This window comes from Peribacillus sp. NPDC096622, from assembly GCF_044762665.1.
GTDB classification, from domain to species: Bacteria; Bacillota; Bacilli; order Bacillales; family DSM-1321; genus Peribacillus; species Peribacillus frigoritolerans_B.
Genome location: NZ_JBIWES010000001.1, coordinates 18915 through 76585, shown reverse-complemented (window position 1 = coordinate 76585; position 57671 = coordinate 18915). Strand labels below are relative to the sequence as shown.

The following is a 57671-nucleotide window of genomic DNA, read 5'->3' as shown; positions in this document are numbered from 1 at the left end:
TGCAGGAAGGCATGATCTTTCATACGCTGCATGATCAAGGGGATGAACATTCGGCGCCGTATATGGTGCAATTAAGTTTCCTGTTTAAAGGAAACTTGGATATCCTTACTTTCGAGCAGGCGTGGAAATCGACGATCCAGCGGCATGAGATCTTTCGTTCAGCATTTGTGTGGGATGAGATTGAAGAGCCCTTACAAGTGGTGTATGAACATATCCCATTTAAGCTGAATGAAGTGGATTGGCGTGCGTTGTCTGATGAAGAAAAAGAGGTGAAACGAAAAGCCTTTTTGGCATCGGATCGAAAACAAGCCTTTCTTTTTGATGAAGCGCCATTGATGCGGGTGACTGTCATTCAAGAAGCGGAGGAAGAATATCGGGTTGTTTGGACGCATCACCATATTTTGTTGGATGGATGGAGCCTGCCACTGGTCTTTAACCAATTGCTTACAGAGTACCAGAAGAGGATGAAAGGAGAGGCTGTGGATTTACCTAAGTCACCGCCATACAAGAAATATATTCAGTGGCTGAAAGAGCAGGATCAGGAGCAAGCGGAAAAATTCTGGAGAGAGAAACTCAGAGGCTTTACAGCGCCAACCCTGCTTGGCTTAGAAAGTAAGGAGCAAGAAAAAGGTTACACAGAGAAGGTAACTTATTTATCAGAAGAGCAAACCCAAGCGTTAGAAAACTGGGCGAAGCGCAATAGGCTCACTTTGAATACGGTAATTCAAGGTGCATGGGCGTATCTCATGAGCCGGTATAGTGGAGAAGATGACATTGTCTATGGTGTAACTAGCTCAGGACGCCCTACGGAGATTATTGATGTTGAAAACATTGTAGGTCCTTTTATTACCACATCACCGACGCGAATTCAGTTAATAGATGATATAAAAGTAATGGATTGGTTGCAGAAGATACAAGAGGAAGAGATAGAAAGAAGACAATATGAATATGCTTCTTTGACAGAGATTCAAGGATGGAGTGAAGTTCCTAGAGGAACTCCGCTGTTCCATAACTTGTATGTGTTTGAAAACTACCCAGTGAAAGAGGAGTCTTCAGGAAATCTAGAAATTGGTGAGTTGGAAGGAGTAGAGCAAACTCATTATCCATTAGGATTGACAGTTGTTCCAGAAAGCCAGTTGTTGTTAAAGTTGAAGTATGATCGTAGCAAGTTTAATGGCCTCACCATTGAACGGATGCTGGGTCATTTAAGCCAGGTGTTAAAGCAAATGATCGAGAACGTTGATCAAACTCTGTCGGAGCTGGTGTATGTTACGGAAATAGAACAGAAACAACTACTGGAAGAATGGAATGATAATGCAGCAGCGTATCCACGTGAGAGTGTGATCCACAAACTGTTTGAAGATCAAGTGAATCGTACACCTGACACGGTGGCGGTAGTGGATGAAAATCATCAGTTGACGTATCGAGAGCTGAATGAGAAAGCAAACCAATTGGCCCATTATCTCCAGAAATGTGGGATTGGGACCGAATCAATGGTCGGGCTTTGTTTCCAACGTTCAGTTGAGATGATTGTCGGTCTCATGGGAATCTTGAAAGCTGGATCAGCCTATGTTCCGTTGGATCCATCGTATCCAGAAAGTCACCTACGATATATTCTGGAGGACACAGGGATTCAAGTATTGGTTACGAACGAAGCATTAGAAGGTTGGATACCTGAAGAAGTCGAAGCAGTTTGTTTAGATCGGGATCAAGCGATGATCTCACGAGAAAGCACCCTTTCACCAATATGTAAAGTGACAGGAGAAAACTTGGCGTATGTGATCTACACTTCAGGTTCGACCGGGAATCCAAAAGGGGTTTTGGTGCAGCATCATTCGGTATTAAATCTATCCTATGGTTTACAGAAAGAGGTTTTTCCGCATGTGATACCTGTTAATATGCGCGTTGGTCTAAATGCCTCAATCGCCTTTGATTCATCCGTTAAACAATTACAAATGCTTTTGTATGGTTCTAGTTTGTATATTATTTCAAATGAAGTTCGCAGTGATCCTCAACAGTTTGTATCTTATATTCGGGAGAATAAGTTGGAAATGTTCGATATAACACCTTCACTACTCCAATTACTCATAGATGAGGGGTTGTTAGAAACAAACGATAGTGTTCATGTTCCAAGCAAGGTACTGGTCGGTGGAGAAGCGATTATGCCATCACTATGGGAACAATTAGTAGAGGCTGACAAAATCCATTTTTATAACGTATATGGTCCTACAGAATGTACGGTTGATGCGACATGCTATCGTATCAAAAAAGATAGTAAGAGAGTAACCATTGGGCGTCCGTTGCCGAACGTTCAAGCCTATGTATTAGATGGGAATCGGTTACCTGTTCCAGTTGGTGTAACTGGTGAACTTTATATCGGTGGAGCAGGCCTAGCGAGAGGGTATTTGAATCGTCCAGAGTTAACGTCCGAACGTTTTATTCCTCATCCATTTAATGAAGGGGAACGGTTATACCGGACGGGAGATCTGGTCCGCTATTTAGCTGATGGCCATTTGGATTATCTGGGAAGAATCGATAATCAAGTGAAAATTCGAGGCTTCCGGATTGAGCTTGGAGAGATTGAAGCGAATTTAGAAAGTCATCCATCGGTGAAAGAGGCAGTAGTCTTGATAAGAGAGGACCAAACAGGAGATCAGAGATTGGTTGCCTATGTGGTGGGTGAAGGAAGTATGCTTGAATGGCGTGAGCATCTCAAGAGACAAGTACCGAATTATATGGTTCCTGCACACTTTATTGAGGTAGACGCGATTCCGCTTACAACAAATGGGAAGGTTGATCGAAAGGCACTGAACAGCTTAACGATTCAAAGAGAAAGTACCTTTTCTACACCAATCATCCCACGGGATGAAATCGAGTATCAGCTGATTACGATCTGGCAGGATTTACTACAGATAGAAGATGTCCATGTAAACGATGATTTCTTCAATAGAGGGGGTCACTCTCTCCTTGTAATCAAATTGATTTCAAAGGTCAGAGAGAAATTTGGAAAAGAGATTAAGGTGTCCGCACTGATTAAGAACCCGACAGTGGAAGGGATCGCTTATCTCATCCGTGAGAATCATGGTATGGCAAAATCGTTATCGGTTCTGGTTCCACTACAAGAATCAGAGAAAAGACCTTTCTTCTGTGTTCATCCGTTTATGGGTAATGTATTCTGTTACATTCAGCTAGCAAGATTACTCAAGGATCACTGCTCATTTTATGGTCTACAGAATCCTCTCGTAGAGAAAGAAGGAATGAACGGGTTGACTTTATCGGAAGTAGTTCAACTCTACATCGAGGAAATGAAGCGCGTTCAGCCAGAGGGGCCGTATCGTCTGGGAGGATGGTCTCTGGGCGGTGCCATCGCCTATGAAATCGCAACTATGCTACGGAACCAGGGAGAAGAAGTTGAGGTGTTGGTACTCATGGATACAAAGGTGCCTTCAGAACAGGATTACAAGACAGAGGATGAAATGCTATCTTATATATTGAAGCATTTCATCCATTTAGAGCTAGTGGAGCAGGAAGAAGAGCTCGTTAATCAACAGGATATGCTTGTTGATCGGTTGATCGTGGAAGGAGTGCTCCCGCCCGATGCGGATCTTACGAGTCTAAAGCAGATTACCAATGCTCACAGGAAGTGTCTAAATTTAATGGCAGAACATGTTTTAACACCATATTTTGGGGAGGTCATCTACTTCAGTGCTGAAGAAGGCATAGAGTTGTTCACGGAATGGAAGCCGTTATTACAGGGGAAAGTGAATAAGTATTCGGTGCCAGGTTCGCACGAGGAGATCGTCTTCTCCCCAGCGGTGGAAAAGGTAGGAAAATATCTATTGAATGAATTAGAAGGGGTAGAGGGAGCGTACTGAGGGATATACAGATTATGCTTCGATAACGTCTAAGTTGGAAAAGAATGAGCTAGAAAATACCAATAAGCATGCGTTGCAGCTAATAGAAAAATTGTGTTCTTACTACGCTTTTGACGTAAATAGGAAAATAATCAAGCAAACTTAGTAACTATCTTTTTAATAAGTATAAGAGAGCACTGATTTAACAATCAGTGCTCTCGGTTTGTAGACAAAGGGGTTCGGAATTATAAAATTCCGAACCCCTTTTGAAATTCCCTTTGAATTTTGGCCCAAGGTTAAGAGATTGGGGCTCTACGGGCCCACTTTGTTAGGACATTTTTGGACCTTGCCATGTCCAATTGGCCATCTTCTTTAAATTAATGTCAGCGAAAGTGAGCATCGCCTGCATCGACAATTTTTAAAGTCCATTGCATGCCATGCTTTTCTTTTGCATCTGCGAAAACACGCTCTACCGTTTCTTTACGTTTCGCATAGATAGGTTGTACATCTTGATGAAGACGCAGATAATCTGCTTCTTCTAATTTTATTGCCAAGTAGGTAGCTTGTAATCGCCGGTGTTTTATAAGCTGCATCTGCAGCAATAGCTTCTGGTTTCCCAACTTTTTCAATTACTTGTTCATCAAATGGCTCTAAGATATGACTATCATGCGTATTTCCAGGTGTTACAATCGTCCCTGGCACAAAACCGTTGCGGTCTGCGGCCGCATGAAATGAATGGGCAAACTGTTCTGTTCGTTCATCATTGACATAGTAGCCACTCTCAGGGGCAGTTTTCTTTAATTTCTTTGGTTTCTTCCTTATTAAATTATCAGGTGGAAAAAATTTTTCATCATGGTTTTCACAATCTTGATTTATTTCTACTTGAAGACGTCCTTGATACGCTCGTGTTTCCTTGCGAATGATTTTCTTTTCAAATTTCCGCTTATTCGCACTGGCTTTCACGTGCGTGGAGTCAACGAATACGTGCTCAGCACTTATTAACTTTCTTTCGGCAGCTGTCATTAAGATACGATAGAAAATCTGTTCAAACAGGTCCGTATCTTTAAAACGCTTGCACATAATTTTTCCCGAACGTTGAGAAGTGGGGAACTTTATCATGGAAACCGTATCCTAAGAACCAACGATTGTCCATATTTGTTTCAACTTCTTCAATGGTTTTACGCATCGAACAAATGCCGAATATATTGAATAAACGTCATTTTGATTAAAATCACCGGATCAATACTTGGGGAGACCAACATCGGAGTACATATCTTCCATTAAAGGATAAATAAACGCAAAATCAATCGCAGCATCAATCTTGCGAACCAAGTGATTCGCTGGCACAAGTTGATCTCTTTGAATAGAATTATTTTGATAGCATCGTAAGCACCCAAAATAATTTTGATAATCCCATTTTAAAATAAAAAAGACAGTAGATAAACTCGTTTTTTATCGAGTTTGTCTACTGTCTGAATCGGGCTCTTAAAAAGAAGCCCGATTTTTCTTTTTATTCTTTTTCCCTTCGATGACGGTTAAGTGACTATCCGTTTTCTTTCTCCATTTTATTTTCTTTGATGATTTTGCTGCAGAGAAGCTAGCCACATTATCTTTTTTCGAAGTTCGGTTTTTTAGCCTTTTTTTCGATTGGCGGGCAGCCTTTCGGAATGCTTGCTGCTCTTTTTTAACTGGTTTTCCCTTTGTTAATCCGGTATAAATCATATAAATAATCCCTGCGACAATGGCTATTATGAGAATGTTTCTAAAAAAGCCAATCGGGTCATTAAATAGTCGGCTCAATAGTCCGAGGACTCCGAGGGCGATGATTCCGTATATCATGAAAGATATGAAACGTTTCAACAAAGACACCTCCTTAAGAGCATCATAAGCATTTTTAGCTTATTTTAAACATTCTTCATGTAAAATATTTGAAAAAAATGAAGACCATTCATTTAGTTAGTATATGATTTTCCATCATCAAAATGTGTATAGATGTTTTACACAATTACATCCGATTCTAAACCTTTTTCGGTCTCTTTTTCCATCCTCAACAGTTCTTTGAAGGAGGCCAATGCGACTTCGACTTGATCATCGGTAGGGGCTTTGGTTGTCAATAACTGAAGCCAAAGGCCGGGATAGCCAAGGTATCGCAGGATGGGAATATCCCTTACTTTGTTGGTCAACTGCAATACTTCGAATGCTATGCCAAGCACGACGGGGATAAGCAAAATGCGATCCACGACACGGAGCCATAATGGATCGGTCGGAACAATCATATAGACGAACATACCTACAATGACTGTAAATAAAATAAAGCTGCTGCCACAGCGATAATGAAGGCGTGAACTTTCCTGCACGTTTGCAACCGTCAATTCTTTTCCGCTCTCAAAGCAATTGATCACCTTATGCTCTGCTCCGTGATACTGAAAGACCCGCTTGATCAAAGGCGTCATGGATACTGCGTAAATGTATACCAGCAATAATATCAACTTGAACAAGCTTTCCATTAAAACCTGGGCCATATGGCCGCTGAAGATGGGTCTTGTCAATTCGGCAAGAAAGACTGGAATCAAAGTGAAAAGCAGCTTCCCGAATAGGAAGGAAAGAACACCGATTACGGCAACTCCAAGCCATACACTTATTTTAGAAGATTCTTTCGTTTCTTTTTTCTCTTCCTGCTTTTCCCCGTCTTCTTCTTCATACTGTTCAGTTGAAAAGTTAAGATGTTTCGAACCGGTGGCACTTGACTGTACAAGTGATACGATACCCCGTAGAAAAGGTATTTTTTTTATGCGGTTTACAACAGGTTTCGATTCACGCGGCAGATGATAATATACAATCGTCGAATCTTTGCGGCGTACCGCAGTGACTGTGTGATGTTTGCCACCGAACATGACGCCTTCCACCACAGCCTGCCCTCCATAAACGGGTTTTTGAACCTCAGACATTTCTACACCAACCTAATAGTTATTCACGTAGCTCTCTCAAGGGTGCTAACATGTGTATTATCAAGCATCACAAGGGTTTAAAAGGCGGTCCTCCAATATAGAATGGAAGCAATACCCCTGCAATTACTTTATGAATGTTGAACTACAGGAACGTATTATCCTGTGTACATTATAAATTTCAACAGAGGATGGGTATTTTCCTCTGAAAAAAGCAGATTATTTATGATTTAATCATACAGAATAATTCAAAAAACCTCTAGTGATTCTCCTCCCTAACAATAAAAAAAATAGTTCTATTTAACAAAGGGCATACTACGTAGCGGAGGTGTTTGATATGTCTTCTAATGAAAATGGACAAATTCAACAGGAATATCAAAGCATGTTAATCTACAATGTACTTGCTGTCGGTTTTGTAGGGGGGGCTTTAGCCAGTTTTATCGGAATCTTTGCCCATTATGTTAACTTTATGGATTTTAGCCCAAAATTCATACTAACTTCGTGGTCCAATATGACCTGGATCGATCATTGGCTCGGTACGGTAATGACCATGATTGTATTCGGAATTCTATCCGTGGGGATCGCTTTCATATACTATAGTCTTTTTAAAAGGATGAAGGGTATTTTTCCGGGTATTTTTTTGGGAGTGGTTTGCTGGGCTTTGCTGGTATTTGTCCTGAAACCGATGTTCATCGATTTGCCAACCTTTACTAAAATGTCCGCAAATACGGTTATGACAAGTGTATGCATTTTTATTATATACGGTCTTTTTGTAGGGTTTTCCATATCATACGATCATCAGGAATATATACGTCAAAAAAACAAGGCCGAAAAGCAATCGGAAAGCTGATTGCTACTTGGTTGTAAAAAAGTAGTAAGACAATTTGTAATTATGATAGAATGTTCATGGAAAGCATTCTTTTAACATGAGCAGGTGTTTGATGATGACAAAAATCTTACTAATCAATGGTCCGAATTTAAATCGCTTGGGGAAGCGGGAACCTGCGCATTATGGATCCTCGACGCTTGCGGATGTGGAAGCGCAATTAATGCAGCAAGCTCAAGGGTTAAATGTGGAATTAACCTCTTTTCAAACTAACCATGAAGGAGCGATTATCGACAAGCTCCATTGGTCAGAGGATCATGGGATCGACGGGATTATCATTAATCCTGGAGCTTTTACTCATTATAGCTATGCGATTCGTGATGCAATAGCCGGAATCGATGTTCCAGTGGTGGAAGTGCATATTTCGAACATCCATGCCCGTGAAAGCTTTCGGCATGAATCAGTGACCGCAGCGGTATCGGCGGGACAGATTGTCGGCTTGGGGATACACGGATATGAATTGGCGTTGCAGGCGATCACAAAGATTGCAAAGGGGAGAAATTAAATGGATAAACTAATGCGCTTAAGAGCCTCAATGGAAAAGGTGGGCATTGATGGTTTATTGATCACCAGTACATATAACCGCCGATACATGACCAACTTCACGGGAAGTGCAGGCGTTGTCCTTATTTCCCAAAAAGAAGCTAAATTCATCACTGATTTCAGATACGTGGAACAAGCGGGCAAGCAGGCACCGGACTATGAAATCGTTCAACACAAAGGAACCATCAGCGAAGAAGTCGGCAAGCAGGCTAAAGCGATGAATATCGGCAAGCTGGGCTTTGAGCAAGAGCACCTGACTTATGCTACATATAAAGCATATGAAGCGGCCATTGATGGTCAACTTTTGCCGGTGTCGGGGGTTATTGAGAATTTACGCTTGATAAAGACTTCATCAGAGATTAAGATATTAAAGGAAGCGGCTGCTATTGCTGATGCTGCGTTTACACATATTCTCGATTTCCTGCGTCCAGGGATCTCGGAACTGGATGTATCCAATGAACTTGAATTCTTTATGAGGAAACAAGGGGCAACTTCTTCTTCCTTCGATATTATTGTAGCATCAGGCATAAGGTCCGCACTTCCGCATGGAGTGGCTACGGATAAAATCATCGAAAAAGGCGATTTTGTCACATTGGATTACGGGGCATATTATAATGGGTATGTGTCTGACATCACTCGGACATTAGCGGTTGGCAAGCCAAGTGAAGAACTTATTAATATTTATGACATTGTTTTAGAAGCTCAACTGAGAGGAATGGCTGGGATCAAACCCGGTATGACTGGCAGGGAAGCGGATGCACTAACTCGTAATCTAATTGAAGAAAAAGGATATGGGCAGTATTTTGGACATTCGACCGGACATGGAATCGGTCTTGAAGTTCATGAAGGTCCAGCATTATCCTTTAGGTCTGATATCATTTTAGAACCAGGTATGGCCGTTACCGTTGAACCGGGCATTTATTTACCGGGGGTAGGCGGAGTGCGGATTGAAGATGATACGATCGTTACAATTGACGGTAACGAAGCACTTACTCATTCAACTAAAGAGTTAATCATTCTGTAAACATGTACATGTAGGAGGACAATTTTATGATTTCTGTAAACGATTTTCGCACGGGTGTTACGATTGAAGTAGATAATGGAATTTGGCAGGTTATCGAGTTCCAACACGTTAAACCTGGTAAAGGTGCAGCTTTTGTACGTTCTAAACTTCGTAACCTTCGTACGGGTTCAATCCAAGAGAAAACATTCCGTGCTGGTGAAAAAGTTGCTAAAGCACATATCGAAAACCGCAAAATGCAGTATCTTTATGCAAGTGGAGATAGCCATGTATTCATGGATAACGAAACGTATGACCAAATCGAGCTGCCGGCTTCAAGCATTGAACGTGAACTTAAGTTCCTTAAGGAAAATATGGAAGTACATATCATGACTTTCCAAGCGGAAACACTTGGTGTCGAGCTTCCAAACACAGTGGAACTTGAAGTGGCGGAGACTGAGCCGGGGATTAAAGGCGATACATCTTCAGGCGGCACGAAAACAGCCGTACTTGAGACGGGCCTTTCGGTTCAAGTTCCATTCTTCATCAACCAAGGTGATAAACTATTGATCAATACAAGTGAAGGTTCTTACGTATCACGTGCATAAATGAAAGAAGGCCGAGATTAATTTCTCGGTCACGAATTGTAGACAAAAAGGTTTCGGGATGGTCTCATTCCGAAACCTTTTTGATTTTTTATTGGATTAGACTTCGGATGACCCAGATGATCTGCTTCTTCCATATATTCTTGCCAAATATGGAGTGTCACCACTTTCTGATGGCCATTTACTTTCTGTACACTGTCATAAAAAAGAACGAGTCGCACAAATGGATTTGGATGATTTGTACACACGATAGCCCTCTTTATTTGTTGTTGCGTATTTTAAATCTTCATTTTACAAGCTAGCCACACCAGTGGTCTAAAGTAATCATTTCAAGCTGATCTCGCTGAATAGAATCATGTTTAAAAAGGATCCTTATCACCTCAATTTTTAATAATTCTAATTTAAAACAATAAAGACTTTAGGCAAAAGGGTTCTATCTAAAAGTTAAAACAAAGTTGATTGGAGCGGGTGTGCGAGATTCCTGCGCGGAAAGCGAGTGCCTGGAGTGGAACCCTCACTGGATTTCTGAAATCAACTGCAACTTTTCTTAAATAAAAGGATTGTAGACCGAGATTAATTTCTCGGTCTTTTTTTGGTTTTTTTGATCAAGGAAGATATAAAAAACCAATAATAAGTCTGTTTCTTTAATAGCCTGTCATCTTTATGGGCTTGTCGGCATATATTTTATTGAAAGTGGTGTATACAGGAGGATTGTCAAAATGGAAACGATTCTTTCTTTTTTACCGAAAAGATTATACGAGCAACTCCGGGGTATGACACCGATGATGATCGAAAAGATGGAAGAGCTGCGAATTCGAGTTGGAAGGCCGCTTGAGGTCATTGTAGGAGGGGAACCATACTTCTTTTCCTATGAAGTGACCCATTCGGATGCAGATCAATTATTGAATCAGATAGGTCAATTTTCGTTATATACACTTGAGGAAGAATTAAAGCGAGGATATATAACCATAGCGGGCGGACATCGGGTGGGTCTTGCTGGCAAGGTGATTCTGGAAAATGGGTCGGTCAAAGCGATCAGGGATATTTCCTCGTTCAATATTCGGGTTGCACGTGAAAAAATAGGTGCAGCTGAACCTCTCACTTCATATTTATATGACGGGGAATGGCAGCATACAATGTTGATCGGTGCTCCGCAAACGGGAAAAACGACCATATTACGTGATATTGCAAGAATGATATCCAGTGGTAATGAAAAACGCGGCATTACCCCTCAAAAGGTGGGGATAGTGGACGAGCGTTCAGAAATTGCCGGATGTGTACATGGAGTGCCGCAGCTCGAATTTGGAACAAGGGTTGATGTGCTTGATGGATGTCCTAAAGCGGAAGGGATGATGATGATGATCCGTTCGATGTCTCCGGATGTATTGATCGTGGATGAAATAGGCCGCGCAGCGGATACGCAGGCTGTGCTGGAAGCCGTGAACGCAGGTATTAAACTCATGATAACCACGCATGGCCATACACTTGATGAAATCAAGAAGCGACCTTTTATCGCCGAAATATTAAAGCAAAACATCTTTGAACGTTTTATTGAATTACAGAGAAGTAAATCCGGTAGGAGGAGCTACAAAGTCCTTGATGCAGCGGGGGTTCCCGTTTTCTTGGGAGAAAGTGTGAACCCGCATGTTTAAGTTAATAGGGGCAGCGATAATTATGATTGCAACGACATGGGCAGGTTTTGAAGCAGCGAAAAAATTAAGTATGAGGCCTCGTCAACTGAGACAGCTGAAAGTCGCCATGCAATCACTTGAAGCTGAAATCATGTTCGGTCATACACCTTTGAAAGAAGCGGCAAGGAAACTTTCTAAACAGATGGCCAAACCTTTGTCCAGCTTTTTCGATACATTTGCAAATCGACTCGAGTCAGGTGAAACCACCGTCAAAGAAGCATGGGATGATAGTTTGAAGAAAATATGGCAATCCCTTGCTTTAAAACAGGGGGAATTCGAGATTCTTTCACAGTTTGGGGAGACGCTTGGAAAAAGCGATAAATATCATCAGCAAAAGCAAATCATGCTAACGATGGCACACTTGGAACGGGAAGAAACCGATGCACTCGACCGTCAGGGAAAATATGAAAAAATGATGAAAAGTCTTGGTTTTTTATCAGGGCTATTATTGATCATCTTGCTGATGTAGGAATATGTGGGAGGAATGAAAATGGGCATTGATGTTGACATCATATTTAAAATTGCGGGTGTGGGGCTTGTTGTGGCATTTCTTCACACGATACTCGATCAGGTTGGGAAGAAAGAATATGCCCAGTGGGTGACACTTTTCGGATTTATCTATATTTTATTCATGGTTGCTTCTGTAGTAGAGGATTTATTTCAAAAAATTAAATCTGTATTTCTATTTCAGTAAGGGAGGGATTCGCGATTGAAATCATAAAAATCGTGGCCATTGCCCTAGTTGCCACCTTTTTGGCACTGATCGTCAAAGAGCAAAAACCAAATTTCGCATTCCTGCTCGTCGTTTTTGTAGGATGCTCCATTTTTCTTTTTTTAGCTGACAAAATATACGAAATCATTTTAATGTTAGAAAAAATAGCAGTTAATGCGAATGTAAATACCGTGTATCTAGAAACCATTTTAAAAATAATCGGAATTGCCTATATTGCAGAATTCGCTTCTCAAATTACAAAAGATGCCGGGCAAGGTTCGCTCGCTTCCAAAATAGAATTGAGCGGAAAAATCTTGATTCTTGCCATGGCGATTCCGATTTTGACGGTCATTATCGAAACGATTTTACAGATGCTCCCAAGTTAATGGATTACTCCTACTAGTCAATGAGGTGAATGTATGAAGCAGCGGATGCCTTACTTATCCATACTATTCTTTTTACTCTTTTTTTTGCATGCATCTATTGGACAAGCTGCCGAAAATCCAGAAAATGGTGAAATCGATCAAGAGCCGATCATGCAGTCCGAACTGGTACAAGCCCAAATAGAAAGGCTGGGCGTCGATGAGCTCAAACAATATTGGGATGACATCGTTACGGAGTATGGAGGGTTCTTACCGGAAAGCCAGAAAGGGAGCTTCATGGATTTTGTAAGCGGCGATAAGAAATTTTCCTTTGATGAATGGATAAAGGGAATGACAAAATTCATTTTTCATGAACTGCTCGTGAATGGAAAGCTGCTGGGATCACTCATTTTATTAACCGTTTTCAGCATGTTCCTACAGTCTTTGCAAAATGCCTTCGAGCAAAGCTCCGTAAGTAAGGTCGCATATGCAATCGTTTATATGGTGCTGATCATTTTGGCACTTAACAGTTTTCATGTAGCGATTGAATATACAAAAGATACGATAGATTTGATGATTTCCTTTTTAATGGCGCTCATCCCTTTACTCTTGGCATTGATAGCTGCTTCAGGCGGACTTGTATCGGCAGCCTTCTTTCATCCGGTATTGATGTTTTTGATGAATACAAGCGGTATCTTGATACAGTTTGTCGTCCTTCCGTTATTATTCTTTGCAGCGATTTTAAGCATAGTCAGCACGTTGACCGATCATTACAAAGTGACTCAGATGGCACAACTTCTCCGTAATTTTGCCATCGGGATCCTTGGAGCATTCATGACCATATTCCTTGGTGTGATCTCCGTTCAGGGAGCATCCTCAGCTGTAGCCGACGGAGTGACGATCAGGACAGCCAAATTCGTGACAGGTAACTTTATACCGGTAATAGGGCGCATGTTTACCGATGCAACGGATACGGTCATTAGTGCCTCCGTCCTGTTGAAAAATACAGTGGGCTTGTCAGGCGTCATCATTCTCTTGCTCATTACCACATTTCCTGCAATTAAAATCTTGATGATTTCTTTTGTCTATAAATTGGCAGCGAGTCTTTTGCAGCCGCTGGGCGGGGGACCTGTAATAAAATGCCTTGACATTATAAGTAAAAGCATGATTTATATTTTCGCTGCATTGGCCATTGTCTCACTCATGTTTTTTTTAAGTATCACGGTAATTATCGCCTCTGGAAACATTACCCTGATGGTTCGCTAGAAAGGAGGGGGGATTGGTGAGTTTTTTAGCTGGCTGGGTATCCAACATCATCATATTTGTATTGCTGGCTACTGTGATCGATATGCTTCTGCCGAATTCAGCTTTACAGAAGTATGCCAAAATGGTTATCGGGCTTTTACTGATTGCAATCATCATCACTCCTATATTGGGATTATTCAATAAGGATTTTGATGAGATTCTCACTGCTGCTACCAGTGAATTTGAGGATCAGAAAAAAAAAGATTTAGGAAATTTGACAGAAATGAAGAAAAAAGAAATACAAGCTACCCAGGGTGCATATATTTTAAAACAAATGGCTGTTGACTTACAGGCAGAAGTGGAAGAGGAGCTGATGGTGGATTATAACATGAAGATTAGTTCGATTGATGTAGGGGTCAAGAATGAGGAAGAACCGGGTGTTGATGATCTGCAGAACATAACCATCTCATTGGAAAAGGCAGAAGGGAAGGAAAACTCGGAGATAGAGGCAGTGGCGAAGGTTGATATCAATACAGATAGTCCATCCACTTCGAATGATGCCAATCTGGATGCTGTCAAAAGGTTTCTGGCAACAAGTTGGTCTGTTGATGAAGAGATCATTGAAATCGCCGGGGAAAGGAAGTGACTGAGTATTGAATAAAGACAAAGGTCCATTATCCTGGCTGCAAAAACTATTAAATAAAGACCCTGACCAAAAAGAGCCTAAGGAGAAAAAGCCTTCCCTGTATGTCTATGCTCTAATAGTTGTCCTTTTGGGATCGGGAATCATGCTGGCCGGGAATTTGTTAACCACCAATCAGACGGGACAAACATCTGAAGTGACGACTGTATTCAATAATGATAAACAGCAGGATGAAGAAGAGGATGTTGAAACATTCGGTCAGAAGAAGTCAGAATTCAAGACTACAAAAGACTATGAAATATATCTACAGAATGAAATGAAGGAAGCGCTAGAATCCATCGCAGGCGTCCAGGATGTAAAAGTCGTAATCTACGTCGATGCATCTGAGAAAAAAGTATATGAAAGAAACAAAGTCACCCAAAAACAAGTCACTGAAGAAACCGACCAGGAAGGCGGCAAAAGGACGGTCGAAGACACATCTGTTGATGAACAGCTAGTTTTGGTGAAGAGCGGTGAAAAAGAAGGACCGATCATATCGGAAACGAAAAAACCTAGTGTACGAGGAGTCCTGGTAGTCGCTAAAGGGGCCGAAAACATTCAAATAAAGAAGTGGATCATCGAGGCTGTCACACGCTCACTTGATGTACCGAGTCACAGGGTTTCTGTCATGCCTAAAAAATAAGGGGGAAAATCTACATGTTATTAAAAAAACAAACGGTTTGGTTATTGACTATGCTAAGTCTGGTCGTTGTGCTTTCAGTCTATTATTTAACCGCTCCTGAAGAAAATGCCGCCGATATGACGGCAACAGAGCAAATGGAACAAGAAGAAAATAAAACAGAAAGTAAAACAGAGAACCAAGCAGAGACAAAAGGGGAAAATAAAAGTGAAAAAGAAACGTCCAAAAATACAGAAGGTTCCTCTGTAACCATTGCATCTGGAGATGAGTTCGAATCGTTAAGGATGCAGATTGAAGATGAACGGGCGAAGCTGAATGAAGAATTGACTGCAAAGATGGGCAACACAGAACTATCAGCTGAAGAAAGAGACGAGGCATATGCAAAAATTGAACAATTAAGTGAAACGAAAGTGAAAGAAAATATCATCGAAAACTTAATTGTTGCCATGGATTACAATGCCGCACTGGTCCGGGTTGACGGAACGGATGTAAAGGTGAGTGTCAAGGCCGATAAACAAACGAAAACAGAGGCCAATAACATTATCCGCCTCGTAAGGAAAGAAGTGAGCGATGCACAAAATGTAGTGGTCGATTTCCAACCGGAAAAGTAAACACACATACAGAAAAAAGTGCTGATACAGAACAGTTCAACATCATAAAAGTTTGAAAGCCCTCCTTAATAAAAATAAGGGAGGCTTTTTATTATGATTTTTTAACTAGCTACAACCTGGAAACTTTAGAGGAAAAGTTTTTTTATGTCAATTGGAATCAGGAAATCAATTGGAAATGGTGATAATGATCATCCGTAATATTCTAGAAAAGTAATTACAATGGATGTTATGGTGATTTTCTAGGAAATAAAAGCCAAATTCAAGAGAAAGCGTTAAGCTGCCCCAGGTGAAAAATATTCACAATATTATAATAAAGGTGTAAGATAGAAGTATGGATAATAAGTAACAATTAATCTATCATTGAATTTGTATAAGCTAATATTGTATGATGTTAGAAGCTGGTCATAAACTTTTCAATTTTCTTAGGGAAACAATATTTTGAGAAAGTGAAACATCTGTTATAATACAGATGAGGTTTGTATTCAGTTTATTCGCATTCGCATAAAGAAAGCGGCTACTTTGTGCAGTATTGGACAAAGTAGGATAAGCTATGGGTAGGGTTACATAAAATATTATTGCCTCACAAATTCATATTAAATTAGACAAGGGGTGCCACAAAATGAAAGTGCAAGAAATTCGTGAAATTATTAAGCTAGTCGATCAATCAAATATCAGTGAATTCGTTTTTGAAAATGAAGGAACGAAAATTAAATTGAAAAAAACTGAAACGGGTACAGTATTACACCAAGCAGCAGCTGCTCCAGATGTTGTTCAAGCCAATGCAGCTGTAGAGGTCAAGCCCGCAGCGGCCCCTGCCCCTGCCGTGCCGAAAGCCGTTGAACCTGCAAAACCTGCTGCTGCCGTCACTGAACAGGAAAATTTACATAAAATCACTTCTCCGATGGTAGGGACATTCTACCAATCTCCAGCACCGGATTCACCTGCTTATGTAAAAGCAGGCGATAAAGTAACTGCGGATTCCATCGTCTGCATCGTGGAAGCCATGAAACTTTTCAATGAAATCGAAGCTGAAGTAAGCGGTGAAATCGTTGAAGTCCTTGTAAAAGAAGGGCAGCTTGTAGAATATGGTCAACCATTATTTTTAGTAAAGCCGGAATGAGGAGCTGTTTCTAAATGATTAAAAAGGTATTAATTGCCAATCGTGGGGAAATTGCTGTCCGAATCATCCGGGCATGCAAGGAATTAGGAATCGAGACTGTTGCTGTCTATTCAGAAGCAGATAAAGAAGCATTACATGTTCAAATTGCTGATGAAGCATATTGCATCGGTCCTAAATTATCAAAAGACAGTTATTTAAATACAACCAACATTATCAGCACAGCCAAGAAAACGGGATCCGATGCAATCCATCCAGGCTATGGATTCCTAGCTGAGAATGCCGACTTTGCCGAGCTGTGCCGTGAATGCAATATCATTTTCATCGGTCCCAGCCCCGAAGCCATCAATAAAATGGGAACAAAGGACGTAGCAAGGGAAACCATGCGCAAAGCTGGTGTACCGATCGTTCCAGGTTCTAAAGGCATAATTAAAGATACGGATGAGGGTGTAGCCTTAGCTAATGAAATGGGCTATCCAGTCATCATCAAAGCTACTGCCGGCGGAGGCGGTAAAGGTATCCGCGTCGCAAGGACGGAAGAAGAGCTCATTAAAGGCATTAACATCACGCAACAGGAAGCCGCGACGGCATTTGGGAATCCTGGCGTGTATATTGAAAAGTTCATCGAGGACTTCCGTCACGTTGAAATACAGGTCATGGCAGATAATCATGGCAACGCCATCCATTTAGGTGAGCGTGATTGTACGGTCCAACGACGTTTGCAAAAACTTGTTGAAGAAACCCCGTCACCGGCGTTGGATGGTGAAACACGTGCGGAAATGGGGCAGGCTGCAGTAACGGCTGCACTTGCCGTAAACTATTCAGGTGCCGGAACAGTAGAATTTATTTATGACTATGTGAATAGAAAATACTACTTTATGGAAATGAATACACGTATCCAGGTTGAACACCCAGTTACAGAAATGGTAACGGGCGTGGATTTGATTAAAGAACAGATCAAAGTTGCTTCAGGCAACAAACTATCGCTTTCGCAAGAGGATGTCACTTATAACGGATGGTCTATCGAATGCCGGATCAATGCCGAAAATCCAGAAAAGAATTTCATGCCTTCCGCAGGTAAGATTCAAATGTATTTACCGCCAGGCGGCTACGGGGTTCGTGTGGATTCCGCGGCATACCCTGGGTACTCGATACCGCCGTATTACGATTCCATGATCGCTAAATTGATTGTCCATGCACCGACTAGGGAAGAGGCGATCGAGAAGATGAAACGCGCCTTGGGTGAGTTTGTCATTGAAGGGATCAGTACCACAATTCCTTTCCATATTAAGTTACTTCAGCATGAACAATTTGTTTCCGGGGAATTTAATACCAAATTCCTTGAAATATATGATGTAATGAACTCATAATGTAAAGGAAGACAGGAGGTGCTTTTGAATGAGTGAAATGGAAGGCCAATTACTCGAAATGAATGATTATAATAGTGGGCTGGGCAAAGTGGAGATTGCGCCTGAGGTGATAGAGGTGATTGCGGGTATCGCTGCATCGGAAGTTGAAGGTGTTGCACATATGCGCGGGAATTTCGCTACGGGTGTTGTTGAAAAGCTTGGTAAAAAGAACCACGGTAAAGGTGTTAAAGTGGACTTAACGGGAGAATCCATCAAAGTCGAGCTTTATTGTGTCATGAAGTTTGGTGTTTCAATTCCGAAAGTTGCTCAGGAAGTGCAAGATAACATTCGTGAAGCTTTGTTGAATATGACCGCTATCGACGCTGGCGAAGTGAACATCCATGTAGTGGGCATTGCGTTTGAAAACGCTAAACAAGAAGCGGATTACGAACAAGAAGTGTAAGTGGGCTTCATTTGATTCACATCTGCAAAAACCCGGCAAAAAGCCGGGTTTTTGTTTTTTTGAATGCAAACTCCATGATATCCCGTTTTTGGAGCCTGCTTATAATATTAAATTTAAATGTACATAATAAGGCGGTGTCTGGAATTTTCCCTTTAATTCAAGGGTGATTTCTGTTAGAGTGTAAAAGGTGAAATATGAGCATGAAAGCTAGGCAAGAGCTTTTTGACACTTTCAAAAAGTATGGGACTGTGTTGGCCGTTTAATTGGAAAGTAATCTTGAGTTGTTATCTTGAACCTTTTGGCCTCTAATTTAGTGGGATTCAGCTTGTTTTTTAAGTAATATAGCGAGAATCTTAATATTTTTGAAAAAATGTTATTTAATGTTCGTTTGTTCTAGCATTTTCATATATAATAGTAGATGTTAAAGGAGTAAGATTATGAAAAGAAGAGAAGCCCGTGAAAAATCCCTTCAAGCACTATATCAGATAGATATTGCCAACTCGAATGCAGAAGAAGCAATGGAAAGCGTACTGGATGGTGCTCCTACTGATGAATATTTCAAAAAATTAGTAATGGGGATAACGGAAAATCGTGAACAAATCGATGGGATGATCAGGGACAATTTAGAGAATTGGACGTTGGAAAGACTGGCGAACATTGATCGGAATTTACTGCGGATCGCGGTGTATGAAATGGTTCACAGTGAAGGTGTTCCTGTAAGTGTTGCAATGAATGAAGCTATTGAAATTGCTAAGAAATTCGGTGATGATCAATCGAGCAGCTTTGTAAATGCCGTTTTATCCAAAATAAAGGTGAAAAGCGGCAGCTAAAGCTGCAGCCTTGAACAAGGATTCTCTCAGTAATTTCTTTAGCAAAATTAACTTGGGAGGAATAAACACATGTCAGCTCAACTCATTAATGGTAAAGAAATTGCAGAGTCAGTTAGGCAGGAAATCAGTAAGGAAGTTCAACAGTTACGTGAAAAAAATATCGTTCCAGGTTTAGCCGTAATCCTGGTGGGTGACAATCAAGCATCGCAAACTTATGTGCGCCATAAGCAAAAGGCCTGTGAGGACTTGGGGATGCATTCCGTATTAATTAAAAAGCCTGCGGAACTTTCTCAGGAGGAATTAATTCAGAGCATTGCTGAATTAAACGAGGATGACAGCATTCATGGTATATTGGTACAGCTGCCATTGCCTGGACATATTCAGGAAAAGGCGATCATTGAAGCGATTTCCCCAGAAAAGGATGTAGATGGATTCCACCCGATTAATATTGGGCGGATGATGACGGGACAGGATGCATTTTTACCTTGTACTCCATACGGCGTCATGGTGATGCTTGAGTATATCGACTATGACCTTGAAGGTAAGCATGTTGTCATCGTAGGGAGAAGTAATATCGTCGGAAAACCAGCCGGACAATTGTTCTTAAATGCAAATGCAACCGTTACATACTGTCATTCACGGACAAAGGATCTTGCCTATTATACTAAGCAAGCCGATGTCGTTGTGGCAGCGGTCGGAAAGAGGGACACGATCACGAGTGACCATATTAAAGAAGGCGCTATCGTCATTGACGTCGGAATGAACAGGAATGATGAAGGGAAGCTTTGCGGTGATGTGGCGTTTGATGAAGTGAAAAATAAGGCTTCATACATTACACCAGTTCCTAAAGGCGTTGGTCCCATGACAATTACGATGCTTATGAAGAATACGGTCAAATCTGCTCAAAAAGCACTTGAACAGAACAAGCAAGCATTAAAAAGCTGAAAAAAACGTTAAATTATTTTAAAGAAGCGGACCTCTTGTTTTATAATAACGGGAGACCGCTTTTTTTTCATTCATGGATTACTTATAATCTATAGGTGAGTTTTCTTTATATCCGATTTCCATCGGAAGGAGACATTATATGAGCAACCAACAATATTTGAGTGTGTCGGCTTTAACGAAGTACATCAAAAGGAAGTTCGATGCCGACCCCCATTTGCAAAATGTATACATAAAAGGTGAAATTTCAAATTTTAAACAACATACAAGCGGACATATGTATTTTACTTTAAAGGATGAGAAGGCACGACTTCTCTCCGTTATGTTTGCCGCCAATAATAAAGGGATGAAATTCCTGCCTGAAAATGGCATGAAGGTACTTGTTAAGGGCGATATATCATTATACGAAGCGGGAGGACAGTATCAGCTTTATGTGAAAAGCATGGCCCCTGATGGTGTAGGGGATTTATATCTTGCTTATGAACAGCTGAAGAAAAAGCTGGAGGCGGCAGGTTTGTTTTTGGCCGATCACAAGAAGGCGATCCCGCAGTACCCAAAGTCTGTAGGAGTCATAACTTCGCCGACCGGAGCTGCATTAAGAGATATCCTGACAACGATCAAGCGGAGATATCCAATCGCCAGGGTCATCGTTTATCCAGCACTTGTACAAGGGAATAATGCCGCTAAATCGATTGCGAAGGCAATTTCCATGGCCAACGCAAGGGCGGAAAGCGATGTTCTCATTGTCGGAAGGGGCGGTGGGTCGATCGAGGAACTATGGGCCTTTAATGAGGAGATAGTGGCTGAATCCATTTATGATTCCGATATACCGGTAATTTCTGCGGTCGGTCACGAAACCGACTTTACGATTGCTGATTTTGTCGCCGATATGCGTGCTCCTACACCGACTGGTGCAGCAGAGTTAGCGGTTCCTCATTTGAATGAAATACTCGAACGCCTGATGAACCGCAAGAATCGATTGACCCGCTCCATTCAAGAATCGGTGAATTTTGAACGAACCCGCTTGACCAGGATGGAGAGGTCTTATGCCTTCCGTTACCCACATAAAATGTATGAACAGAAGCTGGAACAGCTAGACAAGACGATGGACAGGCTAGGGAGGACCAGCACGCGATATTTCATGAAAAAGAGAGATGAGCTGAATCAGCTGACCGATATCCTGAAAAAGCAGCATCCTGAACAAGCGGTAAAAAATGCGAAAGATGAATTGCAGCAGCATGCAAAGGTTTTACGGAGGGCCATGGAAGCCATCTATCGGCAAAAATCACAGCAGTTCGTCCATATTACAGCCACTTTATCTGCCCTCAGTCCACTAAAAATCATGGAAAGGGGCTATGGATTGGTTTTTGCTGAGGATGAGACATTAGTGAAAAGTACACAGCAAGTATCAAAAGGGGATAAGATAGCGGTTTCGATAAAAGATGGAACTCTTGAATGTGAAATTAAAGAAATAAAGGAGCGGATTGAATCATGACAAAAAAACAGGAAGCTACATTTGAAGAAGCGATGGAGAATCTCGAAAAAATTGTAGAGCAGTTGGAAGAAGGCGATGTGCCCTTGGAAGAAGCCATCTCCATATATAAACAAGGAATGGATTTATCTAGGCTTTGCCATTCAAAGCTTAAGGCAGTTGAAGATCAGTTGACTCAAATTTTACGCGAAGATGGGGAACTTGAAAACTTCGCTGTACAGGAGGAAGAATGACATGGGTACGGCGTCCTTTGAAATGTTTTCTAAAGAATATAAGGCAATTATAGAACGGGAAATCGTGGAATATGTCAATAAACTTAAAGCCCCGGCAGTTGTCAAAGAAGCCATGATCTATTCTCTGCAGGCAGGTGGTAAACGGATTCGCCCATTATTGGTCTTTGCGGTTCTGGAGGCCTTTGGAAAAAGCTTAAGGATGGGGATTCCTGCAGCGGCAGCCATTGAAATGATTCATACATATTCTTTGATTCATGATGATCTTCCGGCAATGGATGATGATGATCTCCGCCGTGGAAAACCGACGAACCATAAAGTGTTCGGTGAAGCGGTGGCAATACTGGCAGGTGATGCGCTTCTTACATATAGCTTTCAATTGGTGACGGAAATGATCGATCCCGAGGTGACGGCTGACATGAAGCTGAACCTTGTAAGTGAAATTGCGAAGTCTGCCGGAGCCGAAGGAATGGTTGGAGGTCAAGTTGCCGATATGGAAGGTGAAAATAAACAGCTGACCCTTCAGGAATTGGAGTATATACATGAACATAAAACAGGGAAGTTATTGACTGCAAGCATCCTTTCCGGTGCTATATTAGCAGGGGCGAGTGAAGAACAGCAACTGCATTTGCGTGACTTTGCATACCACCTGGGGCTTGCTTTTCAAATTCGCGATGATATTCTGGATATTGAAGGGTCAGTCGAGTTGATCGGCAAGCCGGTTGGCAGTGATGTGGGGAATCATAAAAGTACATATCCTTCTTTACTTACCCTTCAAGGGGCAAAGCAAAAGTTGGAACATCATATAGAACTTGCCCATGCAGCTTTGGGAAAAACAGCCTTACAAACGGGTTTGTTGAATGAACTAACTGATTTAATAGCGAACCGTAACCATTGATTGTGGCTAAATTTGTTATCAATTGAGTTTTTATGGTATACTCATTGTGCAAAAATATGTGAAAATCAAAATGAATTTTTTAATTGAGATACGTGATAAAATAGGTATAATAAGCCGCCGAAATCACCTGGGTGTTGGCGGCTATTTTTTAACTTAAAACCAATTTTTCGGTCAAGTCTTCCATAGCCCTCTTTGTATGAGGCTTTGTTTATGCCTACAACCGAAAATGACAGAAAGTGAGTGGTCCTGTTTGGATCTTCTATCTATAAAAGACCCTTCTTTTTTGAAGAAGATGAATAATGAAGAACTCGTCGAGTTAAGTGTGGAAGTACGTAAATTCCTTGTGGAAAAATTATCGGTGACCGGTGGGCACATTGGTCCCAATTTAGGTGTCGTCGAGTTGACTATAGCCTTGCATAAAGAATTCGACAGTCCGAATGATAAAATTTTATGGGATGTCGGACATCAATCCTATGTCCATAAAATCCTGACTGGCAGAGCAGGAGAGTTCGACACCTTAAAGAAATATAAAGGTCTTTGCGGTTTTCCTAAAATGATTGAAAGCCCCCATGATGTTTGGGAAACCGGTCACAGTTCGACTTCCCTTTCAGCTGCAATGGGAATGGCGGCTGCCCGTGATATCAAAGGTGAAAGCAGTTTTATTTTGCCTGTAATCGGGGACGGTGCCCTAACAGGGGGAATGGCGCTTGAAGCGTTGAATCATATCGGTGATGAAAAAAAGGACATGATCGTTATCCTCAATGATAATGAAATGTCAATAGCCCCCAATGTAGGTGCTTTACACACGATATTGGGAAGATTGCGGACAGCGGGTAAATATAACTGGGCAAAAGATGAATTGGAGCTGCTTTTGAAAAAAATTCCTGCAGTCGGTGGTAAACTGGCCGCTACAGCTGAACGCTTGAAGGATAGCATGAAGTACTTATTGGTATCAGGAATCTTTTTCGAAGAACTCGGTTTCACATACCTTGGGCCAGTAGATGGACATAATTATGAAGAATTGCTCGAGAATTTAAGATATGCCAAGAAAACGAAGGGACCCGTACTGCTGCATGTCATCACGAAAAAAGGCAAGGGATATTCACCTGCCGAGTTGGACACAACAGGGAACTGGCATGGGACAGGCCCATACAAGATCGAGACAGGCGATTTCGTGAAATCCCCTAGTAAAGGTCCTGCTTGGAGCGCTCTTGTAAGCGATACTGTCAGCAGGCTTGCCCGTGACGATGAACGGATTGTCGCGATAACACCTGCAATGCCAGTAGGTTCGAAATTGGTGGGCTTCTCTCAAGAGTTCCCAGAGCGTTTCTATGATGTAGGGATTGCCGAGCAGCATGCTGCAACTTTTGCAGCCGGATTGGCAACACAAAAAATGAAACCTTTCCTGGCCATATATTCAACCTTCCTGCAAAGAGCTTATGACCAGGTGGTGCATGATATTTGCCGGCAGAATTTGAACGTATTCATAGGGATCGATCGTGCCGGATTGGTTGGTTCCGATGGTGAAACGCATCAAGGCGTTTTCGACATTGCTTTCCTACGCCACGTACCGAATATGGTGTTGATGATGCCGAAAGATGAAAACGAAGGTCAGCATATGGTCAATACGGCCTTAAACTATAATGATGGTCCGATTGCCATGCGTTTCCCTCGTGGAAATGGTTGGGGAGTTGAGATGGATGCTGAATTACAGCAGATTCCAATCGGTTCGTGGGAAGTTCTTAAAGAAGGAACGGATGCTGCCATCTTAACGTTCGGTACAACGATTCCCATGGCTCTTGAAGCGGCAGAACTGCTCGAGAAAGAGGATTATTCAGTTAAGGTGATCAATGCCCGGTTCATTAAGCCTTTGGATGAGAACATGCTAAGCAGTCTCCTAGGTGAAAAAATGCCTATCTTGACAATAGAAGAAGCGGTTCTTCAAGGTGGTTTTGGTAGTTCTGTTCTTGAATATGCTCATGATCAAGGATTTTATGGGGCAATTATAGATCGAATGGGGATACCTGATTATTTCATTGAACATGGAAGTGTCGATGAACTTCTTGAAGAAATCGGTTTGACGACTGAGACAGCCATCAAAAAGATTAAAATGATAACACCCAAAAAAGAAAAAAGGGCCTGAAAATATGAAAGTGATGAAAGAAAGAGTGGATGTATTGCTTGTAGAACAAGGCTTGGCCGATACACGTGAAAAAGCAAAGCGTATGGTTATGGCAGGCCTTGTCTACGCAAATGAAGAGAGGTACGAAAAACCGGGGGAAAAAGTGCCGGTCGATCTCGAATTTACGATCAAAGGAAAAGTCATGCCTTACGTTTCAAGAGGCGGTCTTAAACTTGAGAAGGCATTAAGGGAATTCGATTTACAGGTGAATGGAAAAATACTGCTTGATATAGGATCATCAACTGGCGGGTTTACGGATTGTGCTTTGCAAAATGGCGCCATAATGTCTTATGCGCTTGATGTCGGCTATAATCAACTTGCCTGGAAGCTTAGGCAGGATGAGCGGGTAAAAGTAATGGAACGGACCAATTTCCGTTATGTTACACCCGCCGATCTCGATGGGGAGATGCCAAACTTTGCAAGCATTGATGTTTCTTTCATCTCGCTTACGTTAATTTTACCGGTGCTAAAGACCTTGCTCGTCCCGAATAGTGATGTCGTTGCCTTGGTTAAACCGCAATTCGAAGCTGGGAAGGATCAAGTGGGTAAAAAGGGGATTGTTCGTGATCCAAAAATCCATAAACAAGTGTTGGATAAGATCATTTCTTTTTCTTTAAAGGAAGGCTATGATATTAAGGATGCCTCCTTTTCACCGATTACCGGTGGTGATGGAAATATTGAATTCTTACTTCATTTACACTGGCAAGGGTCGAAGGAAGATGGAGCGATGTTGCTTTCGAAAACGGTTGATGACATCGTTGGAGAGGCCCATGCCCAATTTAAAAAAGAATAGCTAGAACTTTGTATGGGCTCCTTTGGCTGAACGGTTGGCTAGAGGAGCTTTTTGACTATACATAGTGCGTCATGAACTTGAATCATATATGGGTGGCTACATAAAATAGGTAAGTGCAAAAATTAGACTTGTATTCATTTTAGAGAAAAAGTTGTACAATTGCATAAAAATCCGATAACATTAATATTAGCCACTTAGTAAAGCGGCCTATTTGCACGTACTGATGATACCGAAGCAAATTGGGACAGCTAAGCTTTAGTAAGAAATGAAAGTGATACCATTACCATTAAATGAGCAACAGTTGAGAAGAGGTGCTTCTACTTATGAATAAAGGACAACGACATATAAAAATAAGGGACATTATAACGAATAATGATATCGAAACCCAGGATGAGTTAGTTGAAGAATTGAAATTAGCTGGATACAATGTAACTCAAGCCACCGTTTCGAGGGATATTAAAGAGCTTCACCTTGTAAAAGTTCCTTTAACGGATGGAAGGTATAAATACAGTCTGCCGGCCGACCAACGTTTCAATCCACTTCAAAAATTAAAGAGAATCCTTGTCGATGCATTTGTACGCATTGACTCAGCCAACAATTTGCTGGTTATGAAGATGCTACCAGGTAATGCCCAGGCAATCTGCGCATTGATTGATAATTTAAATTGGCAAGAAATACTCGGGACGATCGGCGGCGACGATACTTGTTTAATTATCTGCCGTTCTGAGGAAGATGCAAAGATCATTTCCGGCAAATTCTTGGACATGCTCTAATAATGTTGTGAGGTGACCTAGTTTGTTAACAGAACTATCGATTAGGAATTTTGCGATCATAGACAGCCTATCCGTTTCATTTGAGAAAGGCTTGACGGTCTTGACAGGAGAAACAGGCGCAGGGAAGTCAATCATAATAGATGCGGTCCATCTTTTGGTTGGGGGACGTGGTTCTGCAGAGTTCATTCGGCATGGTGAGTCGAAGGCTGAAATAGAAGGATTATTCCAAATTGAAGATGAAAAACACCCGGTCTTTGCCAAAGCGGAAGAGTTTGGCCTTGATATGAACGATGGGATGGCGATACTACGAAGGGATATCTCACAGAGCGGCAAAAGCGTTTGCAGGGTAAATGGGAAGCTTGTAACGATTTCCACTTTACGGGAGATAGGGCGGACATTGATAGACATCCATGGTCAGCATGAACATCAGGAATTAATGGATGAACGACTCCATCTTCCGCTGCTCGATCAATTCGGCGGTGAAAAAATCGCATCTGCACTCACTGAATACCAAAAGCTATATAAACGTTATGAAGCCGCTTCTAAACAATTGAATGGCTTGAGCCAAAATGAACAGCAAATGGTCCACCGCCTTGATTTGATCCAATTTCAATTCGATGAAATCCAAAAAGCTGATTTGAAATTACGCGAAGATGAAGAATTGATGGAAGAGCGGAAGAAAATTAATAATTTCGAAAAAATCCATGAAGCGCTGCAAACCAGTTATAATGCTTTAAATGGTGAGCAGCATGCAATTGATTGGCTTTCCGTAGCCATGAATAATCTGGAGGAAGCGGCAGGGCTTGATGAAGGTTTAAAGCACAGCTCTGAAACCGTTTCAAATAGCTACTTCCTGCTTGAAGAGGCCGTGTCAAACATCCGGGACCAATTGGACTCTTTGGATTATGATACGGAACGTGTGGAATTCATTGAAAGTCGACTTAATGAAATAAATCAATTAAAGCGTAAATACGGGCGGACTATCGAGGAAATCCTGGAATATGGGGCCGCTATTGAAGAAGAAGTCGAAAAGCTGCAAAATAGGGAAACCCATATTGCGAAGCTTGAAAAGGAAATGAAATCCATCAAGGCAGATTTAATTGTCGAAGCAAAGAATCTGTCTGAACTTCGCCAGAAATTCGCTCAGCAGCTAACCAAAAAGATTCATCAGGAATTAAAAGATTTATATATGGAAAAGACAATTTTCGAACCTCATTTCCTTCAAACGGCCTATACTTTCGATGAATTGTCAGATAGGGGCATTAATCAGTCAGGGCTGGATTCAATGGAATTTTATATTTCCACCAATCCAGGTGAACCGTTAAAACCTCTTTCTAAAATCGCATCCGGTGGAGAACTGTCAAGGATCATGCTGGCTTTGAAAAGCATTTTCTCCAAGCATCAAGGCATAACGTCCATTATATTTGATGAAGTGGATACAGGTGTGAGCGGAAGGGTTGCACAATCCATTGCCGAAAAGATCTATAAAGTGGCAACTGGATCACAAGTATTGTGCATATCCCATTTGCCGCAGGTGGCAGCTATGGCGGATACTCACCTTTTCATAGCGAAAAATGTAAGGGCCGGACGCACGAATACCTCGGTCAAGCCATTAATTGAAACAGAAAAAATAAAAGAAATTGGCAGGATGATTTCGGGAGTGGAGATAACGGATTTGACGAAACAACATGCCAATGAATTAATTCAGCTGGCCAAAAGGATGAAGATCACATCTTGATGGGCCGGTAGGAAGATTATTTAAACTTAACATTAAGCATTCATTGTAAAGCTATCCAAAAACGGATAGCTTTTATTTTTTGCACCTGTTATAAATGACTGTCATGAGGGCTAAATTAAAGGTGTAGCCATAAAGTTTCAGAGAGCGAGGAGAGTGAATGGATTGAAATTTACATGGATAAACAGGATCATCGGTGGAATTCTCCTTGTTTCGCTATTAACATTAGGGTTATACCAGCCATCTCGTGAATATTTTTTAATTCCAAATCATCTTGTACTATTTGAAGGAAGTCAATATAGTATTTCCAAATCATTGCCTGTTTCTGCAAAAACTTCGGGATCCAGTGATGGAATTTCCCTTCATGATGAACAAGCTTCGATTACGCTTGGTGCTGAGAAACCAGGTACGAATGAAGTGTTACTCGATGTAGCAGGCTTGCCTGCCAAAAAGGTCGACATCAGGGTGTTAAAAGACTTTAGAGTCATGCCTGGAGGCCAATCCATTGGAGTAAAGCTTAATACTCTTGGGGTGCTCGTAGTAGGTCATCATCTTATTGATACGGCGCAAGGGAAAAAATCGCCGGGAGAAAAAGCAAAAATTGAAATCGGTGATATTATTACAGAAATCAATGGTCAGACGATAAAGAAGATGGGGGATGTAACCCCTTTTGTTCAGCAGGCAGGCGAAAAGGGTGAGGCGTTGAATCTTGTCATTAACCGTGATAATGAAGTGCTTCATAGTACCTTATTACCTCTAAAAGATAAGAATGAAGGAACCTACAAATTGGGTTTGTATATCCGTGATTCGGCAGCTGGCATCGGAACAATGACGTTTTATCACCCGGATTCAAAAAAATATGGGGCATTGGGACATGTCATATCCGATATGGATACAAAAAAGCCGATTGTTGTTAAGGACGGACAGATCGTTCAATCGACGGTCACATCCATCGAAAAAGGAAGCAATGGTGATCCGGGAGAAAAATTGGCACGCTTTTCTTCCAATAAAGAAAAAATAGGAAATATCAATCGCAATAGTCCCTTTGGCATTTTTGGGAAATTAAATCAAGATTTTAAAAATGGAATTAACGACAAGCCGCTCCCCATCACCCTTTCCCATGAGGTAAAGGAAGGACCAGCAAAAATCCTTACAGTGGTGGATGGTTCTGAAGTGGAGGAATTCGATGTCGAAATCGTCAGTTCCATACCACAGAAGTTTCCTGCAATCAAAGGAATGGTCTTAAAAGTGACGGATAAAGAATTGCTTCAAAAAACGGGTGGGATCGTTCAAGGTATGAGCGGAAGTCCCATCATACAAAATGGGAAATTAATCGGTGCAGTCACCCATGTATTCGTTAATGATCCTACAAGTGGGTATGGAGTCCATATCGAATGGATGTTAAACGAAGCCGGTATAAATATATACGACAAAGATAATTATGAAAAGGCAAGCTAAGAAACCGGGTATCCTTTTGGATGCCCCTTTTTAATGGAAATTTATGATTAGCTGAGTTTTGGGGAGAATTAATTTTGATTTCTTCAAAAAATAGAGGTTTTTTTGAAACGATGTGATAAAATGAAAACGATATGAAGATTTTTCGACAAACGGTTTATTCGAATAGCAAACGAAGTCGAAAACAAGAGATATCCGGAGAATAATATTGAATTCCTTATATTTTTTCAAAAATAAAAGGAATTTAGTTTCCATTGTCGAAAAGTTCAATTACAATAGAATTTAGTCATATAGAAAAAAAGACCAATTGTAGTTGAGGAGGAAATCAAGCGTGAAAAAAATTAAGGTGTGCGTTGTAGATGATAATAGAGAACTTGTTGGCCTTCTGGAAGAATACATTTCTGCACAGGAAGACATGGAAGTGATTGGGGTGGCACATAACGGTCAAGATTGCCTGGGAATGCTTGAAAGCGTTGATCCGGATATATTGATCCTCGATATTATCATGCCTCATTTAGATGGGTTAGGTGTACTTGAAAAACTTCGTGAAGTAAAACGGGGTGCCATGCCTAATGTGATTATGCTTACTGCATTTGGTCAAGAAGATGTAACGAAAAAAGCAGTTGATTTGGGTGCGTCCTACTTTATCCTGAAACCATTTGATATGGAAAATCTGGCCAATCACATACGTCAGGTAAGCGGTAAAGGGCAGGCGGTTTTAAAAAATCATAGTCAATTTAGCTATCGTCCCCAAAATGAATCCAAGCCGAAGAACCTTGATGCAAGCATCACAAGCATCATTCACGAGATTGGAGTGCCTGCACATATTAAGGGCTATTTGTATTTAAGGGAAGCCATATCCATGGTATATAATGATATTGAACTATTGGGTTCGATCACCAAAGTTTTATATCCGGATATCGCCAAAAAATACAATACTACGGCCAGCCGTGTTGAACGTGCTATCCGGCATGCGATTGAAGTGGCCTGGAGCCGTGGAAATATAGAATCCATATCCTCTCTTTTCGGATATACCGTAAGCATGACAAAGGCAAAACCTACAAATTCCGAATTCATTGCCATGGTTGCCGATAAGCTGCGCCTCGAACATAAAGCTTCTTGACAGGGGTAGGGGAAACACCGGTTGTTAAGACTCAAGGTACAATTGACCTTATAAAGGCCAGAGCCGCTAAATATAAATAGGAACTCTCCGTCTGGAGGTAAAGGACAGGAAGAAGTTGCTTCGTGATTTTTTCTAATCGGCAACTTCAAATCTTTTTACGCCGGTTAAAAAAATTAAACGCCTTTTATTTATTGGATTTTGCAGCAAATCCCATAAATAAAAGGCGTTTTTGTTTGTTTGAAAAAGCGGCACAAATTAGCTTGGAAAAGAAATTAAGTGACTATGCAGAAAATAATCATCTGCATTTTGATTAATGTATTGATCTAGATGAAAATAATTTGCTGTTTCTGTTCATAAAATTGGGGTATAACAATTTTGGGGAGAGGCGGCGTTTCATCATGACCTTAATCTTTGCACATCGAGGCTCTGCAGGAACACATCCGGAAAATACGATGTCGGCGTTCAAGGAAGCTGCCCGTGTCGGGGCGGACGGAATTGAAACGGATGTCCAGCTCTCGAAAGATGGAGAAGTGGTCATCATCCACGATGAAAAGCTCGATCGGACCACGAATGCCTCGGGGTATGTAAAAGACCGGACCTTGATGGAGTTGAAAACCCTTAATGCGTCAGCAACCCATAAGGGTAATTTGGGTAAAGAAAAGATTCCCACGCTTGAAGAGCTATTTATTTGGCTTAACGATAATCAGCTTTTTTGCAATATTGAATTGAAAAATACGGTTTTTCTGTATCCAGGCTTAGAAGAGAAAGTCATCCGGCTCATCCGTACTTACGAAATGGAGGAAAGGATAATCCTTTCTTCTTTCAATCATTACAGTTTGGTCAATTGCCATCAATTGGCACCTGAATTGGAAACGGCACCGCTATATAGGGATGGCCTGTACATGCCGTGGATATATGCCAAGGCAATAGGAGGAAGTGCAATACACCCAAATATCCGGGCTGCCCCTGATGCACTAATTCAAGCATCCGTGAGTATGGGTGTTCCTGTACGGCCCTATACCATTAATGAAGAAGCCCAGATGAAGCGGTTATTCAAATTGGGGTGCAGCGGCATCATAACCGATTTCCCCGAAGCAGCCGTACGGGTCAGAGAAAGATTGAAATCAAGATAAAGAAAGAAGGTGCCAAACGATACATGGCACCTTCTTTTTGCGTTTAAAATTTATTGAACCTGCTTTGGACCTTATTTTGTTTTCGATCTCGATGAAGGACGAAGCCGGCGATAAAGGCTATTCCGCCAATCGTAATGAGCAATCCTATTAAAAATTGCAGCCAAAGGACCGGATAGGGAGGCTGTAAAATACCGAACACCATGTCCCTCATTATTTTTATGCCATAGGCAGCAAAGGCACCGGGTATAAAAAGAATCAAAAAAGCGATTAAACGTTTCATGCGGTCAAATCCCTTCCGAAAATTCCGTCTTTAAAAAATGATAAAGGATATAAATTATTTGTCAAGTATCGGGAATCCAGATAATGACTGGGAGGTGGTGGCTGTTTTTAAAGGGGGCCGATATGGTAAAATGGTGTGGAGTATGAAAAAAATTGCAGGGAATGATCTATTAAAAGGGATAATTATATCTTAAGGGGGATGGCTGATGCAAAAGGTCATGATAGTAGGGGGAGGAGTGGGAGGGACAACCGTGTTGAAACTCCTATCCGAAAGTGAAGTATTCTCCATTGTTTGTATGGCTGATACGAATGAATCCGCTGAAGGGATGCTTGCTGCGAAGGAACGAAGGATTCCTACTGTGACTAATTGGAGCATGGGATTGGAGTGGGATTTGGACATCATTTTTGATACGACCGGTGACCCTTCTGTCTATAAAAAGATAAAAAGGGACATGGGCGAACAAACGATTCTCATACCTGGAAGTGTCGCCCTAATTATGACTAAGTTGTTTGAAGAGAAAAACCGTTTAATTAGTAAATTGGAGAATACCTCGGCAAAAATGGACTTGATCCTTAATACGACCAGTGAAGGGATGGTAGTGATTGACCATGAAGGATTCATCATCATGTTCAATGATAGTGCGGAACGTGCATCTGACACAAAGCGCGAGGATGTTTTGGGCAGACATATCAAAGATTTCATCCCTTCAACAGGATTGCTGAGAGTGATGCAAACGAACCAAAAAGAAGTGAATCAGGAAATCACCCTTAGCAATGGGATGGAACTCATAACGACAAGGATACCTCTGGTGAATGCCGAAAAGGAAATCATAGGGGCTTTTTCCGTGTTTAGGAATAAAACGGAAGCTGTACAATTGGCGGAGCAGATCACTGATTTAAAAGAGATACAGACCATGCTCCAGGCAATCATTCAATCAAGTGAGGAAGCCATATCTGTTGTGGATGAGCAAGGAAGGGGTCTTTTGATCAATCCGGCATATACAAGAATCACTGGCTTAACAAAGACCCAAGTGATCGGTAAGCCGGCTTCCATTGATATTTACGAAGGTGAAAGTATGCATATGAAAGTGCTTCAGACAAAAAAGCCTGTTCGTGGTGTCAATATGCGTGTCGGCCCGAAACATAAGGAAGTGATCGTAAATGTTGCTCCAATCATTGTGGATGGGTGCCTGAAAGGAAGTGTTGGCGTCATTCATGATGTATCGGAAATTCAAGCCTTGACCCACGAACTTAATCGGGCAAGGCAGATCATCCGTACATTGCAGGCTAAATATTCCTTTGATGATATAATTGGGGCTTCCGAAGAGATGAAGCTTCCCATTGAACAGGCGAAATTATCGGCAAGAACACCTGCTACTGTCTTATTAAGAGGGGAATCAGGGACTGGTAAAGAGTTATTTGCACATGCCATCCATAATGCGAGCGATAGGAAGTTCAATAAATTCGTTCGGGTAAATTGTGCGGCCATCTCGGAATCATTACTTGAAAGTGAACTGTTCGGTTATGATGAGGGAGCCTTTACAGGGGCAAGCAGGGGCGGAAAGGTCGGTTTTTTTGAAGAGGCAAATCAAGGGAGTATCTTTTTAGACGAAATTGGTGAATTACCAGCCAACATCCAAGCTAAATTACTTCGGGTTTTACAAGAAAAGGAAATCATCAGAGTGGGGGGAACGAAGCCGATTCCCATCAATGTCCGGGTCATAGCCGCTACGAATATCAATCTTGAACAGGCCATCGCAAACGGATCATTCAGGGAAGACTTATATTTCAGGCTGAACCGCATGCCTATTTTCATTGCTCCATTAAGAAAGAGAAAAGAAGATTTGAAAGAATTGGCGGAGCATTTGATTAATAAAATCAATCAGGAGTATGGACGGAGCATTGAGGGAATTACCACCGCAGCTATACATAAGATGCAAATATACAACTGGCCAGGCAATGTGAGAGAACTGGAAAATATCTTAGGACGGGCAATCATTTTCATGAAATTGAACGAGACGATCATTGATATCCATCATATTCCGGATTTTATCGAAGAGATTCCAATAAATCAAGAGAAATTATTAATGAAGCCATCCGGCTACGTATCGGGGAAACCGCTATCGGAGATAATAGACCAGTATGAAGCCGAAATCATTCAGCAAGCGTTCCAAACCCACAAGGGGAATAAAACACTTACAGCAAAAGCGCTGGGGATTTCAGTTAGAAATCTATATTACAAAATGGAAAAACTAAAACTGTGAAAATTTTTGCATGCAATTATTTGCGCGCTGTGAAAAAAACTGCACAGAATTTTCTGATTTATTTTAATTTAAGCGAGACTCCACTTCTAACATGAAATTTTTTTAAATTTGTTATAGGCTATAGTTGCCCAACATATTAACCAGCATGTCCTTTTTTTGGATAAAAAGGCTCTCATTATGTATTTTATTGGCATGTTATTTGCATATTTAAAGGTGCATGGGTTTTTCAGGGAACCATTCCCCATGGGGAAAATATCATGTGAGTAGCGGATTTTATTTAAAATGAACGTAGGAACAAATAAGAATGAGGAGAAATTTAGTGTCTTCATATCTCCACATGCATTAAAACATCTAGGGAGGATTCCTTTATGGAAATTTTTAAATATCTTGAGAAATATGATTACGAGCAACTGCTATTCTGTCAGGATAAACAATCGGGTTTGAAAGCGATAATTGCCATTCATGATACAACATTAGGGCCTGCGCTTGGAGGCACAAGGATGTGGACATATGCATCCGAAGAAGAAGCCATTGAAGATGCCTTAAGGCTTTCGAGAGGAATGACATATAAGAACGCAGCTGCCGGCTTGAATTTAGGCGGGGGGAAAACCGTCATCATCGGTGATCCGCGTAAGGATAAAAATGAAGAAATGTTCCGTGCATTCGGTAGGTATATCCAAGGGCTGAATGGCCGATATATAACAGCTGAAGATGTAGGTACAACGGTTGAGGATATGGATCTCATTCATGAGGAGACGGATTTTGTCACTGGGATTTCCCCTGCATTCGGTTCTTCGGGTAACCCTTCCCCAGTAACGGCATATGGAGTATACCGAGGTATGAAGGCTGCTGCAAAAGAGGCATTCGGAACTGATTCTTTAGAAGGCAAGGTGGTTGCAGTCCAAGGTGTCGGGAATGTTTCTTATAACTTATGCCGTCATCTTCATGAGGAGGGCGCCAAGCTCATCGTTACGGATATCAATAAAGAGAGTGTGGCCCGTGCGGTTGAATCCTTTGGGGCGACTGCAGTGAATCCAGATGAAATTTATGGAGTCGATTGTGATATCTATGCACCTTGTGCATTAGGGGCTGTCATAAATGATCAAACAATCAATCAAATCAGGGCAAAGGTCATTGCAGGTGCTGCCAATAATCAATTAAAGGAACCTGTGCATGGCGATCAAATTCATGAAAAAGGTATTATATATGCTCCTGATTATGTAATTAATGCAGGTGGAGTCATAAACGTGGCCGATGAGCTTCTAGGGTATAATCGGGAAAGAGCCCTTAAGAAAGTGGAAACTGTTTATGATACAATTGAACGAGTCATCGAGATTGCAAAACGTGATCAAATCCCTACTTATAAAGCAGCTGATAGGATGGCAGAGGAGCGCATTGCCCGCATGAGGAATTCAAGGAGCCAATTCCTGCAAAATGAAAAACATATCTTGAATGGAAGAAAATGAATGTAGTATTACAAGATATAGATTCCTGTGTTTTTTTAAATAAACACAGGAATTTTAAAGATGGATAACGTAATAAACATAGGACAAGTAAAAATGGTGACTAATAGTATGTATTTGTGAGGAGGAGTGGTTTTGGCTGAAGAATTTGACCTCGTTATCCTCGGAGGAGGAACAGGCGGGTATGTGGCGGCAATAAGGGCTGCTCAATTAGGATTGAAAACGGCTGTCGTGGAGAAAGGCAAGCTCGGCGGAACGTGTCTACATAAAGGCTGTATCCCTTCGAAAGCACTTTTAAGGAGTGCGGAAGTTTATCAGACTGCAGTGAAAAGTGAGGAATTCGGTATTGTTACCGGGGATGTAAAGGTAGATTTCCTTAAAGTGCAGGAAAGAAAGAATAAAGTGGTCGATCAACTCTATAAAGGCGTTCAGCACCTGATGAAACAAGGAAAGATAACGGTTTATGAAGGGTTAGGACGTATACTTGGTCCTTCTATATTTTCACCGATGCCTGGGACAATTTCCGTGGAAATGAATAATGGCAGTGAAAATGAAATGCTCATTCCACAGAATGTCATCATTGCTACAGGTTCACGTCCGAAGACACTGCCCGGTTTGGCTATTGATGGGGAATTGGTGCTTACATCGGATGAAGCTCTAAAGCTTGAGAGCTTACCAAAATCAATGATGATTGTAGGCGGTGGAGTTATCGGCATTGAATGGGCATCGATGCTCAATGATTTTGGTGTGGAAGTGACAGTTCTGGAATATGCAGATAGAATCATCCCGACTGAGGACCATGATATTTCCAGTGAAATGCTTCGTCTCCTAACGAAAAAAGGCGTCAAGTTCGTTACGGGTGCGAAGGTATTGCCTGAAACCCTGAAAACGGATGTTTCAGTATCCATTTCTGCTGAAGTCAAAGGTTCGGTAGAGGAATTCACAGCTGAAAAAATGCTGGTTTCCGTAGGCAGATCAGCAAATCTAGAAGGGATCGGCCTTGAAAATACGGAAATTGTGAAAGAAAAAGGTTTTATTGAAACCAATGACTTCTTCCAAACGAAGGAATCACATATCTATGCGGTCGGTGACTGTATCGGCGGTCTGCAATTGGCTCATGTTGCCTCCCATGAAGGTATTACGGCCGTTGAACATATCGCGGGCCAAAAGCCGGAACCGCTGGATTATTCGCTCATTTCAAAGTGTGTGTATTCAAGCCCTGAAGCTGCAAGTGTCGGTTTGACGGAAGATCAGGCAAACGAGGAAGGCTATGACCTTAAAATTGGGAAATTCCCATTCCGTGCAGTTGGTAAGGCCCTTGTCTTCGGGGAAGCGGATGGTTTTGTCAAAATCATCGCCGATAAGAAAACGGATGATATACTGGGCGTTCATATGATCGGCCCACATGTTACGGATATGATTTCAGAAGCTGGACTTGCAAAAGTGCTTGATGCGACACCTTGGGAGATAGGCAAGACAATTCATCCGCACCCAAGTCTATCCGAAGCAATCGGAGAGGCGGCCCTTGCTGTCGATGGACGTGCCATTCATTCATAAAGAATAAGGTCAGGAGGTTTTATGATGGTAGAAAAACGTCATGAACAATTAGGCTTAAATGAGGAAACGGTTTTAGATATGTACCGGACAATGCTTTTGTCCCGCAGAATTGATGAGCGCATGTGGCTTTTAAACCGATCCGGGAAAATTCCCTTCGTGATTTCCTGCCAGGGGCAAGAAGCTGCACAGGTTGGAGCTGCGTTTGCACTTGATCGGGAAAAGGATTATGTACTGCCTTATTATCGGGATGTCGGTGTGGTGCTTACCTTCGGAATGACCGCAAAAGACTTGATGCTCTCCGGTTTCGCGAAAGAGGAAGATCCCAATTCCGGCGGGCGCCAAATGCCTGGTCATTTTGGTCAAAAGAAAAATAGGATCGTCACTGGTTCATCGCCTGTAACGACACAGGTCCCGCATGCAGTTGGAATTGCCCTTGCAGGGAAGATGGAAGGTAAGGATTTGGTGACATTCGTAACGTTTGGGGAAGGTTCATCCAATCAGGGCGATTTTCATGAAGGGGCCAACTTTGCAGGTGTGCATAAGCTACCGGTCATTTTCATGTGTGAAAATAATAAATATGCGATTTCCGTTCCTATTTCGAAACAGCTATCGTGTGAAAATGTTTCCGACAGGGCGATTGGCTATGGGATGCCTGGCATAACGGTGGATGGCAATGATCCATTGGCAGTGTATGCAGCGGTGAAAGAAGCGGCTGACCGTGCACGAAGGGGAGAAGGCCCAACACTGGTAGAAACCGTTTCATACAGGCTCACACCTCATTCAAGTGATGATGATGACCGAAGCTACCGAACGGCAGACGAAGTGGCCGAAGCCAAAACGAAGGATTCCATAAAGACATTTGGAGCCTATTTAAAAGAAGTGGGAATCATGGATGACGACCTTGAGAAACAAATGAATGATGAAGTAATGAAGATAGTCAACGAAGCAACCGATTATGCTGAAAATGCTCCATATCCAAAGGCTGAAAGTGCTATGAATCATGTGTATGCACAAAAGTAAGGGGGTAATAGAATGCCAGTGATTTCTTATATAGATGCCGTGACAATGGCAATGAGGGAAGAGATGGAACGAGATTCCCGTGTATTCGTATTGGGAGAGGATGTAGGAAAAAAAGGTGGGGTCTTTAAAGCCACTAATGGTTTATACGACCAATTCGGTGAAGACAGGGTCATCGATACCCCGCTTGCAGAATCTGCAATTGCAGGAGTTGGAATTGGAGCCGCCATGTATGGGCTTCGGCCGATAGCTGAGATGCAATTTGCTGATTTCATCATGCCTGCCATTAACCAAATCATTTCAGAGGCAGCCAAAATCAGATACCGTTCTAATAATGACTGGAGCTGTCCTATGGTAATCCGTGCTCCATATGGAGGAGGGATTCATGGAGCTCTTTATCATTCGCAATCGGTTGAAGCGATCTTTGCCAATCAGCCGGGCTTGAAAATCGTGATGCCTTCCACTCCGTATGATGTAAAGGGTTTGCTTAAAGCTGCCATTCGCGATGAAGACCCAGTGCTTTTCTTTGAACATAAACGCGCATACCGCTTGATCAAGGGTGAGGTACCCACTGAAGATTATGTACTTCCAATCGGCAAGGCGGATGTGAAAAGGGACGGGGAAGACATTACTGTCATCTCCTATGGCCTTTGTGTGCATTTTGCCCTTCAGGCAGCAGAAAAATTAGCTGCAGATGGAATTTCTGCACATGTTCTTGACTTGCGTACCGTGTACCCTTTGGATAAGGATGCCATCATAAAAGCAGCTTCTAAAACGGGGAAAGTATTACTCGTTACGGAAGATAATAAAGAAGGAAGCATCATGAGTGAGGTCGCAGCCATAATTGCCGAGCATTGCCTTTTTGATTTGGATGCCCCTGTAAAACGATTGGCCGGGCCTGATGTACCTGCCATGCCTTATGCGCCTACGATGGAAAAACAATTTATGGTGAATCCTGATAAAGTGGAAAAAGCAATGAGGGAATTGGCCGAGTATTAATGACTGTTAAGAAGGAGGAACGAATTATGGCTATGGAATTAATGAAGATGCCTCAACTAGGCGAAAGTGTCACAGAGGGAACCATCAGTAAATGGCTTGTGAAGCCTGGGGATCATGTCACGAAATATGATCCGCTAGCTGAAGTGATGACGGATAAAGTAAATGCTGAGGTTCCTTCTTCCTTCACCGGCATCATCAAGGAATTGAAAGCGGATGAGAATCAAACATTGGCAGTCGGGGAAGTCATCTGCTCGATTGAAGTTGAAACGGCAAAGACGGATAACGAAAATGCTGGGCAAGTTTCTCATAGTGAGGAAAATGTTGCTGCACCTGTTACGCAGCAAGCGGCCAAACCATCAAGGGAAGCTCGCTATTCGCCAGCTGTGTTAAAACTTTCCCAGGAGCATGGAATCGATCTTTCAAAAGTTAAAGGAACGGGGAATGAGGGACGGATCACCCGTAAAGATTTACTGAAACTTGTTGAATCAGGGAATCTTCCTAAGGCGGATGAGCCTTCCGCAATATCCGATTCGGCTCCTGAAGTGGTCGCCCCTCAAGTCAATCGTCAAACAAGTCCAGTAACTAACGTGCCGACTGCGGCTGGTGACAAGGAAATACCGGTTACAGGCATCCGTAAGGCAATTGCATCCAATATGTTGAAAAGTAAGCACGAAATTCCCCATGCTTGGACGATGGTGGAAGTTGACGCAAGCAATATGGTGAAGTTGCGTGATAATCTAAAAACCGATTTTAAACAAAAAGAAGGCTATAATTTAACGTACTTTGCCTTTTTCGTTAAAGCGGTTGCTCAAGCCCTTACGGAATTCCCAGAGCTGAATTCGATGTGGGCCGGCGAAAAAATCATACAAAAGAAAGAAATCAATATATCGATAGCCGTTGCGACTGAGGATGCCTTATTTGTACCGGTCATTAAAAATGCAGATGAAAAATCAATAAAAGGTATAGCAAGGGAAATACAGGAACTTGCATCAAAAGTGAAGTCAGGTAAGTTAAAAGCAGAGGATATGCAAGGTGGTACGTTCACTGTTAATAACACTGGCTCATTCGGATCTGTCCAGTCCATGGGAATCATCAATCATCCACAGGCGGCCATTTTACAAGTTGAAACGATTGTAAAACGCCCAGTGGTCATAAATGACATGATTGCAGTACGGGATATGGTGAATCTCTGTTTATCACTTGATCATCGTGTTTTGGACGGACTCGTATGCGGTCGATTCCTCGCGAGGGTTAAAGAAATCATCGAAAAGATTTCCAAAGATAACACTCCCATATACTAAAATGAAGAAAAGGAAGGCCGGAAGGTCCTTCCTTTTCTTTTTTGTACTTCACTTTTCCGTAGAAAAACATCGACAAAAATTTTATTTTTGCTATTATTTTATTAAGAGCTGTTCTAATACAGAACTGGGGCTGTACTTGATTTATAAAGAGTAAAATAGGCTAGTGGTTTCCCTAATAACAGATTTGCTAATTTCTATTGTCTTAAAATTCAAGAAAATTATGGTAGAATGTTAGTATAATCCAGATCAAATTGACGGGAGGGTGGTTTTCTTATCCAAAACTGACTGAGCGTTCGTTCTCCCAATGAAGGAACAGGGCGTATGAGGCGGCAGAAGATAAGAAAGCGATTACAGATGGAACTGAAAGATGTAAAAAACATAACCTTTCCTAAGCCTTCTTTTGAAGAGTGGAAAGAAGCTGCGGAAACAAGTTTAAAAGGGAAAAGTGTAGAAAAGCTAAAAACGAATACATATGAGGGCATCACTTTACATCCACTCTATACAGAAAAGGCGGAATCAAGGGAAAAAGTAGCTGAATTACCAGGATTCTTCCCCTTCACCCGAGGAACGTCCCCAACGGGATATCATGAAAAACCTTGGCTTGCCGTTCAACCTGTAAGCGGTATCACGGCTGAAGAAGCAAATGAAAAGATGAAGGCTTCATTCAAGCGCGGTCAAAATGTTGTGGCATACCCTGTACGATTGCTTTCCGATGGAGCAAGGGCTGAAAAATTGTTTAAGGATATACCATTAAAAGAAATACCGGTTTTCATTGACCTTAAGGGGAAACAAAAAGGATTATTCCCTCAATTCAAAGCTGTTGCCGAAGCACAAAATACCCAATTGACAGGCGTTATTGCTGAAGATCCCATTGCAGAATGGCTCATTTGCGGTCAGCTGCCAGAAGATACGGATGACTATTTTGCAGACTGGCTGAAGACGATCCAGGATTATCAGAAGGTAGGCAGTGATTTAAAAACAGTTTTGGTTAATACGGCAGTCTACCATAATGGAGGAGCCAATGCCGTACAGGAAATAGCTTACGGATTATCGGCAGCCGTCCAATATCTATTGGAAGGGCAAAAGAAAGGGCTTTCTATTGCTTCGGTTTCCGAAAAAATAGTATTCTCTTTTGCTGTGGATTCGAATTACTTCATGTCCATCGCTAAACTGCGGGCTGCCAGAAGGCTTTGGGCAGGTCTTGCAGAAGCTTTCGATACAGCATCGGACCATTTTAAAATGGCGATACATGCCGTTACTTCCGAGTTGACAGAAACGCTATATGATCAGCACGTCAATATTCTTCGGACCACGAACCAAGCATTCGCTGCAGCTATTGGAGGCATTCAATATCTTCAAATCCATCCATTCACACACGCAACTGGTGAAACCGATGAGTTTTCAGAAAGAATTGCCCGTAATACTCACTTGATTTTAAAAGAAGAAACAAATATCACAACAGTGGTCGATCCTGCTGGCGGTTCATGGTATGTTGAGCAACTAACGGATGAATTGGCTGAAAACGCTTGGGCAAAATTCCTTGAAATCGAAGCAGCTGGAGGGATTCTAGAGCTAATTAAACAAGGCACCCTTCAGAAAGAAATAGCTGAAGTTCACCAAGGAAGAGTTCAAAATGCGGCTTTCAGAAAAGAAAGCATCATCGGAACGAATGTATATCCGAATCCCGCTGATAAGATTAAAACCACGACAAAGGATAACCATGTGTCATATATGAAAGTTGAGAAGCCGGTCGGCATTACCCCACTTGACTTGGATCGGGTATCGATTCAGTTCGAACAGATAAGGCTGCGCAGTGAAAAGTTTAAAGAACTAAGTGGAACGGCTCCAGCTATCGGTTTAATTAATTTGAAAAATCTCAAATCCTATAAACCTCGTGCAGATTTCGTTAACAGTCTTGCGGCGGCAGGCGGTATTGAAACAATCGGCAGTAAGGGATGTCAAACCGTTGAGGAAGCAATCGATTATGTAGCTGCGACCAAGCTCCCAATCTATTGTGTTTGCGGCAGTGATGGTGACTATTCGGAATTAGCGCCAATCATCATTAAAGAAATTAAAAAGCAATTCCCTGACATCACTATTTATAGTGCCGGTAAGCAGCAAGAAGAATTGGAAATTACACTAAGAGAAGTCGGGGTCAAAGATTTTATCCATGTTAAAACGAATGCAATATCCATTTTACTGGAATTATTGCAGAAGCTAGGGGTGAACTGAAATGAAAAAACCGGATTTTTCTGCTATAAATCCTGCTAAGTCTAAGATGGAAGGTACAGCGGAAGCATGGAAAAAGGAAGCCGAAAAAGCAGTTGGGAAAAACATTGAGGATCTTCTGTTTGAAACCAATGAACAAATAAAAATCAAACCGCTTTACGTTGAGGAAGATATTCGCGACCTGGAGCATATGGAAAGTGTGCCAGGCATCGCTCCTTTTACAAGGGGGCCTTATCCTTCGATGTATGTCAATCGTCCTTGGACGATACGTCAGTATGCAGGTTTTTCGACTGCCGAAGAATCCAATGCGTTTTACAGACGTAATCTGGCGATGGGGCAAAAAGGGCTCTCAGTTGCTTTTGATTTAGCTACACACCGCGGTTATGACTCCGATCATCCACGCGTTATCGGTGATGTGGGTAAGGCGGGAGTTGCCATTGATTCCATTCTGGACATGAAAATCCTGTTCGAAGGCATTCCGCTTGATCAGATGTCCGTGTCAATGACGATGAACGGCGCTGTATTACCCGTCCTTGCATTTTATATCGTGACAGCTGAAGAACAAGGTGTAACACAGGATAAGCTTTCAGGCACGATTCAAAATGACATCCTAAAAGAATACATGGTTCGGAATACGTATATTTACCCGCCTGAAATGTCCATGAAAATCATAGCTGATATATTTGAGTATACATCCAAATATATGCCCAAGTTCAATTCCATTTCCATCTCCGGTTATCATCTGCAAGAAGCGGGGGCGCCGGCTGATATTGAACTTGCCTATACGCTGGCGGATGGGCTTGAGTATGCACGTACCGGAATGAAAGCAGGTATGGATATCGATAAATTTGCACCACGCTTATCATTCTTTTGGGCTGTAGGAATGAACTATTTCATGGAAGTGGCGAAAATGCGGGCGGCTCGTTTCATTTGGTCAAAACTGATGAAACAATTCGAACCGAAAAATAATAAAGCGATGGCATTGAGGACTCATTCCCAAACCTCCGGCTGGAGTCTCTCCGAGCAGGATCCGTTTAACAATGTCGCAAGGACCCTTATTGAAGCGCATGCGGCTGCACTTGGACATACACAGTCCCTGCATACGAACGCATTGGATGAGGCCATTGCCCTGCCAACGGATTTCTCGGCGCGCATAGCACGCAATACCCAGCTATATTTGCAGGAGGAAACCGGGATCACAAAAGTAATCGATCCATGGGCGGGTTCATACTATGTAGAATCGCTCACTAATGAATTAATCGAACGGGCTTGGGCTCACATAGAAGAAATCGAAGGCCTGGGAGGAATGGCGAAGGCAATTGAAACCGGCCTTCCAAAAATGAGGATCGAGGAAGCCGCTGCAAAGCGCCAGGCTAAAATCGATTCTCAAGATGAAACGATCGTAGGCGTCAATAAGTATCGTTTGAAAAAAGAAGATCCGATTGAAATACTGGAGATTGATAATACAGCAGTTCGCAAAAGTCAGCTTAAGCGTTTGAGCGAATTAAAAGCGAAACGTGATCAGGCAAAGGTGGATGAAGCTCTTCAAGCGCTTTCAATGGCTGCCAGAACTGGCGAAGGTAACCTTCTTGAACTGGCTGTGCAAGCTGCAAGAGTACGGGCTTCATTAGGTGAAATCTCCGATGCGATCGAAGAGGTGGCTGGACGTCACAAAGCAACGATCCGTTCTATCAGCGGCGTATATAGCTCGGCATACTCAAAAGAAGCGGAAATTGAGGAAGTTGTCCGCATGACGGAAGAGTTCCTTGAAAATGAAGGAAGAAGACCGCGTTTGTTAATGGCTAAAATGGGTCAGGACGGTCATGATCGTGGAGCTAAAGTAGTCGGAACGGGGTTTGCGGATTTAGGCTATGATGTCGATATCGGTCCATTATTCCAAACACCGAAAGAAACCGCCATCCAGGCCGTGGAAAATGATGTGCATGTAGTCGGAATGAGTTCGCTTGCTGCCGGCCATAAAACATTGTTGCCGCAGCTTATGGCGGAACTGAAGAACTTGGGCCGTGAGGACATCATAGTGATCGTAGGAGGCGTCATCCCTGCACAGGATTATGATTACCTAATGGAAAATGGCGCTACAGCCATTTTTGGACCTGGTACGGTCATTCCGCAGGCAGCAAAGAAAGTGCTTCAGGAAATATACAATCGCCTCGGATATGAGGAAGTGGCCCAATAATGAGTGAAGACAAGAAGCCGGAATGGGTCGATCTTAACAATCAGGAAGGTTTTGCTTCTTCATTAAAGCCAGGTGTGGAATTAGCAGCCAGCCAAAACAAACCAACAAAAAGCAAATTCGTCAAAAAACATAATGTAAACATACCGGTCCATGAACTTAAAGAGGGAATCATAAAAGGGGACAGGGCCAAGCTAGCTAAAGGGATTACATTGATTGAAAGCAATGCATCCCACCACTTAGATCATGCACAGGAATTATTGCATGCCATCCTTCCTCATACAGGGAACTCCTTGCGCATCGGGATTTCCGGAGTGCCCGGTGCCGGGAAAAGTACCTTCATCGAGACGTTCGGTACCTACTTATGTGATAGGGGCCATAAGGTTGCTGTTCTAGCCGTCGATCCAAGTTCTTCGATCAATGGCGGAAGTATACTGGGCGATAAGACAAGGATGGAGGAACTGGCTAGAAACCCCGATGCCTTCATAAGACCCTCACCATCCGAAGGCACTCTAGGCGGAGTTCACCGCAAAACGAGGGAAACGATGTTGCTTTGTGAAGCGGCAGGATTTGATGTGATCCTGATAGAAACTGTCGGGGTCGGTCAGAGTGAAGCTATAGTCCGAAGTATGGTCGACTTCTTCATGCTTCTTGTCCTAACGGGTGCCGGAGATGAATTGCAAGGGATGAAAAAAGGGATTCTGGAACTTGTGGACGGAATTGTTGTCAATAAGGCCGACGGCGAGAACATCCCGCTGGCGATTAGGACAAAATCCGAATATAGCAGAATCTTGCACTTCCTTCAGCCAGCAACAAAGGGGTGGGCAGGAAAGGCATATACTTGTTCCGCTATAACCGGTAAAGGAATTCCTGAGCTTTGGGATGTATTGAATGAATTTTCCCATATGACCAAGGAATCGGGTGTTTTTCAAGAACGGAGAAGAATGCAATCTAGGGAATGGCTTTATTCATTGATCGATCACCAGCTTAAAACAATGTTTTATAAAAATGAAACCGTCAAGAGTCTCCTCCCTATACTAGAGAATCAAGTGATGTCAGGGAATAAAACGGTCACTGCTGCCGTTAAGCAGGCCTTTCAATCTTTTAGCGAAACATTTAAGTCAAATTAAAAAAGAAATGAGATGAGGCAGGCATGGATTCTCTCCCACGCCTGCCCCATCCTTTTGTAAGTCTTGTTGTTACACATATAATTCCCGCTCCCTTTTCGTTTTAAACCTGTACGGAACAGATTATGCGGTTTTAACAGGTAAATTTATTGAATCACGAAGAGGCAATTGTTATGATAGGATTGAAGAGAAAACTTGGAAGGAGCAAATGCCATGAATATGGATTTTAATTTTTTAATGAACGACGTAGTCAAACAGGCTCGCGATGAGATAAAGACTGCTGGATATACAGAATTGACCACTCCCGAAGAAGTAGAGGAAGTATTTGCACAAAAAGGAACGACACTTGTTATGGTAAACTCCGTTTGTGGCTGCGCTGGGGGAATAGCTAGACCTGCAGCTGCTCATGCAATCCATAATGATAAACGCCCAGATCAGCTTGTAACCGTTTTTGCTGGGCAAGATAAAGAGGCGACGGAGAAAGCCCGTGATTATTTCGAAGGATATCCGCCGTCATCCCCATCATTTGCATTGCTGAAGGATGGAAAAATCATCACCATGATAGAGCGCCATGAAATTGAAGGGCACCACCCGATGTCTGTAGTAGAAAAATTACAAGACTACTTCGATCAATATTGCGAAGAAGTTTAAGCCATAGTGACAACCTAAAAACCCGCCCAACCGGCGGGTTTTTTTAGGTTGTCGGCAAAAAGAGGTTCGGAATGGTCTCATCCCGAACATGATTTTAAAACAAGACTAGGTGATCCTTCATGTTTTTTCAGTAATCCCTAACGGCTTAATGAAAGGAAGAAATTTGCGATACTCCTGCCGAGTAACTGGCTAGCCGAGACCCCACAGGCGCTTGCGCTGAGGAGGCTTGGCAGACAGTTGGCGGAAAGGGAGCAGATTTCTGGAATCAACAGTAATATTTTTTTAGAAAAAAACCATATGAAAACTGGCTTGTGTTTGAATTTGTCTACAGTCTGATAACGCCAAATCGGCGTTTTTTTATTCATGAAATTGCATAAGTCAGGAACTTTTGGGAAAGAAGATAGATAGGGAAGCCGATATATTCCCTTTGGAGAAAAGAGTGAAGCCCAGATGTAAAATTATAATAATATTCTGAAAAATGAATCTATTATTTACATTATTGAATAATTATTAGAGTGTGTTAAAATACACATTAGTGTATGAATATTAGTTATTCGAAATTTAACTAACCTAATTTAATAACAAGAGAATTGAAAATATCATTTTGGAGGAATAATAATGAAGTTGAAAAAGCAGTTAGCATTGTTGCTTACTTCTGTTTTATTAGTAGGTATTTTGGCGGCATGCGGAACATCAGAGAAAGAAGATAAGAACACAGCTGACAAAGAAGACAAAAAGGTCCTGGTAATGGGAACATCTGCGGATTATCCGCCATTTGAATATGTTGAAACATCTAAAAGTGATGAAATCATAGGATTTGACATTGATATCGCTAAAGCAATCGGAAAAAAATTAGGTTATGAGGTCCAAGTGAAGGACATTGACTTTAATAGTCTTGTGCCTGCTCTGGAAAATAAATCGGTCGATTTCGTTATCTCCGGAATGACTCCAACAGAAAAACGTGAGCAATCAGTCGATTTCAGTGATATTTACTATACAGCTAAAAACATGATCATCACGACAAAAGACAGTAAAATCAAAACTGTTGAAGATTTAAAAGGGAAAACGGTTGGCGTACAGCTTGCATCCATTCAGGAGACATTGGCAAATGACTTGAATAAATCCCAAGATATCGGGATGAAAGTTGAAAAAAGGAATCGTATTCCTGAGGTTGTTCAAGAAATGTCAACAGGACGTTTTGACGCTGTGATCATGGAAGATACTGTGGCAAAAGGCTACTTGAAAGATAATAAAGAATTGGTGGGGCATTTGATCGAGTCAGGTGAACAAGATGCCGGTTCGGCAATCGCTTTCCAAAAAGGAAGCAAGTTAACTGAAGAATTCAATGCCGAGTTGAAAAAAATGTTAGAGAATGGTGAAATGGAAAAATTAATATTAAAATGGTTCGGTGGCAGTGAAACTGAATAATGCAGAGAGACGAAAAGCGTTCAGAAGAGATTTGGTATGCCTTCTGAACGTTTTTCCGCGCTTTATTGTTAATGAAATGAAGCAGGAGGAAGGCCATAAGATAACGGCCTTCATAAGAGAGGATGAATGGAGTGAATCTGGAATTTGAAAGGATTATGCCTTCCCTTCCATATATCCTGGAGGGAATACCGACTACATTAAAGGTTGTAGCGGTAGCGGCAGTAATCGGATTTGTTTTGGGAATATTATTATCTATACTTAAAATCAGCAGAATCAAGCCATTGAATTGGATTGCTGACTTTTATACATCCATTTTTCGCGGTACCCCTTTGGTACTGCAATTAATGCTGATTTATTTTGGTTCACCACAAATATTAGGGATTCAAATCGAAGCGTTCCAAGCAGCATTTTTAGCATTCGGGCTAAATTCAGCGGCATACATCTCTGAAATTATCAGGGGAGGCATTTTAGCGGTCGATAAAGGCCAACGAGAGGCTGCACTTGCACTTGGGGTTCCCTATTCAGGGATGATGCTTAATATTATCCTTCCGCAGGCCATCAAGAATATCTTGCCATCCCTTGTTAACGAATTGATTTCCTTAACGAAGGAATCGGCCGTTGTCACAATTATTGGATTAGGGGATATCATGCGCCGTTCTTATATTGTCGGCGGTGAGACATATAAATTCTTCGAGCCGATTTTATTTGCCGGTCTCATTTATTATGTGATGGTCATGATTCTCACCATCTTAGGCAAAGTGATTGAAAGGAGAATGAGACGCAGTGATTAAAATTGATGGACTCAAAAAAAATTATGGTAAGCTCGAGGTTTTAAAAGGAATCAGCACCGAGATCGGACAGGGTGAAGTGGTAGCGATCATCGGTCCATCCGGTTCGGGAAAATCAACTTTCTTGCGCTGCATCAATATGCTTGAAACTCCAACTGATGGTCAAATCAGGTTTAAAGATCAAATCATCACTGAAAAAAAGACCAATATCATGAAAGTGCGTGAAAATGTCGGAATGGTATTTCAGCATTTTCATTTATTTCCACATAAAACCGTACTGGAGAATCTGATATATGCACCTATGAAGGTGAAAAAATTATCAAAGGCCGAGGCTGTAAAACAAGCTCGTGAGCTCTTGACTAAAGTCGGTTTGGCCGATAAAGAGTCGACTTATCCGAATCGTCTGTCTGGCGGACAAAAACAAAGGGTTGCGATTGCACGGGCATTGGCAATGAACCCGGAAGTAATGCTTTTCGATGAGCCGACTTCGGCGCTTGATCCCGAGATGGTAAAAGAAGTGCTCGAGGTCATGAAATCACTGGCACATACGGGGATGACCATGCTGATCGTAACGCATGAAATGGGATTTGCCAAAGAAGTGGCCGATCGAGTACTATTCCTGGACGGTGGTCTGCTCGTTGAGGAAAGTGCTCCGGAAGAATTCTTTTCCAATCCGAAAAGCCAGCGTGCAAAAGACTTCTTGGAAAAAGTTTTATAAGCTAAAGCAAATAGTATATAATTGTGAAAAAAAGGTAACGTTTAGTTACCTTTTTTATTTTTTTCCTATAATGTATTTTTGCGTACATGTATTTAGAAAAATTGGAAATTTAACTCGCAAAGGACTGTAAAAATATCTGAATTCCTGATAGTATTATAATAGATAGAGAAAGAGCCAGGTGATACATAACAATGTTTAAAATCGGATACAGGACGATTAAAACTGCTTTGGGGGCCACCCTGGCAATTATTATTGCACAAATGCTTAATCTCGAATATTTCTCTGCTGCGGGAATCATTGCGATCTTATGCATCCAAGTTACAAAAAAGAAGTCGGTGTATGCCTCCTGGCACCGGTTTTTAGCTTGTTTGATCGCAATGGCCTATGCATCCCTATTATTTCAGTTCATCGCATTTCATCCGCTGATAATAGGTTTGATTCTCTTGATTTTCATTCCAACGACAGTTGCCTTGAAGATTAATGAGGGGATCGTGACGAGCAGCGTCATCATCATGCACCTATACGGGGCGGGTGACATCACTTTTTCCCTGCTGATCAATGAAACGATATTAATTGCAGTTGGGGTTGGAGTGGCGCTTGTCATGAATCTGTACATGCCCAGTGTCGATGACAAACTGCTGGCCTATCAGGAAAGCATCGAAACGAACTTCAGTGCGATCTTGATGGGAATTGTCCGCTATTTGAGGGATAATGATCACACATGGGATGGTAAGGAAATCACCGAAACAGCCAATCTTCTTAACCAAGCCAAAAGCCTTGCCTTCAGGGACGTGGAAAATCATTTTTTAAGGGAAGAAGACCTGTATTACCATTATTTCAAAATGCGTGAAAAGCAATTTGAAATAATTGAACGAATTCTTCCCCTTGTCACGAATATTCCGTTGGTCGTCAAGCAAAGCGGGATAGTGGCTGAGTTTATAGAAGATTTGGCAGAAAACGTCCACCCACAAAATACGGCGATCCTTTATCTGAAGAAGCTTGAAGAAATGGAGATTCATTTTAGGGGAATGGCACTGCCGCAGACACGGGAAGAGTTCGAATCCAGGGCCGCATTACTGCAGCTCATGAAGGAAATGGAGCGCTATTTATTGTTGAAGCATTCCTTCAAGGGATTACCCAAGCTGACCGGCAACCGAATGAAAAAGAGGCACTTGGCTTAAACTAAGCAAAAAGTAAAGGAATTGATACAAATGAAATGGATCCTTTCTTTGTTGCTTATGCTATCTTTGTGGCCTTTACAGGTACAGGCCCAGCCTCAATCGGTTATGCCTGGCGATCCGTTTATCATCATCAATAAAGCCAACAATAAAATGGCGTTCATTGATGATAACGAGGTCAAGGAGATTCTGCCGGTCGGTACCGGAAAGAGTCAGGAACTGACACCAGAAGGGATTTTCACGGTCAAAGTAAAAGCGGTCAATCCATATTACCGGAAAAAGAATATTCCTGGCGGCGATCCAAGGAACCCTTTGGGGTCGCGGTGGATTGGATTCGATGCACGAAATACCGATGGGAGGATTTACGGCATACATGGTACGAATCAGCCATCATCGATTGGGAAATATATTTCAAATGGCTGTGTACGGATGCATAAATCCGATGTGGAGCGTTTGTACGAAAAAGTCCCCATCGGCACTAAGGTGTTGATCACCATATCGAACGAGGATTTCAAAACGTTGGCAAAGAAAAACGGAGCGATAAAATAAAGAGAGGGAAGCTTTTTGCTCCCCTCCCCAATACGGTGTCTATTACAAAAGAAATGCGATACCTGATAATAAGCTCGTTAATAACATTGAGATAAGCATTAAATACACGACGATCTTTCTGATTTTCTTGTTTCCCATATGCTCTCTCCCTTAATACAGTTTAATTGATTTTATTTTAACTTGAACATTTAGTAGAAACAAGTAAAAGTATAATGTTCATATTATTCCGAATCTTAAAAGGCTTTAATGCAAGATTAGTAGTATTTTAATGGAGTCTTCCAATAATACATAGCATGGGGGTTTTTATGATGATTAAAAATATCGATCATATCGGTATTGCCGTCAAGTCACTGGATGAAGCCTTGCCGCTTTATACGGAAACGTTGAAATTGAAACTTGAAGGAATCGAGACAGTGGAGAGCCAAGGAGTGAAAGTGGCCTTCATCCTGGCAGGCAATACCCGTTTGGAGTTGTTGGAAGCGTTGTCACCTGCAAGCCCAATCGCCAAATTCATCGAAAAACGCGGTGAAGGGATTCATCATGTGGCACTTGGCGTCGATGACATCGAAGATAGAATAAAAGAAATCAAAGAAGCTGGATTGCGCATGATTGATGATTCATCAAGAAAGGGAGCGCACAATGCGGATGTTGCTTTCGTTCATCCGAAGTCTACCGCGGGAGTATTATATGAGCTATGTGAACAAGCATTATCAAAGGAGGAACAGAAATGACAGACATATATGATACGATCAATGACCTATATGATAGACGCCGCAAAGTGGAAATGGGCGGCGGTGAAGAAAGAATCGATAAGCAGCATGAAAAGGGCAAACTTACTGCAAGGGAAAGAATTGAACTTTTAGTTGATCCAGGTACTTTCATCGAGCTTAATCCTTTTATCAAACACCGTAATACCAATTTTGGCATGGAAAAGGAAGAAGGGCCGGGAGAAGGGGTTGTCACCGGTTACGGAAAGGTCAACGGCCGCGACATTTATCTGTTTTCACAGGATTTTACTGTTTTTGGCGGTGCTCTCGGTGAAATGCATGCTCTGAAAATTGCCAATGTTATGGATTTGGCAGCGGAAAATGGAGCCCCTTTCATAGGTTTGAACGATTCTGGTGGGGCGCGTATTCAAGAAGGCGTAGTTTCGCTTGACGGATATGGCCAAATATTTTACCGGAATTCCATTTATTCAGGGGTCATTCCACAGATTTCGGTTATTATGGGACCTTGCGCAGGCGGAGCTGTATATTCCCCGGCAATAACCGACTTTGTCTTCATGGTTGAAAAAACGAGCCAAATGTTCATAACAGGTCCTAAAGTCATTGAAACGGTTACAGGTGAAAAGATTTCTTCCGAAGGATTGGGCGGAGCTACTGTACATAACACCATTAGCGGTAATGCTCATTTCAAAGGAGCATCAGAGGAGCAAGTATTGGCGGACGTTAGACGTCTCCTGAGCTATCTTCCACAAAATAATGAAGAGAAGCCGCCGGTTTTGGAAGCGGATGATGGGGATGACTACCGGCCGGACTTAACGGATGTAGTCCCTTATGAAGGGATCCGTCCATATGATGTTCGGAAAGTATTGGAGCAAGTTGTCGATGAGGATTCCTTTATGGAAGTCCAAGAGGGCTTTGCGAAAAACATAGTGGTCGGCTTGGCGCGGATCAAAGGGAAATCAGTGGGGCTTGTCTGTAACCAGCCAAAGGTGTTGGCAGGGGGACTTGATATTGATTCATCAGATAAGGCTGCCCGTTTTATTCGTTTTTGTGACTCGTTTAACATTCCGCTTATTACGTTTGAAGATGTTTCAGGTTTTTTCCCGGGCGTTAAACAAGAACATGGCGGGATCATTCGCCACGGTGCAAAGCTGCTATATGCTTATTCGGAAGCAACAGTACCAAAATTGACGATCATATTGCGTAAAGCATACGGAGGAGCTTACGTGGCTCTTAATAGTAAATCCATCGGTGCGGATCTTACGTTTGCATGGCCGAATGCTGAAATCGCTGTAATGGGTTCTGCTGGAGCTGCAAATATCATTTTTGCCCGTGAAATTCAAAATAGCCAAGATCCGGAGGCGACACGGGCAGCTAAAATTGAAGAATACCGTGAGAAGTTCGCCAATCCATATGTTGCCGCAAGTCTTGGAATGGTGGATGATGTTATTGATCCCCGTGAAACCAGGATTAAGATCATTCAATCTCTTGATATGCTACGCAACAAAAAAGAAACTCGACCATGGAAAAAGCACGGAAATATCCCGTTGTGATCAAACATTGCAAGGAGCCCAAACGATCTGTTTTGGGCTCTTTTCCATACTGGGGAAAGATATCATTTTGAAAGAAAACATTTACAAGTCATCATTCACTTTTTAATACGGCCTTTAGGATCAGCATGCCACATTATTTGCCGGGGCGCCGCTTTTAGAAGTATAATTAAAGAGGAAAACTTTTTTGGAGGTTTTATTTTATGATTAATGAAGAACGTTTAGTTAATGAATTTATGGAATTGGTGCAGATTGATTCCGAAACGAAAAATGAAGCAGCCATCGCCAAAGTGCTGAAAGAAAAATTCGGGGCACTGGGTGTAGAAGTTTTTGAAGATGATACAACAGCAGTCACCGGTCATGGTGCAGGGAATTTAGTATGTACTTTAAAAGGAATGAAAGAAGGCGTAGATACCATCTATTTCACCTCCCATATGGATACGGTTGTACCAGGTAATGGAATCAAGCCTTCCATCAAAGATGGATACATAGTGTCAGACGGAACGACCATTTTAGGGGCGGATGACAAAGCTGGATTAGCGGTAATGTTAGAAACGCTTAAAGTATTGAAAGAACAGAATATCGAACATGGAACAATCGAATTCATCATAACTGTCGGTGAAGAATCTGGCTTGGTAGGGGCAAAGGCATTGGATCGCTCACTTGTAACGGCTAAATTCGGTTTTGCACTTGATAGTGATGGAAAAGTGGGCAATGTGGTTGTTGCTGCACCTACTCAGGCGAAAGTGTCAGCAACCATTTTAGGCAAGACTGCTCACGCTGGTGTCGCTCCTGAGAAAGGCGTTTCGGCCATTACGATCGCTGCCAAAGCAATCTCTAGAATGCCATTAGGCAGAATCGATGAGGAAACGACAGCCAATATCGGACGTTTCCAGGGGGGACAGCAAACCAATATTGTTTGTGACCATGTTGAAATCCTTGCAGAAGCAAGATCCTTGATTCCTGAAAAAATGGAAATACAGGTAGCGAAAATGAAAGAGGCTTTCGAGACTGCAGCCATTGAAATGGGCGGACGAGCTGAAGTTGAAGTTAACGTCATGTATCCTGGTTTTAAATATGGTGCTGGTGATCATGTAGTCGAAATCGCAAGAAAGGCAGCAGAGAAAATCGGCCGTCCATGCGAGCTGGTTAAAAGCGGCGGAGGAAGCGATGCAAATGTCATTGCAGGCTTTGGCATCCCTACTGTCAATCTCGCAGTGGGCTATGAAGATATCCATACTACGAATGAAAGAATTCCAGTTGAGGAATTAACGAAGCTAGCTGAAATGGTCGTCACTATCATCAAAGAAGTATCAGGTGAATAATCACTCATAATAGGCAAGGTGTTCAAAGTATTGAAGGAATATATGTGCAGTCATCAATAAACATGATGGCTGTTTTTCTTGGAGTGGATGCATCTTTCACCGCGGTTACCAAAGATAAATAGGGGTACCTTAATAGAAATGTGTTTTTTATTTTTACAAGGATGTGACGGTCAAGCATGAAGGACATGTATCCCAAAAATGGCAGGGTCATTCTCCATGTAGACATGAATAGTTTCTATGCTTCAGTGGAAATGTCATATGATGTTTCATTGAAAGGCAAACCGCTTGCCATTGCAGGCAATGTTGAAGAGAGAAGGGGCATAATCGTCACCTGCAGCTATGAGGCGAGGAAGTTCGGGGTTAAAACGACCATGCCGATTTGGCAGGCGAAAAAACTATGTCCTCAATTAGTCATTCAGAAACCGAATTTCGAGCGCTATCGAAAGGCATCACTGGCTATTTTCGATGTTTTGAGGCAATATACAGAGATGGTTGAACCGGTTTCGATTGATGAGGGGTATCTGGATATCAGTGAATGCGCCGGATTGGGTTCGCCTTTAGATATTGCCAATAGCATTCAGGAAAGAATTTTTAATACGATGGATCTTCCTTGCAGCATCGGGATTGCCCCTAATAAATTTTTGGCCAAAACTGCTTCCGATATGAAGAAACCAATGGGTATCACCGTGTTAAGGAAACGGGACATTTCGGAAAAGCTCTGGCCTTTACAAGTGGGCGAAATGCATGGCATCGGGGATAAGACATCGGAAAAGCTTCAAACTATCGGGATAATGACGATCAGGGACCTTGCACACGCCAATGATAGTCAACTTAAACAGCTTCTTGGGATTAATGGCATCCGTTTGAAAGATAGGGCTAATGGAATCGACCCAAGGGTAGTGGATCCCGAAGCGATTTTTGAGCATAAGAGCATTGGAAACTCGACAACTCTTCCGCATGACTCCACCAATCAAAAAGAACTGATCGGTGTATTGGAAAAGCTTTCAGGGAAAGTTGCCGTCCGTTTGAGAAATAAACGGCTACTTGGTCAAAAAATAGGTGTGACGATCCGTTACAAAGACCGTCGCACAATAACGAGAAGCAGAACGGTCCCAAATCCGGTTTTTGAAAAAAAGGATATTTTGGATGGAGCTATCGATCTCTTCATGAAAAATTGGAATGGGGAAGGAATCAGGCTTCTTGGTGTCACTGCCTATGATGTCATCGAAAAAGAATCGGCCTTCAAGCAACTGGATATTTTCTCCTTTCAAGAGGATGCAGAAAAAGAACCCCTGTATGAAGCGATGGAACACTTGCAAAATAAGTACGGAGAAAATATTATTAAAAAGGGATTACCCTTGAAAAACCGTTCAATTGGAACAGACACTAGCTTCAGCAAAGATTTCTTTGAGCAATCCAGGAGGAATGATCCTTCTTTTGACAAAGAATAGCGTACAAGCTGTGTAAAGATATAGAGAAGGGAAAGATGAATCATGACAAAACAGCAGATTGGCGTTATCGGACTAGCCGTAATGGGCAAGAACCTTGCGTTTAATATTGAAAGCAGGGGATATTCAATTTCCGTATATAATCGCTCAGGATCAAAAACGGACGAAATGATGAAGGAAGCGGAAGGCAAAAACGTAACAGCCGCTTATACGCTTGAAGAATTCGTCAATTCCTTGGAAACACCACGCAAAATTTTATTGATGGTTAAAGCCGGAGCGGCAACGGATGCAACAATCGAGCAATTAAAACCGTTGCTTGATAAAGGTGATATCGTTATTGATGGAGGGAATACCTTCTTCAAGGACACTCAGCGCCGCAATGAGGAACTAAGCAAGCTTGGCATCCATTTCATCGGTACAGGCGTGTCAGGGGGCGAAGAAGGAGCTCTAACAGGTCCTTCCATCATGCCTGGAGGTCAAAAAGAAGCATATGAACTTGTTGCACCGATCTTGAAGGACATTTCAGCTAAGGTCGATGGTGATGCTTGCTGCACGTATATCGGACCGGATGGGGCAGGTCATTATGTGAC

The 57671-nt window shown here is 42.0% G+C and carries 53 protein-coding genes and 3 pseudogenes (1 of these 56 only partly in view); 50 read left to right on the top strand and 6 right to left on the bottom strand.

Translation table 11 applies throughout. The features are described from left to right. Together ACIQYG_RS00385 and ACIQYG_RS00380 are read left to right on the top strand one after the other, a co-directional pair. A protein-coding gene (locus ACIQYG_RS00385) for a non-ribosomal peptide synthetase (RefSeq protein ID WP_402835009.1) crosses the window boundary here: on the top strand, positions 1-3875 show its 3' end. It extends 10990 nt beyond the left edge of the window; the window shows 3875 of its 14865 coding nt (coding positions 10991-14865); the start codon falls outside the window, past its left edge; it ends in the stop codon at positions 3873-3875. A 10-nt stretch (positions 3876-3885) separates the two neighbouring features. Beyond that, positions 3886-4020, top strand: a pseudogene (locus ACIQYG_RS00380) (hypothetical protein); the annotation flags it as partial. A gap of 162 nt (positions 4021-4182) precedes the next feature. Here ACIQYG_RS00380 and ACIQYG_RS00375 read toward each other — a convergent pair. The 3 genes and pseudogenes from ACIQYG_RS00375 to ACIQYG_RS00365 all read right to left on the bottom strand — a co-directional run bounded on the left by ACIQYG_RS00375 (position 4183) and on the right by ACIQYG_RS00365 (position 6802). Continuing rightward, positions 4183-5219 (bottom strand): annotated as a pseudogene (locus ACIQYG_RS00375) (transposase). 120 nt (positions 5220-5339) lie between these two features. Then, positions 5340-5714, bottom strand: a complete 375-nt coding sequence (locus ACIQYG_RS00370; RefSeq protein WP_048677789.1) for an SA1362 family protein — start codon at positions 5712-5714, stop codon at positions 5340-5342. A gap of 137 nt (positions 5715-5851) precedes the next feature. After that, on the bottom strand, positions 5852-6802 hold the full coding sequence (locus ACIQYG_RS00365; RefSeq protein WP_402835008.1) for a DUF1385 domain-containing protein: 951 nt from the start codon (positions 6800-6802) through the stop codon (positions 5852-5854). Between the two features lie 334 nt (positions 6803-7136). Between ACIQYG_RS00365 and ACIQYG_RS00360 the strand changes: the two genes are divergently transcribed. The 4 genes from ACIQYG_RS00360 to efp all read left to right on the top strand — a co-directional run bounded on the left by ACIQYG_RS00360 (position 7137) and on the right by efp (position 9836). After that, a complete protein-coding gene (locus ACIQYG_RS00360) occupies positions 7137-7649 on the top strand; it encodes a YqhR family membrane protein (protein ID WP_402835007.1) in 513 nt (170 codons plus the stop codon). 94 nt (positions 7650-7743) lie between these two features. Continuing rightward, positions 7744-8190, top strand: coding sequence for a type II 3-dehydroquinate dehydratase (aroQ, locus tag ACIQYG_RS00355; protein WP_076365401.1), 447 nt, complete (start codon positions 7744-7746; stop codon positions 8188-8190). Further along, positions 8191-9252, top strand: a complete 1062-nt coding sequence (locus ACIQYG_RS00350) for a M24 family metallopeptidase (protein ID WP_402835006.1) — start codon at positions 8191-8193, stop codon at positions 9250-9252. Positions 9253-9278: 26 nt separating this feature from the next. After that, on the top strand, positions 9279-9836 hold the full coding sequence (gene efp / locus ACIQYG_RS00345; protein WP_402835005.1) for an elongation factor P: 558 nt from the start codon (positions 9279-9281) through the stop codon (positions 9834-9836). Between the two features lie 107 nt (positions 9837-9943). Here efp and ACIQYG_RS00340 read toward each other — a convergent pair. Beyond that, positions 9944-10115 (bottom strand): annotated as a pseudogene (locus tag ACIQYG_RS00340) (IS5/IS1182 family transposase); the annotation flags it as partial. Positions 10116-10552: 437 nt separating this feature from the next. Here ACIQYG_RS00340 and spoIIIAA point away from each other — a divergent pair. From spoIIIAA to ACIQYG_RS00220, 24 genes are all read left to right on the top strand, one after another. Further along, positions 10553-11485: a stage III sporulation protein AA gene (gene spoIIIAA, locus ACIQYG_RS00335; protein WP_402835004.1), complete on the top strand. Its 933-nt coding sequence runs from the start codon at positions 10553-10555 to the stop codon at positions 11483-11485. Next, entirely contained in the window at positions 11478-11993 is a 516-nt protein-coding gene (spoIIIAB, locus tag ACIQYG_RS00330) for a stage III sporulation protein SpoIIIAB (RefSeq protein ID WP_063575693.1), read from the top strand. The genes spoIIIAA and spoIIIAB overlap by 8 nt, the downstream gene beginning before the upstream one ends. Positions 11994-12014: 21 nt before the next feature. Then, positions 12015-12218 carry a stage III sporulation protein AC gene (gene spoIIIAC / locus ACIQYG_RS00325; RefSeq protein ID WP_034308319.1) on the top strand — a complete coding sequence of 68 codons (204 nt, stop codon included), beginning with the start codon at positions 12015-12017 and terminating at the stop codon, positions 12216-12218. A 14-nt stretch (positions 12219-12232) separates the two neighbouring features. Next, a complete protein-coding gene (gene spoIIIAD / locus ACIQYG_RS00320) occupies positions 12233-12622 on the top strand; it encodes a stage III sporulation protein AD (protein WP_094246647.1) in 390 nt (129 codons plus the stop codon). A gap of 33 nt (positions 12623-12655) precedes the next feature. Further along, positions 12656-13864: a stage III sporulation protein AE gene (gene spoIIIAE / locus ACIQYG_RS00315; RefSeq protein ID WP_402835003.1), complete on the top strand. Its 1209-nt coding sequence runs from the start codon at positions 12656-12658 to the stop codon at positions 13862-13864. 16 nt (positions 13865-13880) lie between these two features. After that, entirely contained in the window at positions 13881-14489 is a 609-nt protein-coding gene (gene spoIIIAF, locus ACIQYG_RS00310) for a stage III sporulation protein AF (RefSeq protein ID WP_402835002.1), read from the top strand. A 7-nt stretch (positions 14490-14496) separates the two neighbouring features. Continuing rightward, positions 14497-15168, top strand: coding sequence for a stage III sporulation protein AG (gene spoIIIAG / locus ACIQYG_RS00305; RefSeq protein ID WP_402835001.1), 672 nt, complete (start codon positions 14497-14499; stop codon positions 15166-15168). 14 nt (positions 15169-15182) lie between these two features. Continuing rightward, positions 15183-15776, top strand: a complete 594-nt coding sequence (locus ACIQYG_RS00300; RefSeq protein ID WP_402835000.1) for a SpoIIIAH-like family protein — start codon at positions 15183-15185, stop codon at positions 15774-15776. A gap of 619 nt (positions 15777-16395) precedes the next feature. Further along, complete coding sequence (gene accB / locus ACIQYG_RS00295; RefSeq protein ID WP_402834999.1) at positions 16396-16896, top strand: acetyl-CoA carboxylase biotin carboxyl carrier protein; 501 nt, start codon at positions 16396-16398, stop codon at positions 16894-16896. 14 nt (positions 16897-16910) lie between these two features. Continuing rightward, positions 16911-18263 (top strand): acetyl-CoA carboxylase biotin carboxylase subunit, encoded by a 1353-nt coding sequence (accC, locus tag ACIQYG_RS00290; protein WP_402834998.1) that lies wholly within the window; start codon positions 16911-16913, stop codon positions 18261-18263. A 37-nt stretch (positions 18264-18300) separates the two neighbouring features. Next, positions 18301-18705, top strand: a complete 405-nt coding sequence (locus ACIQYG_RS00285; protein ID WP_222620245.1) for an Asp23/Gls24 family envelope stress response protein — start codon at positions 18301-18303, stop codon at positions 18703-18705. A 437-nt stretch (positions 18706-19142) separates the two neighbouring features. Then, entirely contained in the window at positions 19143-19535 is a 393-nt protein-coding gene (gene nusB, locus ACIQYG_RS00280; RefSeq protein WP_342602259.1) for a transcription antitermination factor NusB, read from the top strand. Between the two features lie 69 nt (positions 19536-19604). Beyond that, entirely contained in the window at positions 19605-20480 is an 876-nt protein-coding gene (gene folD, locus ACIQYG_RS00275) for a bifunctional methylenetetrahydrofolate dehydrogenase/methenyltetrahydrofolate cyclohydrolase FolD (RefSeq protein ID WP_402834997.1), read from the top strand. A 139-nt stretch (positions 20481-20619) separates the two neighbouring features. Beyond that, positions 20620-21972 (top strand): exodeoxyribonuclease VII large subunit, encoded by a 1353-nt coding sequence (xseA, locus tag ACIQYG_RS00270; protein WP_402834996.1) that lies wholly within the window; start codon positions 20620-20622, stop codon positions 21970-21972. Continuing rightward, positions 21969-22202, top strand: a complete 234-nt coding sequence (locus ACIQYG_RS00265) for an exodeoxyribonuclease VII small subunit (RefSeq protein WP_034308286.1) — start codon at positions 21969-21971, stop codon at positions 22200-22202. Before xseA ends, ACIQYG_RS00265 begins: the two co-directional genes overlap by 4 nt. Before the next feature lies 1 nt (position 22203). After that, complete coding sequence (locus ACIQYG_RS00260) at positions 22204-23097, top strand: polyprenyl synthetase family protein (RefSeq protein ID WP_402834995.1); 894 nt, start codon at positions 22204-22206, stop codon at positions 23095-23097. Positions 23098-23347: 250 nt separating this feature from the next. Continuing rightward, positions 23348-25240, top strand: a complete 1893-nt coding sequence (dxs, locus tag ACIQYG_RS00255; protein WP_402834994.1) for a 1-deoxy-D-xylulose-5-phosphate synthase — start codon at positions 23348-23350, stop codon at positions 25238-25240. Between the two features lie 4 nt (positions 25241-25244). Beyond that, complete coding sequence (locus tag ACIQYG_RS00250; RefSeq protein ID WP_402834993.1) at positions 25245-26072, top strand: TlyA family RNA methyltransferase; 828 nt, start codon at positions 25245-25247, stop codon at positions 26070-26072. A gap of 323 nt (positions 26073-26395) precedes the next feature. Continuing rightward, complete coding sequence (gene ahrC, locus ACIQYG_RS00245; protein WP_034308279.1) at positions 26396-26845, top strand: transcriptional regulator AhrC/ArgR; 450 nt, start codon at positions 26396-26398, stop codon at positions 26843-26845. A 22-nt stretch (positions 26846-26867) separates the two neighbouring features. Next, the gene (gene recN, locus ACIQYG_RS00240) at positions 26868-28583 is read left to right on the top strand and encodes a DNA repair protein RecN (protein WP_402834992.1); all 1716 of its coding nucleotides are present in this window, start codon (positions 26868-26870) and stop codon (positions 28581-28583) included. Between the two features lie 162 nt (positions 28584-28745). Further along, positions 28746-30038: a SpoIVB peptidase gene (gene spoIVB, locus ACIQYG_RS00235; protein WP_402834991.1), complete on the top strand. Its 1293-nt coding sequence runs from the start codon at positions 28746-28748 to the stop codon at positions 30036-30038. A gap of 328 nt (positions 30039-30366) precedes the next feature. Beyond that, entirely contained in the window at positions 30367-31158 is a 792-nt protein-coding gene (gene spo0A / locus ACIQYG_RS00230; RefSeq protein ID WP_034308269.1) for a sporulation transcription factor Spo0A, read from the top strand. A gap of 122 nt (positions 31159-31280) precedes the next feature. Beyond that, positions 31281-31472 (top strand): hypothetical protein, encoded by a 192-nt coding sequence (locus ACIQYG_RS00225; protein WP_402834990.1) that lies wholly within the window; start codon positions 31281-31283, stop codon positions 31470-31472. Between the two features lie 84 nt (positions 31473-31556). Beyond that, a complete protein-coding gene (locus ACIQYG_RS00220) occupies positions 31557-32291 on the top strand; it encodes a glycerophosphodiester phosphodiesterase (RefSeq protein ID WP_402834989.1) in 735 nt (244 codons plus the stop codon). Positions 32292-32334: 43 nt separating this feature from the next. Here ACIQYG_RS00220 and ACIQYG_RS00215 read toward each other — a convergent pair whose 3' ends face one another. Then, positions 32335-32571, bottom strand: coding sequence for a DUF2627 domain-containing protein (locus tag ACIQYG_RS00215; protein WP_101222519.1), 237 nt, complete (start codon positions 32569-32571; stop codon positions 32335-32337). Positions 32572-32776: 205 nt separating this feature from the next. Between ACIQYG_RS00215 and ACIQYG_RS00210 the strand changes: the two genes are divergently transcribed. The 15 genes from ACIQYG_RS00210 (at position 32777) to ACIQYG_RS00140 (ending at position 52033) form a co-directional block, all read left to right on the top strand. Continuing rightward, positions 32777-34834 (top strand): sigma 54-interacting transcriptional regulator, encoded by a 2058-nt coding sequence (locus ACIQYG_RS00210; RefSeq protein WP_402834988.1) that lies wholly within the window; start codon positions 32777-32779, stop codon positions 34832-34834. 368 nt (positions 34835-35202) lie between these two features. Beyond that, positions 35203-36300, top strand: coding sequence for a branched-chain amino acid dehydrogenase (gene bcd / locus ACIQYG_RS00205; protein ID WP_402834987.1), 1098 nt, complete (start codon positions 35203-35205; stop codon positions 36298-36300). A 132-nt stretch (positions 36301-36432) separates the two neighbouring features. Continuing rightward, complete coding sequence (gene lpdA, locus ACIQYG_RS00200) at positions 36433-37854, top strand: dihydrolipoyl dehydrogenase (protein WP_402834986.1); 1422 nt, start codon at positions 36433-36435, stop codon at positions 37852-37854. Between the two features lie 24 nt (positions 37855-37878). Beyond that, positions 37879-38874, top strand: coding sequence for a thiamine pyrophosphate-dependent dehydrogenase E1 component subunit alpha (locus ACIQYG_RS00195; protein ID WP_402835475.1), 996 nt, complete (start codon positions 37879-37881; stop codon positions 38872-38874). Between the two features lie 12 nt (positions 38875-38886). Further along, positions 38887-39870 carry an alpha-ketoacid dehydrogenase subunit beta gene (locus tag ACIQYG_RS00190; RefSeq protein WP_402834985.1) on the top strand — a complete coding sequence of 328 codons (984 nt, stop codon included), beginning with the start codon at positions 38887-38889 and terminating at the stop codon, positions 39868-39870. Positions 39871-39896: 26 nt separating this feature from the next. After that, positions 39897-41171 (top strand): dihydrolipoamide acetyltransferase family protein, encoded by a 1275-nt coding sequence (locus ACIQYG_RS00185; RefSeq protein ID WP_402834984.1) that lies wholly within the window; start codon positions 39897-39899, stop codon positions 41169-41171. A gap of 321 nt (positions 41172-41492) precedes the next feature. Then, entirely contained in the window at positions 41493-43403 is a 1911-nt protein-coding gene (locus ACIQYG_RS00180) for a methylmalonyl-CoA mutase family protein (RefSeq protein ID WP_402834983.1), read from the top strand. A gap of 46 nt (positions 43404-43449) precedes the next feature. Next, positions 43450-45597 carry a methylmalonyl-CoA mutase gene (gene scpA / locus ACIQYG_RS00175; RefSeq protein ID WP_402835474.1) on the top strand — a complete coding sequence of 716 codons (2148 nt, stop codon included), beginning with the start codon at positions 43450-43452 and terminating at the stop codon, positions 45595-45597. Beyond that, complete coding sequence (gene meaB, locus ACIQYG_RS00170; protein WP_402834982.1) at positions 45597-46724, top strand: methylmalonyl Co-A mutase-associated GTPase MeaB; 1128 nt, start codon at positions 45597-45599, stop codon at positions 46722-46724. The genes scpA and meaB overlap by 1 nt, the downstream gene beginning before the upstream one ends. 210 nt (positions 46725-46934) lie before the next feature. Beyond that, a complete protein-coding gene (locus ACIQYG_RS00165; RefSeq protein ID WP_034308239.1) occupies positions 46935-47372 on the top strand; it encodes a BrxA/BrxB family bacilliredoxin in 438 nt (145 codons plus the stop codon). Positions 47373-47996: 624 nt separating this feature from the next. Next, complete coding sequence (locus ACIQYG_RS00160) at positions 47997-48800, top strand: transporter substrate-binding domain-containing protein (protein WP_483878358.1); 804 nt, start codon at positions 47997-47999, stop codon at positions 48798-48800. Positions 48801-48931: 131 nt separating this feature from the next. Beyond that, a complete protein-coding gene (locus tag ACIQYG_RS00155; protein ID WP_402834980.1) occupies positions 48932-49591 on the top strand; it encodes an amino acid ABC transporter permease in 660 nt (219 codons plus the stop codon). Beyond that, positions 49584-50306: an amino acid ABC transporter ATP-binding protein gene (locus tag ACIQYG_RS00150; RefSeq protein WP_402834979.1), complete on the top strand. Its 723-nt coding sequence runs from the start codon at positions 49584-49586 to the stop codon at positions 50304-50306. Before ACIQYG_RS00155 ends, ACIQYG_RS00150 begins: the two co-directional genes overlap by 8 nt. A gap of 191 nt (positions 50307-50497) precedes the next feature. After that, positions 50498-51487 carry an aromatic acid exporter family protein gene (locus ACIQYG_RS00145; protein ID WP_402834978.1) on the top strand — a complete coding sequence of 330 codons (990 nt, stop codon included), beginning with the start codon at positions 50498-50500 and terminating at the stop codon, positions 51485-51487. Positions 51488-51517: 30 nt separating this feature from the next. After that, entirely contained in the window at positions 51518-52033 is a 516-nt protein-coding gene (locus ACIQYG_RS00140) for a L,D-transpeptidase (protein WP_402834977.1), read from the top strand. A 42-nt stretch (positions 52034-52075) separates the two neighbouring features. On the opposite strand, the gene prli42 is transcribed toward ACIQYG_RS00140, so the two are convergent. Beyond that, on the bottom strand, positions 52076-52171 hold the full coding sequence (prli42, locus tag ACIQYG_RS00135; RefSeq protein WP_155726463.1) for a stressosome-associated protein Prli42: 96 nt from the start codon (positions 52169-52171) through the stop codon (positions 52076-52078). 167 nt (positions 52172-52338) lie between these two features. Between prli42 and mce the strand changes: the two genes are divergently transcribed. The 5 genes from mce to ACIQYG_RS00110 form a co-directional block, all read left to right on the top strand. Further along, a complete protein-coding gene (gene mce, locus ACIQYG_RS00130) occupies positions 52339-52764 on the top strand; it encodes a methylmalonyl-CoA epimerase (protein WP_034308227.1) in 426 nt (141 codons plus the stop codon). Continuing rightward, complete coding sequence (locus tag ACIQYG_RS00125) at positions 52761-54311, top strand: acyl-CoA carboxylase subunit beta (RefSeq protein ID WP_402834976.1); 1551 nt, start codon at positions 52761-52763, stop codon at positions 54309-54311. The genes mce and ACIQYG_RS00125 overlap by 4 nt, the downstream gene beginning before the upstream one ends. A 200-nt stretch (positions 54312-54511) precedes the next feature. Then, positions 54512-55633 carry a tripeptidase T gene (locus tag ACIQYG_RS00120; RefSeq protein WP_387597827.1) on the top strand — a complete coding sequence of 374 codons (1122 nt, stop codon included), beginning with the start codon at positions 54512-54514 and terminating at the stop codon, positions 55631-55633. A gap of 176 nt (positions 55634-55809) precedes the next feature. Further along, positions 55810-57084 (top strand): DNA polymerase IV, encoded by a 1275-nt coding sequence (locus ACIQYG_RS00115; protein ID WP_402834975.1) that lies wholly within the window; start codon positions 55810-55812, stop codon positions 57082-57084. A gap of 42 nt (positions 57085-57126) precedes the next feature. Continuing rightward, positions 57127-57671: NAD(P)-binding domain-containing protein (locus tag ACIQYG_RS00110; protein ID WP_402834974.1), on the top strand; the 545-nt coding region annotated here is incomplete at its 3' end.

Excerpts from the sequence above, each read along its gene's own strand:
- ACIQYG_RS00365 (WP_402835008.1), bottom strand. The coding sequence starts at position 6,802 with ATGTCTGAGGTTCAAAAACCCGTTTATGGAGGGCAGGCTGTGGTGGAA.
- ACIQYG_RS00360 (WP_402835007.1), top strand. The coding sequence starts at position 7,137 with ATGTCTTCTAATGAAAATGGACAAATTCAACAGGAATATCAAAGCATG.
- aroQ (WP_076365401.1), top strand. The coding sequence starts at position 7,744 with ATGACAAAAATCTTACTAATCAATGGTCCGAATTTAAATCGCTTGGGG.
- ACIQYG_RS00350 (WP_402835006.1), top strand. The coding sequence starts at position 8,191 with ATGGATAAACTAATGCGCTTAAGAGCCTCAATGGAAAAGGTGGGCATT.
- efp (WP_402835005.1), top strand. The coding sequence starts at position 9,279 with ATGATTTCTGTAAACGATTTTCGCACGGGTGTTACGATTGAAGTAGAT.
- spoIIIAA (WP_402835004.1), top strand. The coding sequence starts at position 10,553 with ATGGAAACGATTCTTTCTTTTTTACCGAAAAGATTATACGAGCAACTC.
- spoIIIAB (WP_063575693.1), top strand. The coding sequence starts at position 11,478 with ATGTTTAAGTTAATAGGGGCAGCGATAATTATGATTGCAACGACATGG.
- spoIIIAC (WP_034308319.1), top strand. The coding sequence starts at position 12,015 with ATGGGCATTGATGTTGACATCATATTTAAAATTGCGGGTGTGGGGCTT.
- spoIIIAE (WP_402835003.1), top strand. The coding sequence starts at position 12,656 with ATGAAGCAGCGGATGCCTTACTTATCCATACTATTCTTTTTACTCTTT.
- ACIQYG_RS00300 (WP_402835000.1), top strand. The coding sequence starts at position 15,183 with ATGTTATTAAAAAAACAAACGGTTTGGTTATTGACTATGCTAAGTCTG.
- accB (WP_402834999.1), top strand. The coding sequence starts at position 16,396 with ATGAAAGTGCAAGAAATTCGTGAAATTATTAAGCTAGTCGATCAATCA.
- accC (WP_402834998.1), top strand. The coding sequence starts at position 16,911 with ATGATTAAAAAGGTATTAATTGCCAATCGTGGGGAAATTGCTGTCCGA.
- ACIQYG_RS00285 (WP_222620245.1), top strand. The coding sequence starts at position 18,301 with ATGGAAGGCCAATTACTCGAAATGAATGATTATAATAGTGGGCTGGGC.
- nusB (WP_342602259.1), top strand. The coding sequence starts at position 19,143 with ATGAAAAGAAGAGAAGCCCGTGAAAAATCCCTTCAAGCACTATATCAG.
- folD (WP_402834997.1), top strand. The coding sequence starts at position 19,605 with ATGTCAGCTCAACTCATTAATGGTAAAGAAATTGCAGAGTCAGTTAGG.
- xseA (WP_402834996.1), top strand. The coding sequence starts at position 20,620 with ATGAGCAACCAACAATATTTGAGTGTGTCGGCTTTAACGAAGTACATC.
- ACIQYG_RS00265 (WP_034308286.1), top strand. The coding sequence starts at position 21,969 with ATGACAAAAAAACAGGAAGCTACATTTGAAGAAGCGATGGAGAATCTC.
- ACIQYG_RS00260 (WP_402834995.1), top strand. The coding sequence starts at position 22,204 with ATGGGTACGGCGTCCTTTGAAATGTTTTCTAAAGAATATAAGGCAATT.
- ACIQYG_RS00250 (WP_402834993.1), top strand. The coding sequence starts at position 25,245 with ATGAAAGTGATGAAAGAAAGAGTGGATGTATTGCTTGTAGAACAAGGC.
- ahrC (WP_034308279.1), top strand. The coding sequence starts at position 26,396 with ATGAATAAAGGACAACGACATATAAAAATAAGGGACATTATAACGAAT.
- ACIQYG_RS00220 (WP_402834989.1), top strand. The coding sequence starts at position 31,557 with ATGACCTTAATCTTTGCACATCGAGGCTCTGCAGGAACACATCCGGAA.
- ACIQYG_RS00215 (WP_101222519.1), bottom strand. The coding sequence starts at position 32,571 with ATGAAACGTTTAATCGCTTTTTTGATTCTTTTTATACCCGGTGCCTTT.
- ACIQYG_RS00210 (WP_402834988.1), top strand. The coding sequence starts at position 32,777 with ATGCAAAAGGTCATGATAGTAGGGGGAGGAGTGGGAGGGACAACCGTG.
- bcd (WP_402834987.1), top strand. The coding sequence starts at position 35,203 with ATGGAAATTTTTAAATATCTTGAGAAATATGATTACGAGCAACTGCTA.
- ACIQYG_RS00195 (WP_402835475.1), top strand. The coding sequence starts at position 37,879 with ATGGTAGAAAAACGTCATGAACAATTAGGCTTAAATGAGGAAACGGTT.
- ACIQYG_RS00190 (WP_402834985.1), top strand. The coding sequence starts at position 38,887 with ATGCCAGTGATTTCTTATATAGATGCCGTGACAATGGCAATGAGGGAA.
- ACIQYG_RS00185 (WP_402834984.1), top strand. The coding sequence starts at position 39,897 with ATGGCTATGGAATTAATGAAGATGCCTCAACTAGGCGAAAGTGTCACA.
- ACIQYG_RS00180 (WP_402834983.1), top strand. The coding sequence starts at position 41,493 with ATGAGGCGGCAGAAGATAAGAAAGCGATTACAGATGGAACTGAAAGAT.
- scpA (WP_402835474.1), top strand. The coding sequence starts at position 43,450 with ATGGAAGGTACAGCGGAAGCATGGAAAAAGGAAGCCGAAAAAGCAGTT.
- meaB (WP_402834982.1), top strand. The coding sequence starts at position 45,597 with ATGAGTGAAGACAAGAAGCCGGAATGGGTCGATCTTAACAATCAGGAA.
- ACIQYG_RS00165 (WP_034308239.1), top strand. The coding sequence starts at position 46,935 with ATGAATATGGATTTTAATTTTTTAATGAACGACGTAGTCAAACAGGCT.
- ACIQYG_RS00145 (WP_402834978.1), top strand. The coding sequence starts at position 50,498 with ATGTTTAAAATCGGATACAGGACGATTAAAACTGCTTTGGGGGCCACC.
- ACIQYG_RS00140 (WP_402834977.1), top strand. The coding sequence starts at position 51,518 with ATGAAATGGATCCTTTCTTTGTTGCTTATGCTATCTTTGTGGCCTTTA.
- prli42 (WP_155726463.1), bottom strand. The coding sequence starts at position 52,171 with ATGGGAAACAAGAAAATCAGAAAGATCGTCGTGTATTTAATGCTTATC.
- mce (WP_034308227.1), top strand. The coding sequence starts at position 52,339 with ATGATGATTAAAAATATCGATCATATCGGTATTGCCGTCAAGTCACTG.
- ACIQYG_RS00125 (WP_402834976.1), top strand. The coding sequence starts at position 52,761 with ATGACAGACATATATGATACGATCAATGACCTATATGATAGACGCCGC.
- ACIQYG_RS00120 (WP_387597827.1), top strand. The coding sequence starts at position 54,512 with ATGATTAATGAAGAACGTTTAGTTAATGAATTTATGGAATTGGTGCAG.
- ACIQYG_RS00115 (WP_402834975.1), top strand. The coding sequence starts at position 55,810 with ATGAAGGACATGTATCCCAAAAATGGCAGGGTCATTCTCCATGTAGAC.